We start from the raw sequence: 57,671 nt of genomic DNA on the forward strand, positions 1-57,671 counted from the left end.
GAAGGATATCGTTATGCCCATGATGAAGCAGGGGCTTATGCGGCAGGTGAAGTGTATCTACCGCGTGAAATCCGTGATCGGGTTTATTACCAACCATCAAACCGTGGTTTAGAAATGAAAATATCCGAAAAGTTGGATTATCTTGCTTCATTAGATGCAAAAAGCCCGTTAAAGCGCTACCAATAATAAGGCTTTTTGGGTATCGTTAAACGACTGGCAGTTCCATGTGAGAACTGCCTTCCTAATTACAGACTATTTTGATAAAAATCGTCTAAATAACGTGCATTTCAGAATATTAAGAGCACAGGATTAGCATGCTAGATTCTAAATTACTTCGAACAGAGCTGGATGAAACAGCTGAAAAACTCGCGCGTCGTGGTTTTAACCTTGATGTAGAAACTTTACGTAACCTTGAAGAGAAGCGTAAATCCCTTCAAGTGAAGACAGAAGAGCTTCAAGCTCAACGTAACTCGCGATCGAAGTCGATTGGTCAGGCAAAAGCGAAAGGTGATCACGAAGAAGCCGAGCGTATTATGGCTGAAGTGGGTAACCTAGGTTCTGAGCTTGATGACGCGAAAAAAGCGTTAGCTGAGTTACAAGCGGAGCTTGATGTTATTACACAATCTGTACCAAACATCCCAGATGATTCAGTACCTGTTGGTAAAGACGAGTCTGAAAACGTAGAAATTTCTCGTTGGGGTGAGCCAAAAGCTTATGACTTCGATGTGAAAGATCACGTAGATCTGGGTGAAATGGCGGGTGGTCTTGATTTTGCGAGTGCTGTAAAAATTACCGGCGCACGCTTTATCGTTATGAAAGGTCAATTTGCGCGCTTACACCGTGCAATTGCACAGTTTATGCTTGATCTTCATACCGAAGAGCACGGCTACACAGAAATGTATGTACCGTACCTAGTAAATGCAGATAGCTTATTTGGCACAGGTCAGCTTCCGAAGTTCGGTGAAGACTTGTTCCATACACAGCCTTTAACTGAAAAAGTAAATGATGAAGAACCTCGCGTTCTATCATTGATCCCAACAGCTGAAGTACCTGTAACAAACATGATGCGTGATACCATCACTGATGAAGCGGATCTTCCTGTTAAGATGACGGCACATACACCATGCTTCCGTTCTGAAGCAGGTTCTTACGGTCGTGATACTCGTGGCCTTATTCGTATGCACCAGTTCGATAAAGTTGAGCTTGTACAAATTACGAAACCTGAAGATTCAATGGCTGCACTAGAAGAGTTAACAGGTCACGCTGAGAAAGTACTACAGCTTCTAGAGCTTCCATACCGTAAAGTGGTTCTTTGTACTGGCGATATGGGCTTTGGCTCATGTAAAACCTATGATCTTGAAGTATGGGTTCCTGCTCAAGAAACGTACCGTGAAATTTCTTCTTGTTCTAACATGTGGGATTTCCAAGCTCGTCGTATGCAAGCACGTTTCCGTCGTAAAGGTGAGAAGAAGCCTGAGCTTCTACACACATTAAACGGTTCTGGTCTTGCTGTTGGTCGTACAATGGTTGCTATTTTAGAAAATAATCAGCAGGCTGACGGTCGTATCGAGATCCCTGAAGTACTTCGTAAGTACATGAACGGTATGACTCACATCGGTTAATCACTGATTTGTCGTTTGAAAACCCAGCCATCGTGCTGGGTTTTTTTATGTCTGCTTGTTGTGATCAAAATTAATGGCACATGTCGTTATGTTTGGAACTGTTATAGCAAGATCATCAGCAATATCATTGATAATAAGATCGAAGAACTGGAAAATAGTGTCTGAGATCTGAATAGAATAAAGATAAAGCTCTTCTTTAAGTTTATTTTTATCTTGGTTATGAAATTGTATTTCATGAAATTTTTGTAGGAGCTTTTCAATAGGCCAAACAGGTGGCGTCTGTTGGCTTATCATCGATATCTGCCCAAGCCTTCGTTGGATCATTTTTACATGCATTTCTAACTCGCGCGCATAGCTTTTGCTTTCTAAAGGACAGTGTTCAATCGTCCAGCGGAATCTATTTAAACTATCCAGTGAATTTAATGTAATAGGCCAAGCGGTTTGATAATGTTCGAAAGTGGTGTCTTTTTCGGCTGTAAGCAAGCTAGAACTAATAACATCATCAATCAGATACATAATGTGTCGAATAATTCTGCCATGTACGGCTTGGCTGCGCTGTAAAGAGTAGTGAGGACAATCTGTAAATAAGCGCTGTATTTCTTGTCTCAATATCCGAAACATCGGTTTGTGATTGGTGTCAGCTTGATAAATTAATATTGAGAGTGTTTGCTTTAAAGCATGCCTTTTACGCTTAACAGATTCATGGATCTTATTATCCATATTGTTACTTATAATTTTTTGATGGCAATAGCGGCGGTGATAACGAATGAATTGTATCAGTTCTCTGAGCTGCATTATTTGATCAAATTGTAGTTGTAATTGGGTGTTATTTTTATTTGTTTTCCAAGTGATATATCCAATCGTTAATAGTGAAATAATGGCAGCTATGATCAACCACATAAATAGCCCTTTAATTACTCTTATTCTTTTAGTAAGCAAGCAATCGTCATGCCGTTAATATATTTTAATTAAAACAACAAGTTAAATATGGTGTAACGGTGTCTTGTGAGCTAACTTGGTTCAAGTGCACCAAAATAGTGAAATAAAAAAGGCGCCATAAAGGCGCCTTATACAATGAGAATTACCGAATTATGAGCTTTGCTTTAGAGGATGAAATTTAACTTCTTCATCTTTAACTGCAGCAGCAGGATCATTGAAGCGTTCAATATCAATCTCGTTTTCACTCTTAGCAACAATACATGTTACTACAGAGTCACCAGTAATATTGACAGCGGTACGGATCATATCAAGTAGGCGGTCAACACCCATGATGATTGCAATACCTTCAACCGGAAGACCGACTTGGTTTAGTACCATGGCCAGCATGATCAAGCCGACACCAGGAACACCCGCAGTACCAATAGAGGCTAGTGTTGCAGTTACAATAACGGCAATGTAGTCACCCATGCTTAGGTCAATGTTGAACGCTTGAGCAATAAATACTGTCGCGACACCTTGCATGATAGCCGTGCCATCCATATTAATGGTTGCACCTAGCGGTACTGTAAATGAAGCAATCTTATTATTTACGCCAAGACGTTTGGTTGCTGTTTCCATGGTAACTGGAATCGTTGCATTTGATGATGCCGTTGAGAAAGCAAACATCACCGCATCTTCCATTTTCTTTAGGAAAGTAATAGGGCTTAGACCGGTAAAGATCTTTAGCATCGCACTGTATGTTACTAAACCGTGGATAAGTAGCGCTGCAACAAGGACTAAGAAGTAGTTAATTAGGTTAAAGATTGCATCTAGACCTAATCCTGTAAATAGCTTAGCCATTAGGAAGAACACACCGAATGGTGCAATGTTCATTAGCAACGCTACAAGCTTCATGATCACTTCATTAAGATCTTTGAAAACTTCAGCAATACGTTCACCTGGTTTACCCGCAGCGCTAATTGCGATACCGAATAATACGGCAAAGACAATAATTTGCAGAGTATTACCATTTGCCATAGAGCTTATTGGGTTAGTTGGGAACATACCGACAATAACGCTACCTAGCGTTGGTGCTTCTTTTGCGGCAAATGTTGTTGCTGCGCTTAAATCTGCACCAGCGCCTGGTTGGAAAACATTAGCAAGGAAAAGCGCTAGGGTAATAGCAATGGCAGTTGTTGCAAGATAGAACAAGACTGTTTTACCACCAAGGCGGCCTAATGTTGCAATATCTTTTAATGAGCTAGTACCACAAACCAGTGATACAAAGACAAGAGGTACTACAAGCATCTTTAAGCTGGCAATGAAAATTTTGCCACCTACATCAAACAAACCGTTAACGATGTATTCGTGGATAAAAGAGATATCAGCTAAAAAGGTGCGAATTAAAAATCCTGTTAGAATACCCAGTACCATACCGAGGATCACTCGGGAGGTGAGGGACATTTTTTTCTTTGTCGTTGACATTGAATTTTCCTTATAATTATTCACTCTGTCCATCTATATATCAGAGCCACAAAGAGACTATCAGCACTTCAATGTTTCAACCAAAGCAAAAATACGATCAAATATTAACTATATGGCTTGAGTCACGTTTTTTATATTTATTTAAAGTTAAATAAGGGTAATATTAACTATATTTTAACATTTGAGTGGTTTTTATATCGGGTTGGTCACGCTTTTATCTTATATATAACTCTACCTAGTGGGCGTTGTTTACTCTCATTCTGTAAGAAAATAGTACTACTTCAGAGGATTAAGCTATTTCACTAATATTTATTTTATAAAATTAAAATGTTTTATTGGCTCTTGTTTGAATTTTTATTCTAAAAATATGAGTTTATATCCAATGGTGATGGGGGCGGCGACAATAAAAAAGGGCACATACAGTGCCCTTCTATATATAGGTGAGGTGTAAATTACATTACACGCATACCTGGCTGTGCACCCTCATGTGGCTCTAGGATCCAAAGATCTTTACCACCAGGGCCCGCTGCTAGGATCATGCCTTCAGACATGCCGAACTTCATTTTGCGAGGCTTCAGGTTAGCTACCATAACAGTCATTTTGCCCACTAACTCTTCTGGTGTGTAAGCTGACTTAATACCAGAGAATACTTGGCGCATTTCACCGCCAATATCTAATTGGAATTTAAGCAGTTTGTTTGCCTTTGGTACTTCTTCACAAGATACAATCTTAGCGATACGCATATCAACTTTAGCAAAATCGTCAAATTCGATTTCAGCTTCAATTGGTTCATCAGCTAAAGGGCTTGCTGGCTTTGCAGCGGCTTCAGCTGCGGCTTTATCTGCTGCAGCTTCTTCTTTCGATGATTCAACCATTGCTGCAACGTGTGCAGGATCGATACGATTAAATAGAGCTTTAAACTTCGTTACTTCGTGAGCTGTTAGCGGCTTGGCAATTGTTTCCCAAGTTAGTGTTTCGTTTAGGAATGCTTCACTACGCTCAGTCAGTTTTGGCATGACGGGCTTCAGATAAGCCATTAGCACGCGGAATAGGTTGATACCCACAGTACAAATTTCTTGTAACTCTTGGTCTTTACCTTCTTGTTTCGCAACAACCCAAGGTGCTTTTTCATCAACATATTGGTTTGCTTTATCAGCAAGTGCTGTGATTTCACGAATTGCACGACCGTATTCACGGCTTTCGTATAGTTCACCGATACGATCAGCGGCTTCAACGAATTCTGCATATAGCTCAGGTTCAACGAAATTATCAGATAACTTGCCATCGAAACGTTTAGCGATGAAGCCTGCATTACGAGATGCAAGGTTAACAATCTTGTTTACTACATCACTGTTAACACGCTGTGTGAAGTCTTCTAGATTTAAATCCAGATCATCAATACGGCTGTTTAGTTTGGCAGCGTAATAGTAGCGTAGACATTCTGGATCTAGGTGTTTTAGGTAAGTGCCGGCTTTGATGAACGTGCCTTTAGACTTAGACATTTTCGCACCGTTTACTGTTACGTAGCCGTGTACGAATACATTGTTTGGTTTACGGAACCCTGCACCATCTAGCATCGCAGGCCAGAATAGGCTGTGGAAGTAAACAATGTCTTTACCGATGAAGTGGTATAGTTCTGTTGAGCTATCTTTATTCCAGAACTCATCGAAGTTTAGATCGTCGCGCTTGTCACATAGATTTTTAAATGAACCCATGTAGCCAATTGGTGCGTCCAGCCATACATAGAAGTATTTGCCGGTCTCACCTGGAATTTCAAAGCCGAAGTAAGGAGCGTCACGAGAAATATCCCACTGTTGCAGTCCTGACTCGAACCACTCTTGCATCTTGTTCGAGGTTTCTTCTTGAAGAGCACCAGATTTAGTCCATTCTTTTAACATGCTTTCAAATTGAGGCAGGTCGAAGAAGAAGTGCTCAGAATCTTTCATGACTGGTGTAGCACCAGAAACGGCTGACTTTGGATTGATTAAATCTGTTGGGCTGTATGTTTCACCACAGTTATCGCAGTTGTCACCGTATTGGTCTTCGGCTTTACACTTAGGGCATGTACCTTTTACGAAACGATCAGGGAGGAACATTTCTTTCTCAGGATCAAAAAGCTGAGAAATAGTACGGCTAGTAATAAAGCCATTGTCTTTTAGCTGGGTATATACAAAAGATGCTAACTCACGGTTTTCTGGTGAGTGTGTGCTGTGGTAGTTGCTAAAATCAATATCAAAGCCAGCAAAATCAGCTTGGTGCTCTTTGCTCACTTCGGCAATCATTTGCTCAGGTTCCATACCCATCTGCTGGGCCTTAAGCATGATTGGAGTTCCGTGTGCATCGTCGGCACAAATGAAATGAACTTCGTTGCCGCGTAGGCGCTGATAGCGAACCCAAATATCCGCTTGTACATGCTCAAGCATGTGACCTAAGTGGATAGAACCGTTAGCATACGGTAGGGCACAGGTAACCAGAATTTTTCTTGGATTGGCAGCCATAATTACTTATTTCGCTCATGATGGGTAAAAAACGTAGCTGTAAATACTACCTGATGGTTGTCGTTATTCCTAGCATCAGATACGGTTTTATCTGCTTAAAAGCTTGTGAAATCGGGCAGTTTTTATGCTTTGGTGGTAGCATTAAGTAAAACAAGTAAAATTAGCGCAGCAACAAGCTCTTAAATGACTAACTAAAGGTTAAATTGTTGCTCGTTTGATAATAATTATGTGGAGCGTTAACTTATGACTAACGATGTAACTCATCGTTTTCAGAATGTTGCTGATATATGCCAATGGCTAAATCATTTTGAGCATTCTCTTTTGAATTCAGAGTGGGCGGATATGCCCAATGTTGTCTCTATCTCTGCAGATGGTTTAATTACCATCACGATTCCTTTTGCTGCGGCTACATTGGTTAATGAGCTTGAACAGTGGATTGCCAGCGAGCAACATACTGGTGTTATTCCTTCAAATGCGACGTTTAATGTACGCGCAAAAGTGGCTACCTTGGCTGTTGAGAACAAGCAACCATTACGTGGTGTGAAAAATATTATCGTAGTAAGTTCGGCGAAAGGTGGTGTGGGTAAATCAACAACGTCAGTTAATTTAGCTTTAGGTCTTCAGCAACAAGGAGCTAAAGTTGGATTACTTGATGCAGATATCTATGGCCCATCTGTTCCTATGATGTTAGGCACCATGGATCAAAAGCCACAATCGCCAGATGGCAAAATGATGCTGCCAATTGAATCATGCGGGTTATATACCAATTCAGTGGGTTACCTTGTACCTGCGGAAAGTGCAACTATTTGGCGTGGTCCTATGGCCTCAAAAGCGTTAGCACAAATTATTAATGAGACATGGTGGCCTGATCTTGATTATCTTGTGATTGATATGCCACCGGGTACCGGTGATATTCAACTGACGTTATCTCAGCAAATTCCTGTTACAGGGGCGTTAGTGGTTACTACACCACAAGATTTAGCCCTAGCTGATGCCATTAAAGGTATTAGTATGTTCAATAAAGTGGATGTGCCAGTACTGGGTATTGTTGAGAATATGAGTTACCACGTTTGTAGTAACTGTGGTCATCAAGAGCATATTTTCGGTACTGGTGGTGCAGCAAAAATGGCACAAGAATATTCAGTGCCATTATTAGCGCAGCTACCACTTGATATTAAGGTACGTCAAGATATTGATAACGGTAAACCAACTGTGGCAGTATCTCCTAACTCTGAGCAAGCGATGGCTTATATTGAATTAGCCGCGACTGTTGCGAGTCGTTTGTACTGGCAAGGTGAAACGGCGGTAGAGCAGATTACAATTCGTACTATGTAACAAAAATATGAGACGGTCTTTGTCCGTTCTCTGTTCAAACGTGCTAGATGTCTCATTTTTGTTGGCATCTGGCATAACAACGGCTTATAATCAGGCGGTTTAATTATTTATCTCGCCACGTGGTCTAACAGGTGCCTTCTGATATGTCTGAAAATTCACACCAATGCGTTATTATTGGTATTGCAGGTGCTTCTGCATCCGGTAAAAGTCTGATTGCCAGTACTGTATACAAAGAGCTAAAAGAAAAAGTAGGCGATCATCAGATCGGTGTTATTACGGAAGATTGTTATTATAACGATCAAAGCCACCTGACCATGGATGAGCGGGTCAAAACTAACTATGATCATCCGAATGCGCTTGATCATGATTTACTTTGTGATCACCTAGAGCAATTAATAAAGGGTGAAGCAGTAGAAGTACCTCAGTATAGCTATAGCGAACATACTCGCCTGAAAGAAACCACGCAAATGACACCAAAGAAGGTGATCATTTTAGAAGGTATCTTACTGCTTACAGATCCACGCCTTCGTGAGATCATGCACGCTAGCGTATTTATGGATACACCACTTGATATCTGTCTACTTCGTCGTCTACAGCGTGATGTTGCAGAGCGTGGTCGTACTATGGAATCAGTACTCGTTCAGTATCAAAAGACGGTACGCCCTATGTTCATGCAATTTATTGAACCGTCAAAACAATATGCTGATATCATCGTTCCTCGCGGTGGTAAAAACCGAATTGCTATCGACGTACTTAAAGCGCATATAGCGAAGTTGTTACGTTCTTAATTTTTTATAAGGCTGGCCTTTGCCAGCCTTATTTTTATCTTTCGGGAAACCCTGTTAAGATTTGCCTACACAGGTATTATTTTATTGATAATACGTGTGTTTTGTTATTCAGGAGAAAGCTCAAATGAGACTTTGTGACAAGGATATCAAGGCGTACCTTGATGAAGGAAAAATCAATATCGAGCCACGTCCAGCAGATGACTGTATTAGTGGTTTAACGGTTGATGTGACCCTTGGTAATAACTTCCGTATTTTTAATGATCATGGTGCACCCTTTATCGACCTTTCTGGAAAGAAAGAAGATGTAGCAACGCAACTTGATAAAGTTATGAGTGATGAAATTGTTGTTGAGGAAGGAGAAGCCTTTTTCCTTCATCCAGGACAACTCGCTTTAGCTGTAACGCATGAATCAGTGACATTACCTGCCAATATCGTAGGTTGGTTGGATGGACGATCATCATTAGCACGTTTAGGTCTAATGGTACACGTTACTGCACACCGTATCGATCCAGGTTGGTCTGGTCGTATCGTACTTGAATTTTATAATTCAGGACGCTTACCACTGGCATTGCGTCCACATATGCCAATTGGTGCGTTAAGTTTTGAAACCTTATCTGGTGAAGCTGAAAAACCGTATAATAAACGTGTTGACGCTAAATATAAATATCAGCAAGGTGCAGTAGCTAGTCGTATTAATGAAGATGATAAAGAGAGTTAATTTCAATCATCAATAATCTATATTTTAAGAGGCAATCCATAGTGATTGCCTTTTTGTTATGTGTGATATTTTATCGCCTGATGGTATTACTATGATGTTTAGGGCGAAACTATCATTATAAATCATTGTCATAACGCAGAGCTTAATAACATTAAGCTTATATTTTAATTGTTTATATTTCTTATGCAGATTCCTCATCGTGATAATGGGTGCAAGGGAAAGAGGGTAGTATGAAAAAATTACTGTATGTTTTAATCGGTATTATTATCGTCGTTGTACTTGGGATCACAGCCCTTGTCACGTTAGTCAATCCCAATCAGTTTAAAGCTGTGATTGCAGAGCAAGTAAAAAAGCAAACAGGGCGTGAGTTGGATATTCGCGGCGATATTAACTGGCGTTTTTTCCCAACATTAGGCTTAAGTGTGGGGGAAACAACGTTAAATAACCCTCAAGGCTTTGCTCAGCCAAACCTGATTCAATTTAAGCAAGCTGAGTTGTCTGTTTCCGTATTACCGCTTTTATCTCATGAGCTTGATATTGGTAAAGTGCGTTTAGATGGTGCGCATGTTTTTGTGCAAACATTGAAAGATGGTCGTAGTAATTTAGATGGCTTAACTGAAAAGTCATCAACTAAAGAAGTGAATGACTCTACATCATCAAAAGCTAATAAAGATGCTGTTAGTAATGTTCAGGATGAGAAGTCAACGGCATCAAAGGTAACGACACAACCGTGGAAAATATCTCTTGCTGGGGTTGAACTTATCAATGCTAGTGTTGATATTATAAATGACAAAACCGGTTCGAATATCGCGTTAAATAAGGTGAATTTCACCTTAGATAAACTGACACCAAATACATGGACGAAAGCGACATTTGATATTTCGGGCAGTGCAAATGCGCTAAAATTTGCAGCTAAAGGCAGTACCGAGTTGAATCTGTCTTCTGCATATCAATTGGCTGAATTAAAAAATCTAGATGTATCTCTGACGGCCCAAGATGGAAAAACAGAGATAAAACATGCTCAAGTAACGCTGGATCATTTTCAGTATGGTCAATGGGCAACGGTTAATTTAAATATAGATGGTCAATTACCTGAGTTGGCTTTTGTTACCAAAGGGCAGACCCAGTTTAAATTGTCGTCGGATAGAAATATTCTAACGTTAGAGAATCTTTCAATAGATAATGCATTGTCAGGAAAAGCGTTACCTCGCCCTAAGATGCAGGTAAACATAAAAACCAATGCTAGTTATGATATAACGACAAAAACAGCGACGTTATCAAAACTCAATGCAAATGCAGATGAACTAGCGTTAATGGGAGATGTATCTTTTATCAACCGTGATGTTCCTGTGATCCGTTTTAATTTATCTAGCGATAATATTAATCTTGATAACTGGCTAAACAAGCAGCACGGCCAGGTTTCATCGGAAAAGCCTGCAGTATCAGATCAAGCTGCGAATAACACATCAACCGAAGTTGCTTCGTCAACGTCACAACAAACCTCTTCACCATCGGTATCAAATACTTCCTCTGCAATACAAGAGCCGGATCTTTCAGTACTAAAAGGTATTGATGTTGACGGAACGATAATGGCGAAAAAGTTCACTATCTCACATGCACACTTGTCTGATGTGAAACTGTCGGTTGTGATTCAAAATGGGATTGCAAAGTTAAATTCGTTCACGGCAAATTTATATAAAGGCACTGTGAGTGGAACAGCACAATTGAACGTTAATACACCTTTGGCTAGCTATCAATTACATAATCAAATAAAAGGCGTTGAAATCCAGCCATTATTGGAAGATGTTGCTAATAATAAGCAGTTAGCAGGACGTGCAAATATTATCGCCAATCTTGCAGGTAAAGGCTTATCTTCACAACATTTGAAAAATAACAGTACAGGTACGATTAATGTGAATTTAACCGATGGCGCTGTTTATGGAGTGAATATATCAGAGATGATCCGTTCAGCAAAAGCCCGTCTAAAAGGTGAAAAGTTATCTGATAGTCAGAAGCAAAAGAAAACAGATTTTTCTTCTTTAACGGCATTGTTGCAATTAGGGCAAGGCCAAGCAAAGATCGACAATCTTCACCTTGTTTCACCATTACTTGATATCAATGGTCGTGGTATGACGGATTTAAATAATGAGTCATTAAATTTTTCTGTAGATACTGCTATTGTAGCAAGTGGTAAAGGGTTAGATGAATTGAAAGGGATTACTGTTCCTATTAAAATAAAAGGCACATGGCAGCAGCCTAAATACCAATTAGATTTAAAAAATCTCTTTAAGCAAAATAGCGAATTAGAGCAAAAAGCGAAGAAAGAGCTAAACCGAGGTCTTGAAAAGCTATTGGGTGATAAAGCCAAAGACGAAAAGATTAAAAATGTAGCGGATCAATTGCTTAAAGGTTTGTTTAATTAACAATATTTTTATATTGGTCACGTTATTATTGAAAAGGTTTGCTTATTAAGGCAAGCCTTTTCTAGTTTATATGTATTTGATACTAAAAAGTAAATGGCGACTTTATAGTAAGACGGTGAGCAGTGATTACTGTCACTTGATAAATGAATGACGCCATGATGATGAATTATGATAGATAAACCGACGTCGACAGATGAAAAAACAACCTTGATGTCAAAAGTAATGGCGATTGTTACTTTTGTGGTCGATAAAATAAAAGCCTTGCCTCCTATTGATCACTTGATCCGTGCTGCGGATCGCTTTAATGATCGTTTGGGGAGTCAGTTTGGTGCAGCAATCACTTATTTCTCTTTTTTATCCCTTATCCCTATTTTAATGGTGTTGTTTGCAGCAGCGGGTTTTATATTGGCCTCTAATGCCTCATTACTAAATAGCATTATTGATAAAATAGTTGCAGGTGTTACTGATCCAAGCTTAGCAACGACATTAAAAAACACTGTTAATATTGCTATTAGTCAGCGTACAACTGTCGGTTTAAGTGGTTTAGCCATTGCTTTGTATTCTGGTATTAGTTGGATGGGGAATTTACGTGAAGCCATTCGAGCACAAACCCGTGATGTATGGGAACGCAAACCTGAAGATAAAGATCATTTTTTACTGCAATATGTGAAAGATTTTGTCGCACTGACAGGGTTAGTGGGCGCATTAATTTTTACTGTTGTACTAACGTCAGTGGCAGGCTCTGCACAAGCAACAATTGTTAATGCGCTAGGTTTAGAAAATATTACTTGGTTACGCCCTGCTCTTACCGCAACAGCTTTAACAATATCGATCTGTGCTAACTATCTTATGTTTTTATGGATCTTTTGGATGTTACCTAAGCGTCGTTTTAATCGTAGGGCACTGATGAAAGGAACATTACTTGCCGCGATAGGCTTTGAAGCAATTAAGTTTGCTATGACATTCATGTTACCTAAACTGGCAAGCTCACCATCAGGTGCCGCGTTTGGTTCAATTATAGGCTTAATGGCATTTTTCTATTTCTTTGCGCGTTTGACATTATTTTGTGCCGCTTGGATTGCGACAGCGAATGAACATCGTATTACGCCGATCACTGATGAAGAATAACGGCTTTATTCTGTGATGAATACAAGAAAGGATGACGCTATGTCATCCTTTTTTATTACATTGTGCAATATTGAGTTGTTTTAGGAAATGACTGATTTGGCTAACTTGAAGACCAATTCTTGGTTCAATGAACTTACGGCGGATCATGGCATAGCTGACTGTTGCAGTAGCGATGGCAATAAAGGCATTGATATTGAGTATAAGTAAAACAAGGCTAACAATACCAATATATGCGATGCTATAGCCGAACACTTGGTTTTCATTATGTTGTAGATGGATGCCACAGCTCTCACAGGTAAAAGAGAGGGTATCTTGGTTGAGTGTTGGTACTGAGGTTTTATGCTGACAGCAAGGACAAGTTTTTTTCATTTTATTACCTTTAATAGACTGACAACGCCAGATATGCGAACTACATCCCTGTCTATATCAGTAGTGTCATATTACTGAAGGTAGAAGTACCGTTTGACTGCGTAATGTAATAACTTTGTCATGGTATAGTTAACTGATTAATATATTAATAATGATTATGTATTTATATTTCATGCTAGATATGAAGCTAAATACAAGGAGTGTATGTGGATTCAATAACTCAAGCTGCACTAGGGGCATCTGTTGCAGCGGTTGTGGCAGGACGCCACTGTAAGCCTAAAACATTATTGATTGGTGCTGCGTTAGGGACGTTACCTGATTTAGATGTTTTTATTGATTATGGTGATCCTATTTCAGATACGGTGAAGCATCGTGGCTTTAGCCATTCACTTTTTGTGTTGTTACCGTTCTCTTTATTACTCACTACATTATGGCATCACTATCGACCTACGGTATTATCATTTGGTCGATTATGGCTCTTAGTTGCCGCATGTTTGATCACTCATCCATTACTTGATTCATTTACTACCTATGGCACGCAACTGTTTTGGCCTTTAGATAACAGCGTTGCGGTATCGAGTCTCTTTATTATCGATCCACTCTATACATTGCCTTTGCTTATCATGCTGATTGCAAGCTTGATGTGGCGAGAGAAAATGGCAAAACTCTGTAGTATTGGACTAATCGTTTCAACGATTTACTTAGCATGGTCAGTTGTTGCTTATAAGGTTATTGAGCACCGTATTGAACAAGAGTTAAAGCACACACCGTTAGCCAATCAGCCCATGTTTATCAGCCCAACCCCGTTTAATACGGTACTTTGGCGGTTTATTATTCTTGATGATGATAAATATTATGAGGGCTTTTCATCTTTGCTCGATCCAAAAGATGATGATGGTTACCCTATACAATGGGTGCAACGAGAGCGAGGCACGTTACCGTTAAAACAGCCCTCAGAGCATGTTGCAATGCTAACTAAGTTTGCTAGTGATTTTGTTCAGTATCAAACGATTGATGATCAATTAGTGGTGACAGATCTGCGGTTAGGATTAATCGAATATTTGCCATTTCGTTTTATCGTTGCCAAGCAGTCACCGCAGCAAGGTTGGCAATTAATAGCACCGATAAAAATGGAGGAGCGAAAAGTGCAACCCAAACACCTTTCTGCATTATGGTTACGGCTATTAGGCAGCCAAGATGTGAATGCCGATCTATGCCAGATCAATGAATGCCCCAGTAACATTGTTATAAAAACGTAACTATAACGTTTCTTTCACTGTTTTCTTATGTGTTGATGTAGTAATGCTAATCGGCTTTTTTCGCTGTGCGAGTTACAGAGCGTATTCTACGTAGCAATCCAAAGCGTGTGACTATCGTAGGTCTATTAGTCTCTTACGTGATGACATTCATGCTAGGTATTGGTTACGCAGTGTACTCATTATGCCAATCATTGGTGATGTTGCCTTGAAAGATGGCATTCGTCCTGAGCGACCAATGGCTGCATCTTTTGTCGCATCGCAATTAGCGATCACGGCGAGTCCTATTTCTGCCGCTGTGGTGTATTACCTTGCTCAATTTTCGGGCATTAATGAATCAATCAGCCTGTTATCTATTTTGATGGTAACTGTACCTGCGACCTTGGTCGGTACGTTATTACTGTCACTGCATAGCTTGCGTCGAGGTAAAGAAATCGCTGATGATCCTGAGTATCAACGTCGTTTAAACGATCCTGTTTGGCGCGATCAAATTCTTCATACGACTTCAACATCATTAAATGAAGAGTTACCTAAAACTGCAATGCATGCGGTGATACTGTTTATTTTAGTGTTAATCATGATTGTCATTGTCGCGATGGTGTCGGAAATTCGTACTATTGGTGTTGTATCAGCTTGCTGTATTGGTTATGCCATTGCACAAGTGCTTATTTAATAAGAGGTTATGATATTTTAAAGGTATCCGATGGGTCCCTTTTTTTATTAAAGATTGCCTTAAAATATTACCGCTGAATTATAGATTCCCATAAGGTATGATTAATTTGTAAATTGAATAATTAATGTTGAGCTGATAATTAAGTGTTTCAAATTGTACGATCTAATTCTTATGTTTTGTATTTAACTTTTTGTATTTAAATGTTTTTATTGTTTATTAGTTATTTTTCGATTGTTTGTTTGAATTTATTGTTCTTGATTGCTTTTTTATTATCAGCATAATGCGCGCCGTTTAACTTGGATTTACGAATTTATTCATATCGGAGATGAAAATGGCTGCTGATAATAATTACAGTTTAGGGCCTGTACCCCTTACTGCTCGAAAGGGTGTCGCTTCACTGACAATGGTCATGTTAGGTCTCACTTTTTTCTCCGCCAGTATGTGGACAGGTGGTTCACTTGGTACTGGACTTTCATTTGACGACTTCTTCCTTGCTGTTCTCATCGGCAATCTTATCCTCGGTATTTACACTTCTTTTCTTGGCTATATCGGTGCTTCCACCGGACTCTCTACTCATCTTCTTGCTCGTTTTTCTTTTGGTACTAAAGGCTCATGGCTACCGTCTGCATTGCTTGGCGGTACACAAGTTGGCTGGTTCGGTGTGGGGGTTGCAATGTTTGCGATCCCTGTTCATAAAGCCACTGGCATTGATACCAATGTATTAATTGTCGTATCCGGTATATTGATGACGGTTACTGTGTACTTTGGTATGTCGGCATTAATGATCCTATCAGCCATTGCTGTACCTGCAATTGCAGTGTTAGGTAGTTATTCTGTAGCTGGGGCTGTTGAAAGTATTGGTGGTGTTGATCAATTAAAGATGATGAAGCCTGTCGATCCTATCGATTTTCCGGTTGCACTGGCGATGGTTGTTGGCTCGTTTGTGAGTGCGGGAACGTTAACCGCAGATTTTGTTCGCTTTGGTAAGAAGCCTAAATCAGCAGTACTCGTGACCATGGTTGCTTTCTTCTTAGGTAATTCTCTGATGTTTATCTTTGGCGCAGCAGGTGCTGCAGTAACAGGGCATTCTGATATTTCTGAAGTGATGATTGCACAAGGGTTGTTGATCCCTGCCATTATCGTATTAGGTCTTAATATTTGGACGACTAATGATAATGCGCTTTATGCTTCAGGCTTAGGATTTGCAAATATCACTGGATTGCCGAGTAAGTATTTGTCAGTCGTGAATGGTTTGATCGGCACACTTTGTGCGCTATGGCTTTATAACAATTTTGTGGGTTGGCTAACATTCCTATCCTTAGCGATTCCACCGATTGGCGGCGTGATCATTGCGGATTTCTTTATCAATCGTAAGCGCTACCAAGATTTTACTAAAGCAGAGTTTAAAACGGTTAATTGGGCTGGCATGTTAGCGATTACTGTCGGTGTTGCGGCAGGGCATTTCTTGCCAGGTATCGTACCTGTGAATGCGGTGTTAGGTGGTGCGATAAGCTACGTGCTATTAAACACAGTAATGAATAAAAAGACACATGCAGTAAAGCAAGTGGCGTAAGGGAAAATGATGACAAGTTTATTGATTAATAATGCGACGTTGCAAAATGAAACAGGCTTAAAGCAAATTCTGATTGAGAATGGTGTTTTTACACAAATTGTAGATAACCATACCATCACAGATCACCAAGGTGAGACGCTAGATGCTGCTGGTGGCTTAGTGGTAACGCCATTTTGTGAGCCACATATTCATTTAGATACCACGCAAACAGCAGGTGAGCCGAGCTGGAATATTTCAGGAACCTTATTCGAGGGCATTGAGCGTTGGGCTGAGCGTAAGCAGTTACTTTCGATTGAAGATGTAAAAACACGTGCTAAGCAGACCTTGAAGTGGCAAATCGCTAACGGTGTTCAGCATGTACGTACTCATGTGGATGTTTCCGATCCGACGTTGATTGCATTAAAAGCGATGCTTGAAGTACGTGAAGAAATGAAGCCTTGGGTGGATATTCAGATTGTCGCTTTCCCACAAGAAGGGATTTTGTCTTACCCCAACGGTAAAGAGCTACTTGAACAAGCAGTACAACTTGGTGCTGATGTTATCGGTGCTATTCCACACTTTGAATTTACTCGTGAATACGGTGTGGAATCGCTGCATTACGTGTTTGAATTAGCACGTAAATATGATCGATTGATCGATGTGCATTGTGATGAAATTGATGATGAACAGTCACGTTTTGTTGAAACAGTAGCCGCACTGGCACATAAATATAATATGGGCGAGAAAGTCACAGCAAGCCATACCACTGCAATGGGGTCTTATAATGGTGCTTACGCATCACGCTTGTTCCGCTTATTACGTATGTCAGGGATTAACTTTGTTGCTAACCCATTAGTGAATATTCACCTACAAGGGCGTTTTGATGATTATCCTAAACGTCGTGGTGTAACACGTGTTAAAGAGATGCTAGGGGCTGATATCAACGTATGCTTTGGTCATGATGATGTGTTTGATCCTTGGTATCCGCTAGGTACAGCCAACATGCTACAAGTGCTTCACATGGGTCTGCATGTATGCCAAGTGATGGGGTATGAGCAAATCAATCAATCGTTAGATTTGATCAGCAAAAACTCAGCACGCACCTTAAACATTCAAGATAATTACGGCATTGAAGTGGGTAAGCCGGGCAGTTTATTGGTTTTACCTGCAGAGAATGGTTTTGATGCGGTGCGTCGCCAAGTGCCAGTTCAATACTCAGTGCGTCACGGTAAAGTGATCGCCCAAACTCAACCTGCAGAAACGCAAATTCATTTAGATGAAACAGAACGTGTTACCTTTAAACGCTAATTAGTTTAAAAGATAGCAATAGAGAAAAGGCACGATAGAGTGCCTTTTTGATATTCAAATTATAATATTAGCTATCTGCTTGTTTTTTGCTTGGATCCTCTGGCGTGTCATAAGGCCAGTAATGATGGCCGATACGAATAATTACTGTTGCTGCAGCTAACACAAATGCAGCTAGCGATAGCCAAATAATAACCGTGCCATCTAATTCTTTCATTCCCAGGGTGATGTAGCGAGCAATCGCCATTATTGCAATATAGATAGGATAACGAACTGGAATTTTACCATTAACAACAAATTGTTGAACCATGGCTAATATTTCCAAATAGATGAACATTAAAAGAATGTCCGTTAGTAGAATATTTCTCTCTACGATGACATGTATAAATTCATTAAACATGGCAACGACGGTAGAAAGTGTTATCCCCACCAAAAGAATGGCTTCTAAGGTATGAAATATTTTAAGAAAAGGTTTGCTAAACGCTTTTGGTAAATGGGACGGCATAATTGCTCCAAAAATAGCATTACTGGCTGATAAGCATGTGGCTATTATATGAAGCTATAGACTCTGTGATAGTAATAAATGTAAAAAATTAATTGGTTGTTGGTTATTTAGCCATTAAAAGTAAGGTTTATTACTTTTAATGGCTTATTCGCATTTACCAATCAATCCCTTTTCGCGCTTTTATTCCGCTTTCAAAGGCATGCTTAACATTACGCACTTCTGAGACAGTATCGGCAATTTCGAGTAATTGTCGGTGTGCAGCTCGTCCTGTAATGATCACCGATTGTGTTGTAGGACGCTTTTCTATAGCCTCAATTACGTCATCTAACGCAATATAATCATAGGTAATCATATAAGTCAGCTCATCGAGTAATACAACATCATAGCTATCATCAGCTAGCATTGCTTTACATTGTTGCCATGTTTCTTTTGCAGCGGCGGTATCGGCTGCTTTATTTTGGGTTTCCCATGTAAATCCAGTCGCCATGACTGCAAAGTTGACACCGTGTTGCGCTAGTAAATTACGCTCACCACAATCCCATGTGCCTTTTATAAATTGTCCGACACCACAGCGCTGACCATGACCGACGGCTCGCGCAATCATGCCAAACCCTGAAGTAGATTTTCCTTTACCATTGCCAGTGATTACCAGAACCAGTCCTTTTTCGTGTTGGGCGGCATCAATACGAGCATCGACTTGCTCTTTTAATTTTTGCTGACGCGCCTTATGGCGATCATCCTTGTTGGTTGTATCTATCATCTGAAATCCTTAAAAATGATAATGGTTCGCAAAGGTTAATAATGTCAGGTATCCGGCTATCTCTGCAAGTTGTTGTGTCGCCCCTAAACAATCACCGGTATATCCACCGAGTTGATGGTTGAACCAATAGCCACAACTTTGGCGAATCAAGATGGTTGTTATAAGACAACTTAATGCAAGAGATAGCGGTAATATTGAAAGTACTAATATTGCTGTTGTTAGTAAGATCCCAATATCGAGTAAAGATTGCTGATTGGCTAAAGGTTTAACCTTACTATCCTGATCTGCGCGAACATAAGGGTAAGAGAAGATAATACTTGCTGCAGCGACTCGGCTTATACAATGAATAACAATGAAGGCATAAACAGGGAAGTAGAGGTTTATATCAGCCAATGAGACCAGTGCAATCCATTTTAAACCCAATGCCATGACTAGTGCAGAAGCGCCATATGTACCTAGACGAGAATCTTTCATTATGTTGAGCTTTGATTCAACCGTCCAACCACCACCAAAGCCGTCAAATACATCAGCCAGTCCATCTTCATGGAAAGCTCCCGTGATTAACAGACCTGAAATCATTGCAATACCAATCGCAATTGTAGCGGGAAAAAGCAGAATAAATAATAGGTATATTAAGCTACATATTGCTCCCACAATAAGACCAATAACACCAAAGTAGCGATTGGCATGATTTAATCGCTCAGTACTAAATGGAGTACTGGTTGGTATAGGAATACGAGTGAAAAAGGCTAATGCGACTAAAAAGAGTTGCCATTGATATCGATAGCCACTTTCCGTTAGTGATGCTTTGCTCTGTGTTTGATGATCGGTGCTCACACAGTAACTCCTGCATCATCAAAACTCGCCATATCATTGTAAAAGGCACACGCAGCGTTAATTAAAGGCAATGCTAATACAGCACCAGTTCCTTCACCTAAACGTAAGCCTAAGTTAAGTAATGGCGAGGCATTAAGATGTTGAAGCATACGATGATGTCCGGCTTCCTCTGAATGATGACAGAAAACAAGGTAATCGATAACATTAGGGTTAATTGCAACAGCCAGCAAGGCTGCTGCTGTTACAATGAAGCCATCAACCAATACAATCATTCGGTTTTCAGCCGCTTGTAGTATACCGCCTGTGATTTGTGCAACTTCAAACCCACCAACAGCGGATAACACTTTTAACGGATCGCCTGTTGCACTATAGTGATGTTTGCAGGCAAGACGAATAAGCGCTAATTTTTTTTGATATTGGCTGTCATCAATACCTGTACCATGTCCTGTGCATGCATCAGCAGGAAGATTAAGCAGCAATGCCATAATTGCGGCAGCACTACTGGTATTGCCTATCCCCATTTCCCCAAACGCAACAAGGTTGGTACCTGATTGATGCAGCGAATCAACAACGCTCGCTCCTGCGGATATTCCTTGTTTCACGGTATCAAGCGACATTGCATTCTGAGTGGTAAAATCTTGAGTGCCTTTGCCTAATGGCTGTCTGATTAAATCTGGATGGTCATTAACATCACCTAAAATCCCGGCGTCAACAATTTTAAGCGCCATATTATTGCTATGGCAAAAACAGTTCGCTGCCGCACCGCCGGCTAAAAAATTATGGACCATTTGGGTGGTGACTTCTGCGGGTGCAATACTTATTCCATGTTGTGAAATGCCATGATCTGCCGCGAAAATAAGTAGATGAGGATTATCGATGGTCAGTCTATCGCTTTGTTGTATTAATGCGAGTTGTTCAGCAAGTGGTTCTAATTGGCCTAACGCACCAATGGGCTTCGTTTTATTATCAATGCGTTTTTTAATGTGGACAGATTGAGTTTTATCTACAGGATAAATGGTAAACACAGTGCGAATCCTTTGCCGAATGTTTGAAATATTAATCACTTAATACAGTGATTGTTTCAGAAAACCTGACATAAGGGGAGCCGGAATGAGAAAAACAAACGTAAAATATGATCTACAGGTAGAAAAAAGCCCACCTTGTCAGTGGGCTTGTTAATATCTCTTAGCCGAGTACGTCAGAAGCAACTTTATAGGTTGGATCTTCAAGAACGTTCACTTCAACCAACGTTCCTGCTTTTTTCAGCAGCTTACTGCACTCAGGGCTTAAGTGACGCAAATGAATGGTTTTATTACGATTAGCATAACGTTCTGCAATCGTATCTATCGCTTCGATAGCGGAATGATCGGCAACACGTGATTTAGCAAAATCAATGATCACTTCTTTTGGATCATTTTGAGCATCAAATAACTCAAGAAAATGTGATACTGAACCAAAGAAAAGTGGACCATTTACTTGGTAAACTTTTGCACCATTATCATCAATGTGGCTTGCGGCATAAATTTCTTTAGCGTGATTCCAAGCAAATACGAGTGCAGAGTAAATAACACCGACAAGTACAGCAACCGCGAGATCTGCAATTACCGTCACGCAAGTTACTAAGATAATGGTAAAGAAATCGTGCTTTGGCACTTTACGCATCATTTTGAAACTTGCCCATTCAAACGTCCCGATCACAACCATAAACATTACGCCAACAAGCGCAGCAAGTGGGATCATTTCAATAAATGATGAACCGAATAAGATGAACAGTAGAAGGCCAATGGCTGCTGTAATACCGGATAAACGACCACGACCACCTGAGTTAATATTGATCATGGATTGACCAATCATGGCACAACCGCCCATCGCACCGAATACTGAACAAGTAACGTTTGCAACACCTTGACCAACACACTCACGGTTACCATGACCACGTGTATTTGTCATTTCATCAATCACAGTTAGCGTTAGTAATGATTCGATTAAACCAACCGCAGCAAGGATTAATGAGTAAGGCAAAATAATTTTTAGGGTTTCGAGGTTAAAGCCAACATCCGGTAAAGCGAATGTTGGTAAAGAGCCTGCCAGTGTTGCATTTGCGTCACCACTCATGGTACGAACAAAATCGACGACAGTGCGAGAGTCTAAACCTAAGACATGAACTAATGCTGTAACAGTTAAAATGGCAACAAGTGAAGAGGGAACTGCTTTAGTTAGTTTTGGTAAAAAATGAATGATAAACATGGTTAACGCAACCAAGCCTAACATGATGTAAAGCTGTGTGCCGTGCATCCATTCTAAGCCACCATTAAGAGCCGGAACTTTGAACTGACCTAACTGAGCTAAGAAAATTACAATCGCAAGACCGTTAACAAAACCGATCATGACAGGGTGAGGCACCATTCGAATAAATTTACCAAGACGGAACACCCCCGCTAGGATCTGAAGTAAACCTGCAAGCATGACGGCAGCAAAAAGATATTGAATACCGTGCTGGGCAACAAGGCTAACCATCACAACGGCCATTGCACCTGTAGCACCAGAAATCATACCTGGGCGACCACCGAAAACGGCAGTAATTAAACCGACAATGAAGGCTGCGTATAAGCCAACCATCGGGTCAACGCCAGCAACGAATGCGAAAGCAACGGCTTCAGGAACCAGTGCAAGTGCAACGGTTAAACCTGAAAGTACGTCGTTCTTGACGGATTGATGAGTTTTTTGGGGAAAATCTAACATGTTAGTTGAGGATTCTTCTATTATTTGCTGTATTTAAAGCGCATTTTGGTTAACAGAATGCTACAGAAAGTTGTAATTAGCTTCAACTTTTGTTGGCTAATAACGGCATTTACTCCGCTTACAAGTGAAAAATTAGAGCTATATGTAATTATTAAACATAAAGTGCGCTGGTTTTGACTCATAATTAGATAATAAAAAAAGCCATGCAAGAGCATGGCTTTTTCATTGCTAAACTTAACTTTTAGTCAAAAGAGGGTTTAGTCATTGGTGCTGTAGCACTGTTTGTTGCTGTTTGGCTACCCGCTGCACGTGTATTGGTACGCTCGCGTAATGGTGCCGCTTGAACAACAGAGCCTGAAACATGCTCTTCAGGTGCTGGCGCTTTTGTCATTGCAGAAGCAGCATGGAAACCACGAGGTGAGGTTGCCATTACCGCCGTTGCTACAGCAGGTAAATCAACAACTGGAGTTACAGGTGATTTCATTTCAACTGTCTCTTCTGTTTTGATCACCGGAGCTGCGACTTCTTCGACAATAATAGGTTGCTCGATCACTTGTTCTTCAGCAGGCTCAGACTTTATTTCTACTGTTGTTTCTTCTGCTGTAAAGCGTGGGAAGACTTTACCCATCGCCATTTCAGGAATAGCAACACCAGAAAGTGTCGTTGTTTCAACTGCAACTACTTCAGATTTAGCTTCTACTACTGGTGCATTAATGATGATGTCATTTGTTTCAACTTCATCAATCACATCTGCAGCATCGACTTTCTCTTCTGTGATGTTTTTCTCAACAGGTGCTTCAACGGCTGGTTTGATACGAGACCAAACTTTGCCCATTGCCATTTCAGGAATTGCAACCCCTGAAGTAGGACGCATTGTTTTTGGTTTCTCAACGATAGAAACAACATTGACCATCTCGCTAATACTATCAGCAGCATCAATAGCTGCCTGCTCAATAGCATTTGCTTCTTCATTGGTAACAAAGTCAGATTTCTCTACGCGTGTATCACGCATACGGCGACGGCGTTGACCACTTGCACGTAAGTGACGTGGTGAGCGGCGATTACGGCGTTGAGTGCCTTCTTGCTCTTCATTATCAGCTTGCTCGTCAGTCACACCCTGAGTTTGTTCAGGTTTGTCTTGTGCTTCTTTAGCAATGCTAGTTCCCAATGCCATTAATGGTGATGGTGTTTGCTCTACAGCAGTTTCAACAGCTTCAACTTTTTCGACAGCATCAACGGTTGCATTTTGTTGTTCAACTGATTTTTCAACATTATCTGTGATACGTACTTTTTTACGAAGTTGACGACGCTGGCGGCGTTGTTTCACTTTTACCGCTTTTTCTTCGCTATCACGTTGTGCATCAACAGGCTGTTCAGTTGTTGCTTTTGCTGTTTGCTCGTCTTGTTGTTGACGTTGCTGTTTTTGCGCTTGAATTTCTTCTTTACGAGACTGACGCTTCTGCTCTTTCACTTCATCGTTATTACGGTTTTGGCGAGGAGCTTTGGCAGCCTTATCGTTTTGCTGTTGACGGTTTTTGTCATTACGGTCATTGCGGCGACGATTTTGGCGTTGCTCGTTATTACGTTCTTGACGCTCGTCATTGTTCTCAACATCGTTGTTATCACGACTGTTGTCACGGTTATTACGACGGTTGTTATCACGACTGTTGTCACGGTTATTACGACGGTTGTCAGAACGATCGTTGCGACGATTATTGTTGCGACGATTATTTTGATTGTTGTTTTGTTCTGTTTTTGCTTCAACAGGTTTCTCTTGTTGCTGTTCAGGGCTACCAGAGAAGAATGACGCTAATACAGAGAAGAAGCGGCTCAACAGACCAGGTTTATTGGCTGATGCAGTGGCAGGCTTAGCCGTTACTTTTGGTGTCGGCTTAGTGGCAGGCGTTGCAACAGGTGCTGGTTGTTTTGGTGCAGTGAACCCTTGAAGTATTGGCTCTTCACGCTTTTTGATGACGCGCTCAGGTTGTGGTGCTTCAATGGCTTCTGCTTCTTTTAACGCTTCTAACGTTTTAGGAATATGGTAAGAAAGGGTGTCTTGCTCTTCACCTTCACGAATACGCAGAACTTCAAAGTGCGGCGTTTCCATATCAGAGTTAGGAACGATAACAACACGTACACCATGATACTTTTCAATGTGTTGAACTGATCGACGCTTCTCGTTTAAAAGGTACGAGGCAACAGGTACAGGTACAATAGCAAGTACTTGTGAGCTGTTATCTTTAAGCGCTTCTTCTTCAATCAGTCGTAAGATTGATAGTGATAGTGATTCATTGTCACGTACAACACCAGTACCTGAACAACGAGGACAAACATGGTGGCTTGCTTCTGCAAGAGAAGGGCTTAAACGTTGACGAGACATTTCAAGTAGACCAAAACGTGAGATTCGACCGATTTGAACTCGTGCGCGATCCATACGAACAGCTTCACGTAAACGGTTTTCAACTTCACGTTGGTGGCGAACAGGTGTCATATCAATAAAATCGATAACAACCAGACCACCTAAGTCACGTAGACGTAATTGACGCGCAATTTCATCGGCAGCTTCTAAGTTTGTCTGTAATGCTGTTTCTTCAATATCGCCGCCCTTCGTTGCGCGAGCAGAGTTGATATCGATAGACGTTAATGCTTCTGTTGGATCAATAACAACAGAGCCACCTGAAGGTAAACGAACTTCGCGCTGGAACGCAGAGTCAATTTGGCTTTCAATTTGGTAGTGGCTAAATAGTGGAACTTCCCCCTCGTAACGCTTCACGCGAGACAAGAAATCAGGACGAATTAATTTAATATGATCACGTGCGCGGTCAAAAATTTTCGGGCTATCGATAAGAATTTCACCGATGTCACGACGTAAATAATCGCGGATTGCACGAACAATCACATTACTTTCTTGGTGAATAAGAAACGGAGCTGATTGTGAATCGGCTGCTTCTTTTACTGCATTCCAGTGGTTTAGTAGAACGTTTAAATCCCACTCAAGCTCTTCACCTGATTTACCCACACCAGCTGTACGTACAATCAGACCCATACCTTGGGGTAAGTCTAATGTGCTTAATGCAGCTTTAAGTTGGGTACGCTCTTCACCTTCGATACGGCGAGAAATACCGCCAGCACGAGGGTTGTTAGGCATTAAAACAAGATAACTGCCAGCTAGAGAGATAAAAGTAGTAAGGGCTGCGCCTTTGTTTCCGCGTTCTTCTTTATCAACTTGAACGATAACTTCTTGGCCTTCTTTTAGGACTTCCTTGATATTAGGACGACCTTGGTAAGAATAATTGGCAGGGAAGTAATCTTTCGCAACTTCTTTAAGAGGAAGGAAACCATGACGCTCAGCACCATAATCAACGAACGCTGCTTCCAGACTTGGTTCGATGCGTGTGATGCGGCCTTTGTAGATATTTGCTTTTTTAGATTCGTGACCAGGGCTTTCGATATCAAGATCAAATAGCTTTTGGCCATCAACTAATGCGACGCGCAACTCTTCCTTCTGAGTTGCGTTAATCAACATTCTTTTCATTATATTGTACTCATTTATTGTCGTTGTATTAGTACGCTAGTTACATCTGTTTTTTGATGGCGCCGGACTCCAAGTCTGATGTACGGTTGCAACCTCACGGTTGGAATGCAGGAGTGCTTTCTGGCCACACTTATCAGCCAACTGTATGTGAGATGGTTAGATCTAAAAAATACAGCTGGTATCACCACATTGAAGTGGTTGTATCTGTCACATCAAAAAAAAATGTAATTTGACGCACTAAAAAAAACTCCGATAACCCTAACGTCTTACGCCATTTGCTGCGTTGATTATCTGAGTTGTATAAAAAATAGCCATAAAGATGATTATATGCTCATCTTGTCAATGAAGTAGACAAAAAAACCTACCTCAGCACACAATGATAGCAGGCTCACTTTTTTGCGGCAATCTGCTTTATTTGCATGATACAATCAAACCTATGACAGAAGATAAACCTAAAGTGCAATTCATCGACATTAGCGATGACTTTGCAGGCCAGCGGATTGATAATTTTCTCCGCGCTAGGCTTAAAAACGTACCAAAAAGTATGATTTACCGCATTTTGCGTAAAGGCGAGGTGCGAGTAAACAAAAAACGTATTAAACCTGAATATAAATTGCAGGATGGTGATCTAGTACGCTTACCGCCGGTTTTTGTTCCTGAAAAAGAAGAACAAGCGCCAGTCAGTACCAAGTTGAATAAAGTCGCTGAATTAGAGCATTGCATCATCTATGAAGATGATCATATGTTAATTCTGAATAAACCATCAGGGACAGCAGTTCATGGCGGCAGTGGCTTAAAATTTGGTGCTATTGAAGCATTACGAGCGTTACGCCCTGATGCGCGATTTTTGGAACTCGTTCACCGAATTGACCGTGATACCTCGGGCATTTTGTTAGTGGCAAAGAAGCGTTCAGCTCTTCGTCAATTACAAGAGCAATTTAGAAATAAAACGGTGCAGAAATATTACTTCGCTTTAGTAATGGGGGAATGGAAAGCGAATTGCCGAAAAGTCACTGCACCTTTGTTAAAAAATGAAGTAAACAGCATTGTACGTGTTAACCCACAAGGTAAAGCATCCGATACGCGTTTTAAAGTATTAGAGCGATTCTCACAGGCAACATTGGTACAAGCTAGCCCTGTAACGGGTCGTACGCATCAGATCCGTGTGCATTGTCAGTATGAAGGCCATCCTATTGCTTGGGATGATCGATATGGTGATCCACGTTTTGATGCTTACACTAAAAAAACAGGTTTAGGGCGTTTGTTCCTTCATGCTGCAAATATCAAATTTACGCATCCAAGTACGGATGAAGCGATGGATATTAGCGCGCCAATGGAACCGGTTTTAGAACGTTGTTTGGAAAAGCTACGTCAAATGTAACCAAAGTGAAAGGCGAGGAAATCGTCTCGCCTTTTGTTTTGCACGACTTTTTTTCACGAATGTTAGTGAGTAAGTCTTATAAGACCGAAACGCCCTCATTAGCTAACATCTCAGTTAATGCAATTAAAGGTAATCCTACGAGCGTGTTAGGGTCACGCCCTTCAAGTTTATCAAATAGTGCAATTCCTAAACCTTCACTTTTAAAACTCCCTGCACAATACAAAGGTTGCTCTTTTCTCACGTAATTTTCAATTTGTTGTGGCGTAAGTGTTTTAAAGTGAACATGAAAAGGTTCACAAATGACTTGTGTTGATTGTGTTTTTGCATTGTAAACACATAGCCCTGTGTAAAAGGTAATGGTTTTTCCACTTGCGGCTTGTAATTGCTTACAAGCATTTTCTTCAGTATGGGGTTTGCCTAAGATTTTCCCATCAATCACACAAACTTGATCTGATCCTATAATAAGAGAATCTGGGTAAGTGCTGGCGCAAGCTTTGGCTTTTAATTGTGCAAGTCGACAGACTAACTGTTGGGCAGATTCTGTGGCTAATGCCGTCTCATCAGTTTCAGGGCTTGCTGTTTCAAAAGGGATCGCTAACTTTTCGAGTAGCATTTTTCGGTAAGGGGAGGTTGATGCCAGTAATAATGGTTGTGTCATAACAATGTTCTACACATCTAGAATGAATTTTAATACAGCAATGATATAGCAAGTTTCACTATGATTGCTGCAACTTTTATTAGGATTATATTGAATTGAGATTGTTGTATTACGGTTGTTTCATTCCACAATTCGGTGTATGTTCCGCATAATTTGTTAGATCCCCAACGTGGCCAATGACGAGACTTATATTGTTCAAAATATATGAGAGTTATTGACAGCGACTGCATATGATCATACGGCTATGTTAGTTGCTTTGTGCGTTATATTGGGTGTTATTTCATCGATTGTTCCGACACGATCAAGTGATTGAGTAGCAGACATTTAAACTTTTATTACTGAGATGTGGTGTCGAAGCGTTTTGTAATTTTCATCACAGCATGAGAATTGGTCAAAAGCTGTTAAATCACACACATTTCCTTTGACTCAAACAGACTATAAGGCTAATATTCGCGCCCTATGCAAAAGGTAAAATTGCCGCTAAAGGTAGATCCAGTACGTACAGCACAAAAAAGACTCGATTATGATGGCATCATCAAAGCCGATCTTTTGTCTCGCCTAGCTGAATCAACCCAGAGCGTAATAAGTGATGCAAACGTCAACTTGTCTTTTGACCTTGACCAACGTCGTATTCCTTTCATCCGCGGTATCGCAGATGTAGACGTGATGTTGACCTGCCAGCGATGTCAGGGAGAATTTCCACACCATATTCATGTGGAATTCTGTTATAGTCCGGTTCGCAACGAAGAAGCCGTAGATGAGTTACCGGAAGCCTATGAGCCGACAATCGTCGACGAAAATGGCGAGATCAACCTGATTCAACTTGTTGAAGACGAATTGATTCTGGAATTACCACAAGTCGCAATGCACGACGATGCTGATTGTAAAATTGGCTCGAAGAACATGTCTTTTGGTGAGATCCCCGTTGCTGATGAGCGTCCGAATCCGTTTGCAGTATTGAAAAATCTTAAGAGTTAAATTTAACAGGAGTAGGGTTAATGGCCGTACAAAAGAGCAAAAAATCACGTGCAGCACGTGGTATGCGTCGTTCACACGATGCCCTAACTACAGCAGCAGTTTCTGTAGATAAAGCATCTGGTGAGACTCACCTACGTCACCACGTGACAGCTGACGGTTTCTACCGTGGCCGCAAGGTTATCAACAAGTAAGGTTGAACCTTGATGGGTCTTACCGTTGCACTTGATGCAATGGGCGGGGATTTCGGTCCTCAAGTAACAGTGCCTGCCGCCGTGCAGGCACTGTTGCATTCGCCTGAGCTCAAACTTATTCTTTTTGGTGATCTAAGTGCAATCACTGCGCAGTTAACTCTCCTTAATAAGCTTAACCATCCTAGGCTAACGATCGTGCATTGCGATACCGTTATCGCTAACGAAACACGCCCATCACAAGCCCTTCGACATAGTAAAGGCTCATCTATGCGTATGGCATTAGATGCAGTTGCAGCAGGCCAAGCAGATGCATGTGTCAGTGCCGGTAATACTGGCGCACTCATGGCATTATCACGCTTTGTGTTGAAACAACTTCCGGGGGTTGAGCGTCCTGCATTAATTTCAGCGATACCCAATCGTGGTGCAAATCCAACATGGCTCCTTGATCTTGGCGCGAATGTGTCTTGTGATGCTGATACTTTATTCCAGTTTGCAGTTATGGGCTCTGTTCTTGCTGAACAAACCTTAGGTACTACACCACGTGTCGCATTATTAAATATTGGTGAAGAAGAGATCAAAGGTAATGATTTGGTTAAACGTTGTGCTGAAATGTTGATTCAATCTCCGGATATCAATTATGTTGGCTACGTTGAAGGTCACCAACTTTATTCAGATAAAGCCGATGTTATTGTGTGTGATGGTTTCGTTGGAAATGTGAGTTTAAAGACCAGTGAAGGGGTCGCAAACTTATTTATTGAACGGATAAAACATGCAATAGGTCGTAACCCTATTCGACGCATTATTGCTAAATGGCTGTTTAGTGAGCTCTTTGAAGGCTTGCAACAGTTGAACCCCGACCAGTATAACGGTGCAAGTCTGTTAGGATTGCGCGGTATTGTGGTGAAAAGCCATGGAAGTGCTGATACTGTCGCTTTTGCCAACGCGATAAGCGAAGCGGTTTACGAAGTTAAACGACAAATACCGAATAAAATCAGTGACCGTTTAGAAGAGGTCCTACTCGAGAGGCACTATTAGTCTTCATGAATAGCAAAATTCTAGGAACTGGCAGCTACCTGCCACAACAAGTACGCTCGAATGCGGACTTAGAAAAAATGGTAGAAACAAGCGATGAGTGGATTGTGACACGAACAGGTATTCGTGAGCGCCGTATTTCGTCTGAAGATGAAACTGTTGCCGTAATGGGCTACCAAGCCTCGTTAAAGGCAATTGAGATGGCGGGGATTGATAAAGAAGATATCGATCTGATCATTGTTGCCACCTCTAGCGCCAGTCACACATTTCCATCAGCAGCTTGCCAAGTGCAAGGTATGCTAGATATTAAAGGCTGTCCTGCATTTGATTTATCAGCGGCATGTACAGGCTTTGTTTATGCGTTAAGTGTTGCTGATCAGCATATCAAAACGGGTATGGCGAAAAATGTACTTGTTATCGGTTCTGATGCACTTTCTCATTGCTGTGATCCAGAGGATCGCTCAACCATTATTTTATTTGGTGATGCGGCGGGTGCGGTTGTGATTGGTGCGAGTGAAGAGCCTGGCATTATTTCAACGCATTTATATGCTGATGGCCATTTTGGTGGTTTATTAAGTCTTGCAGTACCAGAATATGGTAAAGATTTTGATGCTAACAAGTGGCTTTACATGGCAGGTAACGAAGTCTTTAAAGTAGCGGTAACCCAGTTATCGAACTTAGTGAAAAGTACGCTGGCTGAAAATAACATGGATAAGTCTGAGTTAGATTGGCTTGTACCTCACCAAGCAAATATGCGTATTATCTCAGCGACGGCGAAAAAATTATCAATGTCGATGGATCAAGTTGTGGTTACGCTTGATCGTCATGGTAATACGTCGGCTGCAACAGTCCCAACAGCATTAGATGAAGCGGTTCGTGATGGCCGTATTCAACGCGGTCAAACATTATTACTCGAAGCGTTTGGTGGCGGTTTTACTTGGGGCTCAGCATTAGTGAAGTTTTAATCAAGTGATTAAACATTACTGATTTGCTTTTATTTTTAGTGCATTAAAACTAATAAGCAATATATTAGTTTTAATGCATATTAATCGACTAATGATTAGTCAATAAAGAAGGATTCTCGAATGTCTAAGTTCGCGATTGTTTTCCCAGGTCAGGGCTCTCAAACCGTTGGTATGCTAGCTGAATTAGCAGAACAATTTGATGTGGTTAAAGAAACGTTCTCTGAGGCATCTGATGCGCTAGGTTACGATCTTTGGGCGTTAGTTCAAAACGGTCCAGCAGAAGATTTAAACCAAACACAACGCACTCAGCCTGCATTGTTAACAGCATCTGTTGCAATCTGGCGTGTATGGCAGCAGCAAGGTGGTGAACAACCAACGGTTCTTGCAGGTCACAGCCTAGGTGAATACTCAGCACTCGTATGTGCTGGTGTTATCGATTTTAAAGCAGCGGTTAAACTGGTTGAGCTACGCGGCCAACTTATGCAGGAAGCAGTACCGGCTGGTGTTGGTGCTATGTCTGCAATTATCGGCCTTGATAACGATGTAATTGCGAAAGCATGTGAGGAAGCGGCACAAGGTGAAGTTTGTTCTCCTGTCAACTTCAATTCACCAGGTCAAGTTGTTATTGCGGGTAATAAAGAAGCGGTAGAGCGTGCAAACGTAATATGTAAAGAAGCGGGCGCTAAACGTGCACTTCCTCTTCCTGTATCTGTGCCTTCTCACTGCGCATTGATGAAACCTGCGGCGGATAAACTTGCAGTAGCATTAGAAGCTATCGCATTTAATGCGCCGTCTGTACCTGTTATTAACAATGCTGACGTGGCAACAGAAACTGATCCTGCAGCAATCAAGTTTGCACTTGTTAAACAGCTATACAGCCCGGTACGTTGGACTGAATCAGTTGAGCGCATGGCTGCTGAAGGTATCGAAGAATTATTAGAAATGGGGCCTGGTAAAGTATTAACTGGTCTAACCAAGCGTATTGATCGCGCACTTAGCGGTGCTGCAGTTAATGATATTGCTTCATTAGAAGCGGCTGTGGCTAAGTAGTCATTAAGCTTTAAAGAGGATTTACAATGAGCCTGGAAGGTAAAGTTGCACTAGTTACAGGTGCAAGCCGTGGTATCGGCCGTGCAATTGCTGAAATTTTAGTAGAGCGTGGCGCAACAGTTATTGGTACTGCAACATCTGAAAGTGGTGCTGAAGCTATCAGTGCATATCTTGGTGATAAAGGTAAAGGTCTTGCTCTAAATGTGACGTCACCTGAGTCTATTGAATCAGTTTTAAAACAGATTAAAGCAGATTTTGGCGATGTTGACATTTTGGTGAACAATGCTGGTATCACTCGTGATAATCTATTGATGCGCATGAAAGATGATGAATGGCAAGATATCCTTGATACGAACCTAACATCTATCTTCCGCCTTTCTAAAGCGGTACTGCGTGCAATGATGAAAAAACGTAATGGTCGTATCATCAGTATTGGCTCTGTTGTGGGTACTATGGGTAATGCGGGTCAAACGAACTACGCAGCAGCAAAAGCTGGCCTATTAGGTTTCACAAAATCCATGGCACGCGAGGTAGCTTCTCGTGGTATTACAGTTAACGCAGTCGCTCCAGGTTTTATCGAAACAGATATGACTAAAGCGTTAAATGATGACCAACGTGCAGCAACACTTGCAAATGTACCTGCTGGTCGTTTAGGTGATCCGCGCGAAATTGCAGCAGCGGTTGCATTTTTAGCCTCAGATGATGCTGCTTACGTAACGGGCGAAACTTTGCACGTTAACGGCGGTATGTACATGATTTAATCAAAAGATTTGCAATACTTAATGACGCAAGTCAAACTGACCTAGTTTTATGATAAAATCGTGGTTTGACCAGCACTATGAGTGTTGCAACTTTTGTCGTAATGAATAAACTACAGCAAATCGCATTAGCGAATTCTTGTTAAGGAAATATATTAGTATGAGCAACATCGAAGAACGCGTAAAAAAAATCATCGTTGAGCAACTAGGCGTAGACGAAGCTGAAGTTAAAAACGAATCATCTTTCGTTGACGATCTAGGTGCAGACTCACTAGATACAGTTGAACTAGTAATGGCACTTGAAGAAGAATTCGATACAGAGATTCCAGACGAAGAAGCTGAAAAAATTACTACTGTTCAAGCTGCAATCGACTACGTAAACAGCGCACAGTAATATAAAAATGAATATATCCAGGCGGTCTTTATGACCGCCTGTTTTTTTTTAATTTCCTGTTTTATCCTCAATTCCCGGAGAAATTAATCGTGTCTAAGCGTCGTGTAGTTGTAACTGGCATGGGTATGCTTACCCCGGTTGGTAATTCTGTTGAATCTTCTTGGAAAGCTTTACAGTCAGGCACTAGTGGTATTAGTACTATCCAACATTTTGATGCAAGCGCATTTGCTACTCAATTTGCCGGCATGATCAAAGACTTCAATTGCGAAGATTACATGTCCAAGAAAGATGCACGCAAAATGGATTTATTCATTCAGTATGGCATTGCTGCTGGCGTACAAGCTTTCAAAGATTCAGGTATTGAAGTTACTGAAGAAAATGCAGCACGCATTGGCGTTGCTATCGGTTCTGGTATTGGTGGCTTAGGTCTAATTGAAGTTGGCCATCAAGCTTTAATGGAAAAAGGTCCGCGCAAAATTAGCCCGTTCTTTGTTCCTTCAACAATTGTAAATATGATCGCTGGACACATGTCTATCATGTACGGTCTACGTGGTCCAAATATCGCAATCTCTACCGCATGTACGACTGGCCTTCATAACATTGGTCATGCAGCGCGTATGATCGCTTACGGCGATGCAGATGCGATGGTTGCTGGTGGTGCAGAAAAAGCATCAACGCCATTAGGTATGGGCGGTTTCGCAGCAGCAAAAGCACTATCTACGCGTAACGACGATCCTCAAGCGGCTTCTCGTCCATGGGACCAAGATCGCGACGGTTTCGTACTAGGTGATGGTGCGGGTGTTATCGTGCTAGAAGAGTATGAACACGCAAAAGCACGTGGCGCTAAAATTTATGCTGAGCTTGTAGGCTTTGGTATGAGTGGTGACGCTTACCACATGACTTCACCAAGTGCAGATGGTTCAGGTGGCGCGCTAGCAATGGAAGCATGTATCCGTGATGCGGGTATTAATGCAGACCAAATTGGCTATATTAATGCGCATGGCACATCGACACCAGCAGGTGACGTTGCTGAAACATTAGGTATCAAGCGTGCTATGGGTAGCGCAGTTGATAACGTTATGGTTTCTTCAACAAAATCAATGACAGGTCATCTATTGGGTGCTGCAGGTTCTGTAGAATCAATCATCACTATTCTAAGCTTAGTAGATCAAGTGGTTCCACCAACAATTAACTTGGATAATCCAGGTGAAGGTTGTGATCTTGACTATGTTCCAGGTGAAGCCCGCCAAGCAAATCTAGAGTACGCATTGTGTAACTCATTTGGTTTTGGTGGTACTAACGGTTCATTATTATTTAAGAAAATGTAGTTACATTTGTCTCTAAATGGCATCAGGAAAATCGCTTAATAACCTGATATGATTAGCAGCCCGATATCTTTGTAGGTATTGGGCTGTTTTTTATCATAAAAAGGATAATCGATGGCGTTTATTAACAGTCAGAAACAACGAGAGTTAGCAATAACGGATCGTGCTATACAATATGGAGATGGCTGTTTTTCGACAATAGGCGTTAAACAGGGAAAGCTGTTGTTATGGCGGTTTCATCTTGAACGATTACAACAAACGTTGCGCAGGTTAGCGATTAATGAACCTGATTGGGATCAAGTCTTTCTACAGGCTAAAAAACTCGCTCAATCTTTCACTGATCGTGGTGGGATAAAAATATTAATCAGCCGAGGTGGCGGCGGTAGGGGGTATAGCCCAACGGGCTGCGATGACACGACAGTTATTTTTAGTGCTTTCAATTGGCCTACCCATTATAAGCAATGGCAGAAAGATGGCATCATACTGGGGGTTTGTCAGCAGCAACTGGGTTACAGTCCAATGCTTGCGGGGATGAAGCACTTAAATCGATTAGAACAGGTACTCTTAAAACAAGAAGTCGAACATAAACAATGGTTGGATGCTGTGGTGCTCAATACCAATGATCATGTTATTGAAACAACAGCATCTAATATCTTCTGGCGTAAAGGGCGTGTTGTTTATACGCCAGAATTAATAGGATCTGGAGTTGAAGGTGTCATGCGTCGACATGTCATTACATTGCTTTCAACGTTGCCATATACGTTAGAATTAGGTGATTATTCTCTGGCAGATTTGCTTTGTGCTGATGAAGTATTTATAACCAATGCGTTAATGGAGTTAGTGCCAATAATGGCGATTGACTCTACCTATTATCAACAACAGTCACTACTCGACGTATTACAAAAGAGGCTATATACGTGTTAAAGAAGTTGATTCTTATTGTTTTCATTCTTGCTGCCCTAGCGGCAGGTGCTGCTGGTTGGGCGTATACTCAAGTGAAGAACGAGCTAAATCTGCCCGTTATTAATACTGAGCAGGTAATGATAACAGTTAAACCAGGGACATCGTTTAGAGGGTTAATCAATCAGCTTGTACAAGATAAAGTGATCAAGGCATCACAATGGACGCGCTGGGTCGGAAAGTTAGATCCCTCTTTAACGGATATTAAGGCAGGAACTTACGGTCTAGAGCCACATAAAACATTGCAAGAAGTATTGGCATTGATTGCTTCTGGCAAGGAGTTTCAATATTCAATCACCTTGGTTGAAGGTGAGCGTTTTAGTGAATGGTTAAAAAAAATCCAAGCTGCGCCTGAATTAAAGCATATTACTGATGGCATGACAGAGCCACAAATTGCGAAAGCGATCGGCATTGATAACGTTAAAATTGAAGGTTATTTACTGCCTGATACGTATCATTACACAGCGGGTACTACCGATATTGCAGTACTGAAACGTGCTTATCTAGCGATGAATAAAGAGTTAGCCACTGCGTGGGAGCGACGTGAGAAAGATCTGCCTTTAAAAGATCCTTATCAAGTATTGATCATGGCTTCTATTATTGAAAAAGAAACCGCTGTGCCAGCAGAACGAGGTTTGGTTGCGTCTGTCTTTATGAATCGTTTGCGCAAAGGGATGCCTTTACAAACCGACCCAACCGTTATTTATGGCATGGGTGATAAATATAAAGGCAATATTCGTAAAAAAGATCTTAGAACCCCAACGCCTTATAACACCTATACCATGAAAGGTTTACCACCAACACCGATAGCAATGCCAAGTAAAGCATCAGTATTAGCAGCCGTTAATCCTGATAAGAGCAATTACTATTATTTCGTGGCCGATGGTAAAGGCGGGCACAAATTCTCTACAACTTTGGTTGAGCACAACCGTGCGGTTCGTGCATACCTGAAAACATTAAGAAAACAGTCACAATGATCGGTAAATTTATTGTCATCGAAGGTCTTGAAGGGGCCGGTAAAAGTACTGCGATTAAGCAAGTTATCGCGACCTTGGCACAGCATGGTATTCATGATCCAGCATCAACGCGAGAGCCTGGTGGTACACCTTTAGCAGAGCAAATGCGGGCACTGGTTAAAGAAGGGCATCCTGATGAGCCATTAACCGATATGGCTGAATTATTACTGCTTTATGCGGCACGTATTCAATTGGTTGATAACGTGATTAAACCTGCATTGAACCAAGGCCAGTGGGTTGTTGGCGACCGTCATGATATGTCATCCCAAGCATACCAAGGTGGCGGACGTGGTTTTGATAAAGCATTAATGGAAAATCTACGTGATACGGTACTGGGCGATTTTCGTCCTGATCTGACTATCTATATGGATATCGAGCCTGAACTGGGGTTACAACGTGCCCGTGGTCGTGGTGCGCTAGATCGTATCGAACAAATGAATGTCGATTTCTTCCATCGTGCGCGTGCGCGTTTTCTTGAATTATCAGAGAATCAACCAAACGTCATTATTATCGATGCAAGTCAGCGTTTAGAAAAAGTGACTGAAGATCTACAGTCTGCGCTGAATGCATGGTTGGAGCAGCAATAACATGTTGTATCCGTGGCAAGAATCGTTATGGCAGAATTGGCAACAGTTGTTAGAGCAAAAGCGGCTTCATCATGCCATTTTGTTGTTGGCGGTAAAAGGCAGTGGCCGTGATGTCCTCGCGCGCCAGTTAGCTAAAACCGTTTTATGTCAAAACAATGAAACAGAACCATGTGATGTTTGCCATAGCTGTAAATTATTTGAAGCTAACAGCCATCCTGATTTTCATGTTATTAAGCCTGAACAAGAAGGAAAACAAATCGGTGTTGATGCGGTTCGACAATGTAACCGCTGGGCAACGGAAACCTCTCACTTAAATGGTCAGCGTGTTATTTTAATTGAACATGCCGATGCAATGGGAGAAGCGGGCTCGAATGCGATTTTAAAAACGCTTGAAGAGCCACCGCAAGGTTGTCAGTTTATTCTAACGGCGCAAAGTTTAGATAGTTTATTACCGACTATTGTTAGTCGTTGTAATAAATGGCGTTTGCCAATACCTGCTGAGTCAAATGTAAAGCAGTGGGTTGAGCATAAATTAATGCAATCGATTAACGTTGAATTTATTCGCCTTAATAGTGGGGCGCCATTGTCAACGTTAGCGTTTGTTGAAAGTGGTATGAATATTCGTCATGCTAATTTGATCAAAGCTTTTGCCGAGTTTTTACAGCCACCAAATATTGGTATCTATGATGTTACCGCGATGTGTACTGCAGACGGTATTGTTACATTAAAATGGCTAAGCTATTTTTTAGTCGACTGTATTAAGTATCAGCAAGGTGTAAGCAATAGTTTTGTGCACAACGAATCTTTAGTGGCAGTACAACAGGTTGCTACACAGGTTTCGGGGGCTTTGTTACTTGAGCAGTCAAGAAAAATTAATACGCTATACCGTAAATTAGAGCAGCATACAGGATTGAATATTGAGCTGTTAGTTGTAGAGTGGCTAACTGGTTTTATTCAAGATTAAGCGTAGTATTGAGTTTTGTATTTATAGTCATATTCAGAGATAAAAGAGGAACGCCCGTGTTAGTTGATTCACATTGTCATCTCGACAAACTTGATTACGATAAGTTACATACAGGGATTGATGATGTACTTAATAAAGCCAAAGAAAGAGGTGTAGAGTACTTTCTTTCTGTTGGTGTAACGTTGGCCGCTTTTCCTAAAATGATGGAAATGATCGCCCCTTACGAAAATATTTTTGCTTCTTGTGGTATTCACCCTTTAGATGTTGAGTCTGGTTATAACTACGAACAGTTTAAGGCTTTTGCGCAACATGAAAGAGTTGTGGCTATTGGTGAAACGGGGTTAGATTACCATTACCAGCCTGATACGGCAGAGCTTCAGCAAGAGATCTTTCGCCAACAGGTTCGTGTCGCGGTTGAATTGAATAAGCCACTTATTATCCATACTCGTATGGCACGTGAAGATACAATGCGTATTCTTCGTGAAGAAGGGGCTCAAAAATGTGGCGGTGTTTTACACTGTTTCACTGAATCGCTTGAAATGGCATTAGATGCGATTGAACTTGGTTTTTATATTTCGATTTCAGGGATTGTAACATTTAATACAGCAAGCGATCTGAAAAATGTGGTGAGCCAATTGCCACTGGATCGTTTGTTAGTTGAAACGGATTCACCGTTCCTTGCGCCAATGCCATACCGAGGTAAGCAAAATCAGCCTGCGTATACACGTGAAGTTGCTCAATATATTGCGTTGCTAAAAGGTGTTTCCGTTGAAGAGGTTGAACGAGCAACCACTGAAAATTTCTTTACGCTATTTCCTTTAGCGAAGAAATAACTTTGATAGATTGGTCGTGAAAAAAGAGAAGCGCTGGCTTCTCTTTTTTTTTGGTTAGAAGTGTTGGCGAGAGTAAATATATATAAATCGTTACTTTTAATTATTACAAAAGTAACAAAGGTAACTGAGTATATATTCAGCATAGAATGAAACGTAATTAATAGTACTTATATGGATATATAGAAGTAGGATATTTTATTGATTGATAAATATCACAGATCTTTTAATGATGACTATTGGTTAAAGCATTGTATCCATCCCGTTTTAAATTTGTCATTGAAACTTAATAAAAAGTGAATTTTTATCTTTACTATCAGCAATTTAATGCTTTTTCTTTAATTAATGTGATCAATGTTCTATATTTTTGATGTTATTTAAGTATATTCTGGCGAAAATGGGTAAAAACGCGCAATATTGATTATTGGGGGTAATGCTTTCAAGGAATGCTTTAATCAGTTTATTATTAGAAGATGCTAAAGATAAATTAATTAAAGCAGACAGCATTTATTATTGAATCCTAATTATACCAATTAAATTAATGAGTTATTACAGGTGTCTCTGTCGGTGTCAATGACATTCTGCAGTTATACATTTGGATATATCAAAGGGTAAAAAAATTATGTCGAATGGCAATAAGTCTTCAGCAGAGAAGATCCTTGAAGGAGTTGGTGGTGCAGGCAATATAAAATTTTTGTCTTGCTGCGCAACTCGCTTACGTTTTGAATTAAATGATAATTCTATTGTTGATAAAGCAGCATTAGATGCCATTCCTGATGTGATGGGGTGTATTCCTCAAAGCGGTGATCGCTACCAAATTGTTATCGGTGGTGGTGTTGCGACTATGCATAGCGCATTACAGCAACTGATGGAAAGTCAAACGGGTAGTGGTACAGCAAGCACGAATGAAGTGAAAGCTGATAATGCATCAAATGATGATATTAAAGCTTCTATGCGCTCTAGTGGTGTAAGAGGGAAAGTTGCTTGGGTTGATGGTTTTTTTGAATACCTTTCAGATTCGTTCCGTCCAATTTTAGGTATTTTATTAGGTGCGTCGTTAATTATTGCACTATGTGCAGTATTAGACGCCCTTCATATTGTTGACTTTAGAGGTGATAAGTCTGCAGGTTGGGTTTTTGTTGACTCAATGTGGCATACAGTATTTTACTTCTTGCCTATTATGGTTGCTTACAATGCCTCGAAAAAACTGAAGGTTGATCCTTGGTTGGGCGCTGCAATCATGGGCGCACTTATGACGCCTGATTTCCAAAAACTAACCTCACTTGCATCAACAACATCGATTAAAGATACGACCTTAGGGACTGTCTCTCATGTTGCCCATGTGTTTGGTTTACCAATGCAGCTTAATGATTATTCTGGTAACGTATTTGTACCGCTAATCATGGTTGCTGTATTAGCTGTGGTTTATCGCTTCCTGAAGAAGATTGTTCCAGATAATTTGCACATGGTATTTGTGCCGTTCTTATCTTTGATTATCATGATTCCGCTTACAGCGTTCCTAATTGGTCCTCTAGGTGTTTGGATTGGTACTTACTTAGGTCTTGGTTTAGCTTGGCTTAATACACATGCACCATTTGTGTTCGCGATTCTAATTCCATTACTGTACCCATTCCTTGTACCTCTTGGTCTTCACTGGCCTCTAAATGCATTGATGCTAATGAATATTCAAACATTGGGTTATGACTTCATTCAAGGTCCTATGGGTGTTTGGAACTTTGCATGTTTCGGTGCAACAGCGGGTGTGCTACTAATTTCATTACGTGAAAAAGATAAAACCATGCGTCAGACAGCTTCTGGTGCGTTAGCTGCTGGTTTATTCGGTGGTATTTCGGAGCCTTCACTATACGGTATACACTTACGATTTAAGAAAGTTTACTCACGTATGCTTCCTGGTTGTCTAGCTGGTGGTTTAACAATTGCAATTCTAGGTTCTCAATACGGTGGTATTAAAACTAAGGCGTTTGCATTTACTTCGTTACTAACCATCCCAGTATTCCACCCAATGTGGGTATATGCAGTATCAATTGCAGTGGCATTCATTGTGCCAATGCTACTTATTTTCTTCTTTGACTATCGTACTCCAGAAGAAAAAGCGGCTCATAAAGAATAAGTTTATTCTTATTCGTTGAATGCTCATAATCCCGTAATGAAAATTACGGGATTTTTTTTAACCGTTTTGAAATAATTAGGTGTTATTTCATTTAATTTAAAATTGTGATAAAGATCTGCACGTGAAATCGCTTAGCTATAAAGTGGACTGTATATCAAAAACAAGAACCTCTCAATCATCCACAACACTGGTATTTTTCTCATTTACATTACTTTTAATGAAAATAGTCGTTTAATCTCATTTTTACTTATAAGTAATCATATTAGGCTATTCTAATTAAAATAGGTGTGCGAAATACTCAACCCATATTAACTTATGCTAACGATAAATAGTTTTATTTACTTAACGAATGTTACATTGGTTACATAAGTTACTTTTTAGAGATTAATCTATTGGCATTAATAGATTGATTGGTTTAAAAGTTATTTATTATCAATTGGTTATTGGTTTGTTTCTGCTTTTTAATATATTTATTTTGATGTGATCGCCATTATATATTCTGAATCTTTCATCACTATCTTTTAGTAAATATGACAATCATCAAGTTATATTAATTATCGAAATTTATACTTATGCCGAAATAACAAAGAATGAATACTAACATTATGACTACGGGGGTATGTCGTTAGTGTTTATGTTATTTCAGGTAAATATAGTACTCAGGAGCTAAATGTTCACTATCACAATCAATTACCTCGGTAATTTGAGCTTGTCTCGTGTGAGTGTGCATTACTACGCTTATTGAATTAATAAAAATAATGGTTACAAAGACAAATAAAGTCTGAATTATTTTTGATACAAGTTTAGATCCCATATCGAGGAGATAAGGTAATGAAAGCCTTCTTTAGTAAACTATCGCAAGCAGTAATGCTACCGATAGCGCTATTACCAGCTGCTGGTATTATGCTTGGTCTTGGTGGTAGCTTTACCAACCAAAGCATGATTGATGCGTACAATATTGGTATTTTGCAAGACGGAACACTTTTAAATAGTTTCTTACAGGTTATGACTGCAGCGGGCGGTATCGTTTTTGCAAACCTACCATTAATGTTCGCATTAGCAATTGCGATTGGTTTTGCACGTGCTGAAAAAGGTGCAGCAGCACTCGCTGCAACAATTTCTTACTTGGTAATGAATGTTGCGATTGCGAAAACGCTTTCTGTTGCTGGCATGGTCGACACAACTAACAACACTGTTGTGTTAATGGGCAACCATTACGCGGGGGTGTTAGAAAACGTATTAGGCATTCAAAATACGCTAAGTATGGGTGTGTTTGGTGGTCTTATCGCTGGTGGTATTACTGTTATTCTGCATAATAAATACCATGATGTTAAGCTTCCTGAGTTCCTAGGCTTCTTTGGCGGTGCTCGCTTTGTTCCTATCGTTAGTGCGTTCTCTGCATTGTTCTACGGTATTGCGCTAGTATTTATTTGGCCTTACATCGGTGCAGCATTTGGTTCTATCGGGGCAACACTGGGTGAAATGACTGCATCTGGTCACGGTTATATTGCCTCTTTCATCTTCGGTATTATTGAACGTGCGCTTATCCCTGTTGGTCTACACCACGTATTCTACCTTCCACTATGGCAGACAGAGATTGGCGGTACTGTAGAAATTGCAGGTCATGTTTATAAAGGGACACAAAATATCTTCTTTGGCTCTTTAGCTAACGGTGATTATTCTCAGTTCTCTTCAACTAACTTCATGACAGGTAAATTCCCATTCATGATGTTTGGTCTACCTGCTGCTGCATACGCGATGTACACATTGGCAGATAAAGAGAATAAGAAAGAGGTTGGCGGTCTATTGTTCTCTGTTGCGCTAACAGCGTTCCTAACGGGTATTACCGAGCCGATTGAATTTACATTCCTTTTCCTATCTGCGCCGCTTTACTACTTTATTCACGTACCACTAGCTGGTCTATCGTTCATGATCATGGACTTGCTAAATGTGAAAGTGGGTATGACGTTCAGTGGTGGTTTCATTGACTTTGCACTGTTTGGTATGCTTCCTGGCCTAACCGGAACTGAAAACCACTGGTACTACATCCCACTACTAGGTTTAATTTATGGTCCTGTATACTTCTTGTTATTCCGCTGGTTTATTCTGAAGTTTGATATCAAGACACCGGGTCGTAAAGGGAGCGCTGTTGCGGTTGTACGTAAGAAAGATTACCAAGCAGCAAAAGCGAATGGTTCTGATGACAGCCAAATCGATGAAATGATCGAAGCGCTAGGCGGTAAAGATAACATCGTTGACGTTGATGCATGTATTACGCGTTTACGTATCACAGTTAAAGACGGTGAGCTTGTTAAAGATAATAAATACTGGACTGAGAACTTAGGTGCTAAAGGCTTAGTAAAAGTCGGTGGTACGGGTATCCAAGCTATCTACGGTGCACAAGCGGCTGGATTTAAAGCTCAAATCAATTCAAAACTTGGTAAGTAATTAGGCAATGAGCAGCTTTTCGTTGAAATACAGACGTGTCGGTACATTTATGATTGATATGGCTATCGTGCAGATGTTTGCAATGATCGTCAAAGATATCTTCCTTGCAGTGGTTGGTTATATTACCAATGGTGCAGGAGTATCGTTATCACTTAACGATACGATGGCGCTACCAGTATTGTTACTGTTAATTATCGGCATCATGGCTTTATTTATTGGTGTCTTTATGGGGTATCACTGGTTGTGTTATCGGTTACTCGGCACTTCACTATCACGTGCTTTGTTAAGTGTGAAAGTGATATCTAGCGATGATGAGCTGCTAACAAAGCAACGTTATTTAAAGCGTGAGTTTGATAAGATTTATCTATGTATTGCTACATTAGGATTATATCCCCTCTATGCTGGTGTGCAATATCTTACGTTTACCAATCCACCTTGGCATGACAAAAAAAATCATACAACAGTGGTAGAGCGATAAATAAAAACCGCAGTGAAAACTGCGGTTTTTTTTTATCACAGTTATAGTGATAAGAAGAATAAAATGAAAACGGGGACTAACAGGCTAAGAATAAAGCCACTGACAATAGCGATAGGTACACAGCGCACACCTCCTGTACTTTGAATGACGGGGAGGGTGAAATCCATAGCAGTTGCCCCAGCATAACCAATAGCTGTATTGGGATAACGATGGATAAGGAGTGGGATTAATATTAGCGCAAGTATTTCACGTAGTAGCTCGTTAAGAAAAGCGGCACCACCAAATACACTTCCTAAACCGTCGCCAATTAAAATACCCGTGAGAGAATACCAACCAAATCCCGATGCCATAGCCAAGCCATGGTTAAGTGGAATATCGAGAATAAATGCAGCGATGATCCCACCAAGAAAAGATGTGCTAATAATAACCGCAGCTATAATCATCCCTTTTTTATTGAGCACTATTTGTTTTAAGGTCATACCACTATTACGTAATTGGATGCCAATAAAAAACAGTAATAGTAATAAAATAGCTTCACTAGCTTGATCAACCCATGACAAATCGACATTGAGTAATAGACCTACGATCAACCCTGCTGCAACAACAAAAACCAATTTAACCGATTCCATCATCATTTTTGCCATCGGTAAATGATGGTGTCCATCAAACGTTTGTGTTGGCCATAAACGGTCTAAAAAAGGGAGTGCAGCAAGGTTACATACACTGATTGAGATGAAAAATGTCATGGTGTAGATAAGGATTTGGTTTAAGTTTTGGCTGAGATTATCTAGCGCAGCTAAGCTTAATCCCATTAATGTCAAAATGACCAAGACTAAGCGGCTAGTTTGAGCATTAATAAAATCGAGGTGCTTTTTATTATGAATAGGGATGAGGTAGCCAATAATAAGCGGCAAAAAGATAAGTAAAATCCCAGACAACATATTAGTCCTTAAATATATTCAGAGGGTGAGTAATTTATTTGCTAGAGGATTTGGTTCAATAACACAAAATAACCAGCAATAATGAATTCATTTATTTATATTTTTAACAGAAAGTGAATGTAACACAGCGATAAAGAAGGAGTATATAGGCAAGTGGGGGGCTTATAGATGGATGTTTCCCCTTCTTTTTAAGTAAGAAAAAAGAAGGGGGTGGGGATTAGGTCAGAATCCACTTTCACGAACGATGTTTTTCACTCGTTGATTAAATTCGTGAGTAGGTAAATTAGTCAATTCATACATAACTTCAGCTCCTACAAGGTCAAGCTCAACATCATTTTCGTCGATAGCATCATCGTTATTCTTAAATAATAATAAATGGTGTGCCATACGGGCGATATCAAGATAACTCAACGTATCGTTATTCTCTCCATAAGGCTGTCGTTTATTAGAGGCGATTTCAAGATAATCATTATCAAATCCCCATTCTTTTAATACGATCAAACTTGTTTTCATGCAGGTTTCTTTGAAAATATATTTGGCAATATCGATATCGAGGTAATTATCGTTTTCAATATAATTAAGATATTCGTAGATTAAACTAAAGATACCAATATCAGCGAGCAAGCCTGTTAATAACGCTTTTTCTGGTTCTATTTTTAAGGGGGTGTCACTGTGCTTTATCAAGCTTTGACAAATCAGAGCCATCGTACCTGCAAATTGGCGTGAGCGAATCGCACTTTGGCTGAGCAGTTGATTACACGCGAAGTTTTCAGTTTTTACTTTTCGTAATTCGGCAACTGCTTGAGCGGTGGCGATATCACGGACCCGTAACAATCCAAGGCGAGAGACCGCAGTAAGAAGATCGTTACAGACAACATTACGGCGGTTAAATAATACCGTATTAGATGTTCGAATAATGGTAGCGGTTAAAACGGGATCATCAAGTAGTAAATCAGCCACGTCATGAATGGTGCTTTCATCATCATTACATAACTGATGTAGCTTCATTAGCACATCAGGGATTGGAGGAAGCTCCAGCTTATTTTGCTGCGCAGATTGTTTTACTAAGTTACAAAACTCAGATTCCAACGCTTTTATTTGATGATCACGGCTATGTTTTAACCAAAAAAAAGATAAATGCGACATGTAAAACTAATCTTATAAAGTAATAATCAAATTCTATCGTTTCATAGCCTTATCGAGTAGTTTATCACGTAATTTATTTGAAGTGAGTAGGTTATAAATTAATAAAGAACTGATATTAATCCCACTAATGGTTTAAATTTTTATCTTGAAGTAACTTTATTAAAAAACGAATGGCCAGATTAGGCGTTTTTTGATGAATCAGCATTTGCTTATATTTTACTTCTATTGGTAGAACTTCTAACCAGCGTTGACAGACCCACGTCATATCATCAAACAATGGTGTTGGATATAAATTTTCCATTTCTGGTTGAGAAGAATAAAGTTGCTTTAATCGTTGAGCTAAACACTGGTTACTCGTTGTCGTTTTAGAGGGGGCCCAAGTGCTAACAGGCATACATTCAGCAACCAAAAGCTTATCATCCTCAATCTTAATTTGTTCTATTTTTAGAAGATCGATACCTTCTACCGTAATACCCAATAAATCGCCTTCGAGTCGGTTGAAGTCAATAATTTTAACGTGCGTACTTAATGCAGGAACATCTTTAATTTCACTGTGCTCACGTTCGTTATCTATCATTGCCATGACAAACCCTTTTTTAGAAATAAGGGCTTCTTTCACCATACGAATATGACGAGCTTGTGCAATTTTTAGTTGTGTCCTTCCATCGGGAAGAATGTGGTTTGCATATGGGAACAATGGGATTTTTTTCATATCTCCAGAGCATACTCTTTTTGCTGTAAATACCTTAAAGATAGTCGGTGCTGATAATAATGATGATAGATATGCAATTCATTATTGATTCTTGCGTGATAAATGCTGCAAATCTAGTTTGATTACATTATTTTGCGACAAAAAATATGCGAGTAATCTCATCTTTGGCTGCTGCTTATTTAATCTACAATGCTTAAGAGCATACAATTGCTCTGTCGAATAATTAACAATCTAATCTATTGTTTGGCTAGGTTATTTGACGTGTTTGGAATAATTGATTATCACCACATTATGGAGAATTAGTTGTGACATCACCAAAGGAAGATTATTTAAATTATTTAAACAAATTCGGAGAACAAGAAAAACGATCCATGTTTGGTGGAACTGGAGTATTTATAGACGGTGCGATGTTTGCGATAGTTACACCGGCGTCTATGTATATTCGAGGTGGCGAAAAACTGGATCCTGAGTTAATAATGTTAGGTTGTGCGAAATTTAAACATATAAAGAAAAGCAAAACGGCAACAGTTAATTATTACGAAATAAGAGATCTTTTTGAAAAAGATCCGCAGGTTTGTAATCAATTGGTCGCTAAATCGATTGAGTTTTCATGTAAAGATAAGGCATTTAAACAGTCTGGTGCGAATAAACGTTTACGTGATTTACCCAATATGCGATTAACGCTTGAAAGAATGGTGAAACGAACGGGTGTATTAGATGTATCTACTTTTCTAGAGTTGGGTGCAGTCAATGTTTATCGCAAAGTATGCGAACACCATGGAGAAGAAGTCAATCGTAATTTGTTATGGATTTTTGCTGGTGCTGTCAAAGGATGTCACTGGCAGTTATTAACTGACGAGTATAAATCAGGCTTGCTTGAGCAATACCGTAGTACAACTAATTAATTGACGTTATTCGGGGAGTAGTATTTATAGCTGAGCCCCGATCATTTTCTTGTTATGCTTGCTACTAGATTTTTAATGTGGCGGTATTATGCAACTTTCTAACCTTTCTGGTTCTGTACTTTCAGGTTTACACTGTTTTCTTATCGCAGCTGAACAAATGAGCTTCACACGTGCTGCTGAAGTTCTATTTTTAACTCAAAGTGCAGTTAGCCATAAAATTAAAAACCTTGAAGAAGCATTAGGCGTCCAGCTGTTTATTCGCCAGCCCCGCAAGCTCATCCTCACAGATGAGGGATTTCGTTTAAAACAAGTGCTAGCTGCGAACTTTGGCGATATTGCACACGAAATACGTGATTTGAAAAATGTTGAGTTAAGCGGCGATATAAATATTTCTGTACCCCCAACGTTTGCTCAAACTTGGTTATTACCCCGCTTAAAATCCTTTATAGATCTTTATCCCATGCTACGTATTCATTTGCGAACCCGTAATGAACTTGTTGATTTTCAAACGGAAAGTTTTGATTGCGCGATTTATTTTGGTAAAGGGGAATATCAAGGTTTGCATTCGTGTAAATTAATGGATGAAGCGATGCAGCCCGTTTGTAGCCATGATTATGCTATTACAAATGATCTTTATGATAACCCTGAAGGTTTAATGCAATGTTTATTACTCCATGATGCTGCGCCGTGGGCTAGAGCTGGGCGGAATGATGAATGGCAGCTATGGGCTGAGCAATACGGTACGCAATTACCTGAATCGGAATGTACATTTGATCGTTCCGATTTGGCTTTACAAGCGGCTGAATGCGGGATCGGTGTTGCCATGGGGAGGCACTCATTTATTGCTGAAAGGTTAGTGGAAAAACGGCTAGTTACACCTTTTGATATGATGGCACCTTCACCTTTTAGTTATTATGTCGTGTGTCGACATAACATGCAAAATACCCCTAAAATAAAAGCTTTTAGTGATTGGTTATTCAGTGAGATTGGTTAAGATCATCTAAATATTCTTTATTTAAATCAATTTCATAAATAAAAATGCCGCTAAATTTTTATATTTAGCGGCATTATTTATTAATCTAACACTTCATTTCCTGATACTTTACCTTGATCAAAATCAGACAGATTTTGCAGCGTAGTTTCAGCAATATTGCCCAAAGCTTCTTCTGTTAAAAAGGCTTGGTGTCCAGTGAAAAGTACGTTGTGGCAAGATGATAAACGACGAAATACATCATCTTGAATCACATCATTCGACTTATCTTGGAAGAATAAATCTTTCTCATTTTCATATACATCGACACCCAACGCACCAATACGTTGTGATTTTAACGCTTCAATAGCATCACTTGATTTAATTAAACCACCACGACTGGTATTAATGATCATTACGCCATCTTTCATTTTGTCAAAGGCGTGTTGATTTAACATATGATAGTTTTCCTTCGACATCGGACAGTGCAGAGTAATTACATCCGATAAACGATAGATTTCATCAAGGCTAGTATAAGTTACCCCTAATTCAATCGCAGCAGGATTTGGGTATGGGTCAAAGGCTAGAATATTCATGCCAAAGCCTTTTAAAATACGAATCGTTGCTAAGCCAATTTTCCCCGTACCCACAACACCAACGGTTTTACCGTGGAAGTTATAACCTGTTAGGCCATCAAGCGAAAAATTGGCATCACGCGTGCGTTGATAAGCACGATGAATATGGCGATTAAGGCTCAACATTAAGCCCAAGGTATGTTCCGCAATAGACTCGGGTGAATAAGCGGGAACACGTACAATTTGTAGCCCTAACTTTTTGGCTTCCTCTAAATCAACAAGATCGTAGCCTGCACAGCGCATCGCAATGACTTTAACCCCTTGTTTCGCTAAACACTTTAAGACTGGCGCACTAAGATCATCATTAACAAATGCACAAACAGCATCAAACCCTTCACTCATTTTCGCTGTTTGTAGATTCAGCGGGAAATCGAAGTAAGTAATATCATGGCTAAAGGATTTATTTACTTTAGAAAAAGATTCTTGGTCGTACTTTTTTGAGCTAAATAGAGCTATTTTCATAAGACTAAATTACCTTATTTATTCATTATTATATTCTGTGCTGTTAATACCATATCAAAATACTCTGGTATTGATAGGAAAAGTATCAAAAATAGACATTGCAAGGATGATCTGTTTTTTTCGTTATCAGTGAGTTCTAGTTGACGTCAACCCTTTAAAAAGTTGATGATATAGTCATATGTTTGCACTTAAATTTATTAATTAGGATTCAATATGTTGTTGAAGAACGTTGCAGCAGGAGCGGGTGCGGTTGCCGTGATCCTTTGTTGGCCATTAGCCACAGGACAAATAGGTCAAAGTTTATATATGGGGGCGATTAAAAATTATCACAGCCCTTATATGACCATTACGAATCAAAGTTTTGAACGCGGTTATCTTTCTTCTGATGCAGTTTCTCGTATTGAATTAAAAGATAGCTTAAAAGCAACATTTGAAGAAGAAGGCTTACCCACCACGTGGTTAGTTAAGCATCATATTCAAAACGGATTTTTAGGCGTTAAGTCGAGCAGTGAATTAGAAATTGATAAACAAGTCGCGCCGTTGATCAGTAGTATTTGGGGCAAAAATGTTCAACCGGTAACCTTAGTGACAGACTCCTCTTTAACGGGAAATACCGATTTTACGATGACGATTAATCCGATTAATTATAATCAGTCTGGCGCATTTGTAAAAAGCCAAGCTTTTGTGTTGACGGGGAGTGCAAATGCGGATGGTGCAGGTGATTTCAACTATACGTTACCCTCTTTAGATGTGAAAACTGATAGTGGCGAAACTATGCAAGTGAATACCTTTGCAGGTCAAGGTAGTGGTCAAATGCAGGGTAGTTTCTGGATTGGTGATCAGACATTCAATTTAGGTAAAGCAAATTTCGCATCGGCAGATAATCAGCATCATGTTGAGTTAGAAGGCATGAGTGTGATGATGAAAAATGCGTTAAGTCAGCCGAAAGATGAAAAAACACCGACAGACGAAACACAGCAAGTAACGAATACGAATAATATTTCAATTAAGAAAATTGTGACCCTTGATGGTCAGCAATATACAGATTTCAATTTTGCACTGGCATTGAAAGATCTTAACTATAAAGCGATTAGTCGTTTAGCTGTTATGGAAGAGTCTACAACAGCAGAGCAGCAACAAGCGCAGATGCAAGATGCAATGCTTGCTCTAGATTTATTAGTCGCTAAAGGTGCTACTGTTGATTTATCTGATCTCAGCATGATGACCGATCAAGGCAAAGTGAATGCCTCTCTTTTACTTGAGCTTAAACCGGGCTTAGCACGTGCGTCTGAAAACTTAGCTGCATTACCAAATAAATTGGTGGGTAACATTAATATCTCAATGCCAAAAGCTTTTGTGTCTAATGAACCACAGCTTGCAGCGAAAGTGCCAGAGTTACTGCAACAGAAGATTATTACAGAAGATCAAAATAGCTATAAATTAACTGTAAAAGTGGAAGGCTCACAGCTTGTCTTTGGTTCAGGCTTGAAAATCCCGCTAGCAATGCTGTCTATGCTGATGATGCATTAATCAGAAACATTGGCTTAATGTGAAAGCGTCTCTAATTTTGAGGCGCTTTTTTGTATCAATGTATTAATTATGAGTCAAATACCCTTAACCGTTGATAAAAATATAAATTCTAATTTAGTAAATTTGAAGAAATAGACTTAACTTTAATAAGGGACAGGTTTTTAGCTATCAACAATAACCATAAAGCTTGTCAGGTGAATATACTCAAAGGTAATTTGGGGGATACATGGAATCATTAAAAGTAAAAGATTATATGAACGTCCGCCCAGTGACATTCAGTGAATCAATGTCATTATCTGTAGCGCTAGACAAGTTGTTGACAGCAAAGCAAATTGGTGGGCCTGTTATCAATGAATACAAGCAGGTTATCGGTTTTTTATCTGAACAAGATATGATCCATACATTATTGAAAGTCGGTTATCACTGCCAAGACTCTCATACTGTCAAAGATTGTATGCGAGATGATGTATTAACGGTATCAAGTGATGATTCAATTATTGAGTTAGCACAAATTATGACGGGGCAAAAACCTAAGATTTATCCCGTGGTTGATAATGGGCAATTACTGGGTGTGATAACCCGTCGTGATGTACTTACCGCTATCAGTACTCAAATAGGGGATAGCTTTAAACATCCACTTTAATGCTATATATTTAAGTATTATTCGATTATGTAGAGGCGCTAATTAGCGCCTTTATTTTTTTGGTTGTAAATATGGATATTCGAGCCGTTTTATAAGGTATAGAGGTTTTAGTGAAACAGCACTCATCAACAGAAATAACAGAAAACCAACAAGCTAAATTTGTTACAGGCTCACCAATGCGTCACATTGTTGTGATGTCTGGAACGGGTGCAATCGGCTTGATGGCGCTGTTTTTGGTTGATTTATTAGATATGTTTTTCATTAGCCTGTTGGGTGAAGTGGAACTGGCAGCGGCTATTGGTTTTGCTGGTACGTTAGTCTTCTTTTCTACCTCTATATCGATAGGGACATCCATTGCAGCTGGCGCACTTGTCTCGCGCGCTTTAGGTAAAAACGATCGAGAACAAGCCAAAAGTATGGCGACAAATGTGATGTTGTTTGCTGTCTTTATTAGCATTGTAATGGTTGCAGCGATGCTGTGGAATTTGCCCTTATTACTTGATGCAATTGGCGCAAAAGGATATGTCGCAGAAGCCGCTAGCCAGTATCTGGTTATTCTACTGCCAAGCGCACCGTTAATGGCGGTATCTATGGCGGCAGGCGCTGCAATGCGTGGTGTGGGTGATGCTCGTCGTTCAATGATGGCAACGCTGATTGGTGGTGGTGTTAATGCAGTACTTGATCCATTATTTATTTTTGGATTTTCAATGGGGATGCAAGGGGCTGCGATATCTTCAGTTATTGCGCGCCTAGCTGTGACCCTTTTCTCGTTATATGTTGTAATTTATAAACATCAATTATTAGCAAAACCTGATTTTTCTCAGTTTAAACTAGCGATGCCAACCATTGCTAAAATTGCGTTTCCTGCCATCTTAACTAATACTGCGACGCCTATCGGTAATGCGGTCGTTACCAGTAATATCGCGCAATTTGGCGAGAGCTTTGTGGCAGGTTATGCCGTTATTGGGCGTATTATGCCAGTTTGCTTTGCTTTAATCTTTTCGTTATCAGGTGCCGTTGGCCCTATCATTGGGCAAAACTTTGGTGCGGAACGCTGGGATCGTATTCAACAAATTCTACGTGATGCAATGCTCTTTACGGCGATATATTGCGTTTTCGTGTCTATCGTTTTATGGCTAGGGCAAAACCAGCTCATTGCTATCTTTAGTTTAACGGGAGATGCCGCAGAAATTGTTGGTGTGTTCTGTACCTTCATCGCGGTGACCTTTATTTTTAATGGCGCACTCTTTGTTGCCAATGCGGCATTTAATAACCTTAATCGCCCTACATGGTCAACGGCATTGAACATGGGGAAAGCAACAATAGGTACGATCCCGTTTGTACTTATTGGCGGACACCTTGCAGGTGCGAGCGGGGTGTTAATCGGTCAAGCGGTTGGCTCTGTTGTCTTTGGTTTACTGGGTTTTTACTTGGTATTAAAACAAGTGAAGAAAATGGGTTTAGCGCATGAACATCAAGACGTGGCCGATAATGAAATATTAACGCCATCTGTGCCAGTGACACCGTTCTGCTCATCTCGTACATATATGGGAACCGAAGGGGTACTGGAAGAAGCACTGAATAGTGAGCACCTCGACGATGATGTAAAAGCTGAAAAAAACAAATAATAAATATGCTCTGAATTACCATATTAATAGTATCTGTGATTCAGGGCATAGTTTATGTATCTTCTTGTTTGATTAGGGCTATAAAACGTCGCATCTAGCCGTTGAATTTTCTGTAAGAAAACTTTAATTTCATCGCTTTATTGATCTAACGCTGTGAAATTAACCGATTAGCATTACAAAATAACCTTGCATCTAATCAGGGTGTTATATCGAGATGTTCAATCTTTATCTCGCAAAGTTACAAAGAATAGCATCTTGATTAAGACACTCAACTTCATCTTTTATATTCGGAATAAAAAAGGTGATGGCGTAGTTATTGTTAAGGGAATAATGCTATATGCGTCAAAGTCTTCGTTACATCATACCGATTTTACTGCCTTTAATTATTTTATTATTACCGGCTTCTGCGTTTCCCATTGAAGGGTTAACTGTGATTCAGCAACGGGTTATTGCTATCTTTCTATTAGCAGCACTGTGTTGGGTGCTCGAACCTATCCCCATTTATGCTACCTCTGTTGTGATCATTGTTTTAGAGCTGTTATTACTTTCAAATAAAGGACTATATCAGTTTCGTATTGATCATGGTCAGCCACACTTTGGTGAGTTACTGGATTACAACGCCATTATGGCTACCTTTGCTAGCCCAATCATCATGTTGTTTTTGGGGGGCTTCTTCCTTGCAATGGCGGCAACTAAATACCGTTTAGATGTAAACTTAGCGCGAGTATTACTTAAGCCGTTTGGACATCAACCTAAATATGTGATGTTTGGTTTAATGCTAATCACTGCCACTTTCTCAATGTTCATGTCAAATACCGCCACGACAGCGATGATGCTTTCTATATTAGCGCCAGTCATTGCACTTTTTGGATCGAAAGATCCGGGTAAAATTGCGTTTGCATTATGTGTACCTGTTGCTGCCAATATTGGTGGCATTGGTACCCCAATTGGTACACCGCCAAATGCGATTGCACTTAAATACCTATCAGAAGATAACATGATCACTTTTGGCGAGTGGATGTTTTTTGGCGTGCCATTTGTTGCGGTTTTATTGGTTTTTTCATGGTTTTTAATTAATGCAATTTATCCAGCAAAACAGGACAAAATTGAATTAACGATCCAAGGTAAGTTTCTTAAAACACCAAAAGCAATAACGGTTTACATCACTTTTGCATTAACGATAGTACTTTGGTTAATGGGATCAGTACATGGTATGAACTCGTATACTGTGGCACTTATTCCTGTCGCTATTTTCTCGTTAACCGGCATTATCAATAAAGAAGATTTGAAAAAGATTTCTTGGGATGTGCTGTGGTTAGTCTCTGGCGGTATTGCGCTGGGTTTAGCACTTGATAAAACGGGGCTGGCTCAACTGGTGGTCAATAGCATTCCGTTTGATAGCTTCTCGCCGTACTTGGTGCTGGTGGGCGCGGCGATGTTATGTTTAGTGATGGCGAATTTTATGTCTCATACCGCAACTGCGAATTTACTGATGCCTATTATGGCTGCACTGGGTATGTCCATGTCGTCGTTGGTACCACTTGGTGGTGAAGTAACATTAATTCTTGTGGTGACGTTCGCGGCCTCTTTGGGTATGTCGCTACCAATTAGTACGCCGCCCAACGCATTAGCTCATGCAACGGGGCATGTTGAAAGTAATCAAATGGCAAAAGTAGGGGTGATTATTGGTGTCGTCGGTGTCGCACTTAGCTTTGCTATGATTGGGTTATTGCATGTGATTGGCCATATTTAAGCATTAATGCTATTGCCTATAGACAAGGACACGTTCATGGTTCAACCAAAAGCCTTAAAGCGGATTATTGATACGTATTTTCGCGATTCTGCGCGTACGATGTCTGTTACATCAGGTACGCATGTGCTGCGCCAGAATGACTATAACGACAAACTTTACTGGGTAAAAAGTGGTGAATTGTCTGGGTATCTTAAAAATAAAGAGAATGGCTTAAGTGCAAAAGTGTTTGTCGTCAAAGAAGGCATGTTCTTTGGCGTGCATAGTTTTTTTGCGCAAACATTAATGGCATCAACGACGGTGGTCGCAGAAAAAGACAGTGAAATTGCTTGGATTGATTTGCTAACCCCAGTGGAAGATCCAGAAACATATGGCTCTATGACTGAGCAGTTTATGCCTGTCATGGTTCATGAACTTGCTCGTCGACAAATGCTTACTGGTATGGAAGCGCTTGAAAAAGAAAAAGCACTGCAAAAGCTTTATGCGACTGAACAGATGACAACTCTTGGACAACTTGCGGCGGGTATTGCCCATGAACTGAATAATGCGATAGGCGTTCTCAGTAGCAAAACAGAAAATCTTCAAACCAATATTATTGATTCTATTTCAACAAGCAAACCCGAGATGCTTGAATTTATGCTCCAAGGAATTAACGTTGGGCAGACCACAGGATCGCAACAGGTACGAGAACGAGCAAAGGCGTTAATCAAGCAACATAATTTGACTCGTGAGCAAGCAAAAACATTAGCGAAAGCTATTCCGCAAGGTGATGTTCCTAAGCAATGGTTCACTCAGCTAGATGAAGCATTACGCTATTGGGATTATGGACGTGATTTACGCGATATGCGCTTAGCGGCTAAACATTCTGCCAGTATCGTCAAGTCGGTAAAGCAATTAGGGGGCAGCGATCATGTGCGGCAAAACGATGTTGATATCAATGAAACCTTACACAAATCGCTAGCTTTACTACAAAGCAATCTACGCCCTGTTGAAGTGGTATTGCGCCCCGCAGTCTTGCCACCGATTAATGCGAGTTCAACAGAGTTAGTGCAGGTATGGATTAATCTGATTAAAAATGCCTGTGATGCTATGGAGAATACAGCATCACCGAAAATTGAAATTGTGACTCGACATGTAAAGCAAAAAATCTTAGTCACTATTACTAATAATGGGCCGATGATTGATGAGCCGACACGACGAAAAATATTTCAACCTAATTTTACGACCAAAAAAGGGGGATTATCGTTTGGCTTAGGTTTGGGCTTATCAATTGTACAACGGATCATACAAAGTTATGACGGTACGGTCGTGGTTAAAAGTGATGAAGAACGCACCACGTTTAGGATCAAGTTACCGACACTCTAAGGGATGAGTTATGGAAAAAATAGTCGTTATCTGTGTTGATGATCAACCAGAAGTGTTAAATGCGGTATTAAAAGATCTGTCACCATTACAATCGGCTTTTATGATAGAAGAGTGTGATTCTGGTGATGAAGCCTTAGTTTTGATGGATGAGTTAGATGCAGAAGGGCATTATATTGGTGTCGTTATTTCAGATCATATCATGCCGGGTAAAAATGGCGTAGAGCTACTGACTGATGTGACCCACGATAGCCGTTTTATCAAAACTAAAAAAGTATTACTGACAGGGCAAGCAACTCATCAAGATACTATTGCCGCGATTAACCAAGCACGTATTGAAAGTTACTTTGACAAGCCGTGGGATGCAGACTCGTTGGTTAATTGCGTTAGAA

General features: G+C 40.3%; 50 protein-coding genes and 1 pseudogene (2 of these 51 cut by a window edge). 36 read left to right on the plus strand and 15 right to left on the minus strand.

Going from position 1 to position 57,671, the window contains the following annotated elements; translation table 11 throughout:
* Together C9J42_RS03050 and serS are read left to right on the plus strand one after the other, a co-directional pair.
* On the plus strand, positions 1-186 hold the 3' portion of the coding sequence (locus C9J42_RS03050) for a replication-associated recombination protein A (protein ID WP_279615362.1). Its footprint begins 1,170 nt before the window's first position; only the last 186 of its 1,356 coding nucleotides appear in the window; its start codon lies beyond the left edge, outside the window; its stop codon occupies positions 184-186.
* A 128-nt stretch (positions 187-314) separates the two neighbouring features.
* A complete protein-coding gene (serS, locus tag C9J42_RS03055; RefSeq protein ID WP_107206177.1) occupies positions 315-1,622 on the plus strand; it encodes a serine--tRNA ligase in 1,308 nt (435 codons plus the stop codon).
* Positions 1,623-1,667: 45 nt separating this feature from the next.
* Here serS and C9J42_RS03060 read toward each other — a convergent pair whose 3' ends face one another.
* The 3 genes from C9J42_RS03060 to metG all read right to left on the minus strand — a co-directional run bounded on the left by C9J42_RS03060 (position 1,668) and on the right by metG (position 6,523).
* Positions 1,668-2,561 (minus strand): hypothetical protein, encoded by an 894-nt coding sequence (locus tag C9J42_RS03060; protein WP_233217624.1) that lies wholly within the window; start codon positions 2,559-2,561, stop codon positions 1,668-1,670.
* 150 nt (positions 2,562-2,711) lie between these two features.
* Entirely contained in the window at positions 2,712-4,025 is a 1,314-nt protein-coding gene (locus C9J42_RS03065; protein ID WP_107206179.1) for a dicarboxylate/amino acid:cation symporter, read from the minus strand.
* 452 nt (positions 4,026-4,477) lie between these two features.
* Complete coding sequence (metG, locus tag C9J42_RS03070; RefSeq protein ID WP_107245905.1) at positions 4,478-6,523, minus strand: methionine--tRNA ligase; 2,046 nt, start codon at positions 6,521-6,523, stop codon at positions 4,478-4,480.
* A gap of 243 nt (positions 6,524-6,766) precedes the next feature.
* Between metG and apbC the strand changes: the two genes are divergently transcribed.
* From apbC to yhjD, 5 genes are all read left to right on the plus strand, one after another.
* Positions 6,767-7,858, plus strand: coding sequence for an iron-sulfur cluster carrier protein ApbC (apbC, locus tag C9J42_RS03075; RefSeq protein WP_107245907.1), 1,092 nt, complete (start codon positions 6,767-6,769; stop codon positions 7,856-7,858).
* A gap of 143 nt (positions 7,859-8,001) precedes the next feature.
* Entirely contained in the window at positions 8,002-8,646 is a 645-nt protein-coding gene (gene udk / locus C9J42_RS03080; protein ID WP_107206182.1) for a uridine kinase, read from the plus strand.
* 124 nt (positions 8,647-8,770) lie between these two features.
* Complete coding sequence (gene dcd, locus C9J42_RS03085; protein WP_107206183.1) at positions 8,771-9,364, plus strand: dCTP deaminase; 594 nt, start codon at positions 8,771-8,773, stop codon at positions 9,362-9,364.
* Between the two features lie 230 nt (positions 9,365-9,594).
* A complete protein-coding gene (locus tag C9J42_RS03090; protein WP_107301644.1) occupies positions 9,595-11,787 on the plus strand; it encodes an AsmA family protein in 2,193 nt (730 codons plus the stop codon).
* A gap of 168 nt (positions 11,788-11,955) precedes the next feature.
* A complete protein-coding gene (gene yhjD / locus C9J42_RS03095) occupies positions 11,956-12,915 on the plus strand; it encodes an inner membrane protein YhjD (RefSeq protein ID WP_107206185.1) in 960 nt (319 codons plus the stop codon).
* Positions 12,916-12,957: 42 nt separating this feature from the next.
* On the opposite strand, the gene C9J42_RS03100 is transcribed toward yhjD, so the two are convergent.
* Positions 12,958-13,284 carry a hypothetical protein gene (locus C9J42_RS03100; protein WP_107206186.1) on the minus strand — a complete coding sequence of 109 codons (327 nt, stop codon included), beginning with the start codon at positions 13,282-13,284 and terminating at the stop codon, positions 12,958-12,960.
* Positions 13,285-13,490: 206 nt separating this feature from the next.
* Here C9J42_RS03100 and C9J42_RS03105 point away from each other — a divergent pair, with 206 nt between their 5' ends.
* From C9J42_RS03105 to C9J42_RS03120, 4 genes and pseudogenes are all read left to right on the plus strand, one after another.
* The gene (locus tag C9J42_RS03105; RefSeq protein WP_107301645.1) at positions 13,491-14,543 is read left to right on the plus strand and encodes a metal-dependent hydrolase; all 1,053 of its coding nucleotides are present in this window, start codon (positions 13,491-13,493) and stop codon (positions 14,541-14,543) included.
* A gap of 71 nt (positions 14,544-14,614) precedes the next feature.
* A pseudogene (locus tag C9J42_RS03110) lies at positions 14,615-15,159 on the plus strand (anaerobic C4-dicarboxylate transporter family protein); the annotation flags it as partial.
* Between the two features lie 385 nt (positions 15,160-15,544).
* The gene (gene codB, locus C9J42_RS03115) at positions 15,545-16,786 is read left to right on the plus strand and encodes a cytosine permease (RefSeq protein WP_107206188.1); all 1,242 of its coding nucleotides are present in this window, start codon (positions 15,545-15,547) and stop codon (positions 16,784-16,786) included.
* A gap of 9 nt (positions 16,787-16,795) precedes the next feature.
* On the plus strand, positions 16,796-18,073 hold the full coding sequence (locus tag C9J42_RS03120; protein WP_107245914.1) for a cytosine deaminase: 1,278 nt from the start codon (positions 16,796-16,798) through the stop codon (positions 18,071-18,073).
* A 67-nt stretch (positions 18,074-18,140) separates the two neighbouring features.
* Here C9J42_RS03120 and C9J42_RS03125 read toward each other — a convergent pair whose 3' ends face one another.
* From C9J42_RS03125 to rne, 6 genes are all read right to left on the minus strand, one after another.
* Positions 18,141-18,575 (minus strand): phosphate-starvation-inducible protein PsiE, encoded by a 435-nt coding sequence (locus C9J42_RS03125; protein WP_107301646.1) that lies wholly within the window; start codon positions 18,573-18,575, stop codon positions 18,141-18,143.
* Positions 18,576-18,729: 154 nt separating this feature from the next.
* Positions 18,730-19,335 (minus strand): cob(I)yrinic acid a,c-diamide adenosyltransferase, encoded by a 606-nt coding sequence (gene cobO, locus C9J42_RS03130; RefSeq protein ID WP_107206191.1) that lies wholly within the window; start codon positions 19,333-19,335, stop codon positions 18,730-18,732.
* Between the two features lie 9 nt (positions 19,336-19,344).
* Positions 19,345-20,172 (minus strand): adenosylcobinamide-GDP ribazoletransferase, encoded by an 828-nt coding sequence (locus C9J42_RS03135; protein ID WP_107206192.1) that lies wholly within the window; start codon positions 20,170-20,172, stop codon positions 19,345-19,347.
* Positions 20,169-21,197 (minus strand): nicotinate-nucleotide--dimethylbenzimidazole phosphoribosyltransferase, encoded by a 1,029-nt coding sequence (gene cobT / locus C9J42_RS03140; protein ID WP_107301647.1) that lies wholly within the window; start codon positions 21,195-21,197, stop codon positions 20,169-20,171. Before cobT ends, C9J42_RS03135 begins: the two co-directional genes overlap by 4 nt.
* Before the next feature lie 160 nt (positions 21,198-21,357).
* Positions 21,358-22,914 (minus strand): SulP family inorganic anion transporter, encoded by a 1,557-nt coding sequence (locus tag C9J42_RS03145; protein ID WP_107206194.1) that lies wholly within the window; start codon positions 22,912-22,914, stop codon positions 21,358-21,360.
* A 241-nt stretch (positions 22,915-23,155) separates the two neighbouring features.
* Positions 23,156-26,449 carry a ribonuclease E gene (gene rne / locus C9J42_RS03150; RefSeq protein ID WP_107245919.1) on the minus strand — a complete coding sequence of 1,098 codons (3,294 nt, stop codon included), beginning with the start codon at positions 26,447-26,449 and terminating at the stop codon, positions 23,156-23,158.
* A 436-nt stretch (positions 26,450-26,885) separates the two neighbouring features.
* Here rne and rluC point away from each other — a divergent pair, with 436 nt between their 5' ends.
* Positions 26,886-27,830, plus strand: coding sequence for a 23S rRNA pseudouridine(955/2504/2580) synthase RluC (gene rluC, locus C9J42_RS03155; protein WP_107301710.1), 945 nt, complete (start codon positions 26,886-26,888; stop codon positions 27,828-27,830).
* A 76-nt stretch (positions 27,831-27,906) separates the two neighbouring features.
* Here rluC and C9J42_RS03160 read toward each other — a convergent pair whose 3' ends face one another.
* On the minus strand, positions 27,907-28,488 hold the full coding sequence (locus C9J42_RS03160) for a nucleoside triphosphate pyrophosphatase (protein ID WP_107287140.1): 582 nt from the start codon (positions 28,486-28,488) through the stop codon (positions 27,907-27,909).
* A 459-nt stretch (positions 28,489-28,947) separates the two neighbouring features.
* Between C9J42_RS03160 and yceD the strand changes: the two genes are divergently transcribed.
* From yceD to C9J42_RS03240, 16 genes are all read left to right on the plus strand, one after another.
* On the plus strand, positions 28,948-29,466 hold the full coding sequence (gene yceD / locus C9J42_RS03165) for a 23S rRNA accumulation protein YceD (protein WP_005368721.1): 519 nt from the start codon (positions 28,948-28,950) through the stop codon (positions 29,464-29,466).
* 20 nt (positions 29,467-29,486) lie between these two features.
* Entirely contained in the window at positions 29,487-29,657 is a 171-nt protein-coding gene (gene rpmF / locus C9J42_RS03170) for a 50S ribosomal protein L32 (protein WP_005368719.1), read from the plus strand.
* Between the two features lie 9 nt (positions 29,658-29,666).
* Positions 29,667-30,692, plus strand: a complete 1,026-nt coding sequence (gene plsX, locus C9J42_RS03175) for a phosphate acyltransferase PlsX (protein WP_199187011.1) — start codon at positions 29,667-29,669, stop codon at positions 30,690-30,692.
* Between the two features lie 5 nt (positions 30,693-30,697).
* Positions 30,698-31,654, plus strand: a complete 957-nt coding sequence (locus C9J42_RS03180) for a beta-ketoacyl-ACP synthase III (RefSeq protein ID WP_107206198.1) — start codon at positions 30,698-30,700, stop codon at positions 31,652-31,654.
* A 120-nt stretch (positions 31,655-31,774) separates the two neighbouring features.
* Complete coding sequence (fabD, locus tag C9J42_RS03185) at positions 31,775-32,704, plus strand: ACP S-malonyltransferase (protein WP_107301648.1); 930 nt, start codon at positions 31,775-31,777, stop codon at positions 32,702-32,704.
* A 26-nt stretch (positions 32,705-32,730) separates the two neighbouring features.
* On the plus strand, positions 32,731-33,465 hold the full coding sequence (fabG, locus tag C9J42_RS03190; protein ID WP_107206200.1) for a 3-oxoacyl-ACP reductase FabG: 735 nt from the start codon (positions 32,731-32,733) through the stop codon (positions 33,463-33,465).
* Between the two features lie 157 nt (positions 33,466-33,622).
* Positions 33,623-33,856 (plus strand): acyl carrier protein, encoded by a 234-nt coding sequence (gene acpP, locus C9J42_RS03195; RefSeq protein ID WP_005368712.1) that lies wholly within the window; start codon positions 33,623-33,625, stop codon positions 33,854-33,856.
* 89 nt (positions 33,857-33,945) lie between these two features.
* Positions 33,946-35,184, plus strand: coding sequence for a beta-ketoacyl-ACP synthase II (gene fabF, locus C9J42_RS03200; protein ID WP_107206201.1), 1,239 nt, complete (start codon positions 33,946-33,948; stop codon positions 35,182-35,184).
* 111 nt (positions 35,185-35,295) lie between these two features.
* A complete protein-coding gene (pabC, locus tag C9J42_RS03205) occupies positions 35,296-36,105 on the plus strand; it encodes an aminodeoxychorismate lyase (RefSeq protein ID WP_107206202.1) in 810 nt (269 codons plus the stop codon).
* Positions 36,099-37,118 (plus strand): endolytic transglycosylase MltG, encoded by a 1,020-nt coding sequence (mltG, locus tag C9J42_RS03210; protein ID WP_107301649.1) that lies wholly within the window; start codon positions 36,099-36,101, stop codon positions 37,116-37,118. The genes pabC and mltG overlap by 7 nt, the downstream gene beginning before the upstream one ends.
* Entirely contained in the window at positions 37,115-37,744 is a 630-nt protein-coding gene (gene tmk, locus C9J42_RS03215; RefSeq protein WP_107245926.1) for a dTMP kinase, read from the plus strand. Before mltG ends, tmk begins: the two co-directional genes overlap by 4 nt.
* A gap of 1 nt (position 37,745) precedes the next feature.
* Positions 37,746-38,708 carry a DNA polymerase III subunit delta' gene (gene holB / locus C9J42_RS03220; RefSeq protein WP_107301650.1) on the plus strand — a complete coding sequence of 321 codons (963 nt, stop codon included), beginning with the start codon at positions 37,746-37,748 and terminating at the stop codon, positions 38,706-38,708.
* Positions 38,709-38,764: 56 nt separating this feature from the next.
* Positions 38,765-39,541: a TatD family hydrolase gene (locus C9J42_RS03225; protein WP_107206206.1), complete on the plus strand. Its 777-nt coding sequence runs from the start codon at positions 38,765-38,767 to the stop codon at positions 39,539-39,541.
* Positions 39,542-40,160: 619 nt separating this feature from the next.
* Entirely contained in the window at positions 40,161-41,669 is a 1,509-nt protein-coding gene (locus C9J42_RS03230) for a PTS transporter subunit EIIC (protein WP_107206207.1), read from the plus strand.
* Between the two features lie 831 nt (positions 41,670-42,500).
* A complete protein-coding gene (locus C9J42_RS03235) occupies positions 42,501-44,117 on the plus strand; it encodes a PTS transporter subunit EIIC (RefSeq protein WP_107206208.1) in 1,617 nt (538 codons plus the stop codon).
* Between the two features lie 22 nt (positions 44,118-44,139).
* On the plus strand, positions 44,140-44,595 hold the full coding sequence (locus C9J42_RS03240; protein ID WP_233219057.1) for an RDD family protein: 456 nt from the start codon (positions 44,140-44,142) through the stop codon (positions 44,593-44,595).
* Positions 44,596-44,636: 41 nt separating this feature from the next.
* On the opposite strand, the gene C9J42_RS03245 is transcribed toward C9J42_RS03240, so the two are convergent.
* From C9J42_RS03245 to C9J42_RS03255, 3 genes are all read right to left on the minus strand, one after another.
* Entirely contained in the window at positions 44,637-45,536 is a 900-nt protein-coding gene (locus C9J42_RS03245) for a lysine exporter LysO family protein (RefSeq protein ID WP_107206210.1), read from the minus strand.
* 222 nt (positions 45,537-45,758) lie between these two features.
* Positions 45,759-46,682 (minus strand): HDOD domain-containing protein, encoded by a 924-nt coding sequence (locus tag C9J42_RS03250; protein ID WP_107206211.1) that lies wholly within the window; start codon positions 46,680-46,682, stop codon positions 45,759-45,761.
* Positions 46,683-46,806: 124 nt separating this feature from the next.
* Entirely contained in the window at positions 46,807-47,394 is a 588-nt protein-coding gene (locus C9J42_RS03255; RefSeq protein WP_107245934.1) for an LON peptidase substrate-binding domain-containing protein, read from the minus strand.
* Positions 47,395-47,699: 305 nt separating this feature from the next.
* Here C9J42_RS03255 and C9J42_RS03260 point away from each other — a divergent pair, with 305 nt between their 5' ends.
* Positions 47,700-48,299, plus strand: a complete 600-nt coding sequence (locus C9J42_RS03260) for a TfoX/Sxy family DNA transformation protein (protein WP_107287134.1) — start codon at positions 47,700-47,702, stop codon at positions 48,297-48,299.
* A gap of 88 nt (positions 48,300-48,387) precedes the next feature.
* Positions 48,388-49,293: a DNA-binding transcriptional regulator DsdC gene (gene dsdC, locus C9J42_RS03265; protein ID WP_107206214.1), complete on the plus strand. Its 906-nt coding sequence runs from the start codon at positions 48,388-48,390 to the stop codon at positions 49,291-49,293.
* An 80-nt stretch (positions 49,294-49,373) separates the two neighbouring features.
* Here the strand turns inward: dsdC and C9J42_RS03270 are convergent, their stop codons facing one another.
* Positions 49,374-50,366: a 2-hydroxyacid dehydrogenase gene (locus tag C9J42_RS03270; RefSeq protein ID WP_107206215.1), complete on the minus strand. Its 993-nt coding sequence runs from the start codon at positions 50,364-50,366 to the stop codon at positions 49,374-49,376.
* 213 nt (positions 50,367-50,579) lie between these two features.
* Here C9J42_RS03270 and C9J42_RS03275 point away from each other — a divergent pair, with 213 nt between their 5' ends.
* The 6 genes from C9J42_RS03275 to C9J42_RS03300 form a co-directional block, all read left to right on the plus strand.
* Positions 50,580-51,896 (plus strand): DUF945 family protein, encoded by a 1,317-nt coding sequence (locus C9J42_RS03275; protein ID WP_107206216.1) that lies wholly within the window; start codon positions 50,580-50,582, stop codon positions 51,894-51,896.
* Between the two features lie 226 nt (positions 51,897-52,122).
* Positions 52,123-52,539: a CBS domain-containing protein gene (locus C9J42_RS03280; protein ID WP_105059872.1), complete on the plus strand. Its 417-nt coding sequence runs from the start codon at positions 52,123-52,125 to the stop codon at positions 52,537-52,539.
* Positions 52,540-52,649: 110 nt separating this feature from the next.
* On the plus strand, positions 52,650-54,167 hold the full coding sequence (locus C9J42_RS03285; RefSeq protein WP_107206217.1) for an MATE family efflux transporter: 1,518 nt from the start codon (positions 52,650-52,652) through the stop codon (positions 54,165-54,167).
* A 337-nt stretch (positions 54,168-54,504) separates the two neighbouring features.
* Complete coding sequence (locus C9J42_RS03290) at positions 54,505-55,920, plus strand: DASS family sodium-coupled anion symporter (protein ID WP_107206218.1); 1,416 nt, start codon at positions 54,505-54,507, stop codon at positions 55,918-55,920.
* 36 nt (positions 55,921-55,956) lie between these two features.
* The gene (locus C9J42_RS03295; RefSeq protein WP_107206219.1) at positions 55,957-57,282 is read left to right on the plus strand and encodes an ATP-binding protein; all 1,326 of its coding nucleotides are present in this window, start codon (positions 55,957-55,959) and stop codon (positions 57,280-57,282) included.
* A 10-nt stretch (positions 57,283-57,292) separates the two neighbouring features.
* Positions 57,293-57,671 carry the 5' portion of a response regulator gene (locus tag C9J42_RS03300; RefSeq protein WP_107206220.1) on the plus strand. It continues 95 nt past the right edge of the window, so 379 of the gene's 474 nt are visible here — the first part of the coding sequence; it begins with the start codon at positions 57,293-57,295; its stop codon lies off the right edge, out of view.

Source organism: Photobacterium sp. GB-56, assembly GCF_003026105.1.
In the GTDB taxonomy this organism is placed as follows: Bacteria; Pseudomonadota; Gammaproteobacteria; order Enterobacterales; family Vibrionaceae; genus Photobacterium.

What these genes read in the sequence shown, in the direction of transcription:
- rne (WP_107245919.1), bottom strand. Translation starts at nt 26,449, where the DNA reads ATGAAAAGAATGTTGATTAACGCAACTCAGAAGGAAGAGTTGCGCGTC.
- dcd (WP_107206183.1), top strand. Translation starts at nt 8,771, where the DNA reads ATGAGACTTTGTGACAAGGATATCAAGGCGTACCTTGATGAAGGAAAA.
- serS (WP_107206177.1), top strand. Translation starts at nt 315, where the DNA reads ATGCTAGATTCTAAATTACTTCGAACAGAGCTGGATGAAACAGCTGAA.
- cobO (WP_107206191.1), bottom strand. Translation starts at nt 19,335, where the DNA reads ATGATAGATACAACCAACAAGGATGATCGCCATAAGGCGCGTCAGCAA.
- C9J42_RS03255 (WP_107245934.1), bottom strand. Translation starts at nt 47,394, where the DNA reads ATGAAAAAAATCCCATTGTTCCCATATGCAAACCACATTCTTCCCGAT.
- C9J42_RS03245 (WP_107206210.1), bottom strand. Translation starts at nt 45,536, where the DNA reads ATGTTGTCTGGGATTTTACTTATCTTTTTGCCGCTTATTATTGGCTAC.
- fabG (WP_107206200.1), top strand. Translation starts at nt 32,731, where the DNA reads ATGAGCCTGGAAGGTAAAGTTGCACTAGTTACAGGTGCAAGCCGTGGT.
- yhjD (WP_107206185.1), top strand. Translation starts at nt 11,956, where the DNA reads ATGATAGATAAACCGACGTCGACAGATGAAAAAACAACCTTGATGTCA.
- C9J42_RS03270 (WP_107206215.1), bottom strand. Translation starts at nt 50,366, where the DNA reads ATGAAAATAGCTCTATTTAGCTCAAAAAAGTACGACCAAGAATCTTTT.
- C9J42_RS03290 (WP_107206218.1), top strand. Translation starts at nt 54,505, where the DNA reads ATGCGTCAAAGTCTTCGTTACATCATACCGATTTTACTGCCTTTAATT.
- C9J42_RS03180 (WP_107206198.1), top strand. Translation starts at nt 30,698, where the DNA reads ATGAATAGCAAAATTCTAGGAACTGGCAGCTACCTGCCACAACAAGTA.
- holB (WP_107301650.1), top strand. Translation starts at nt 37,746, where the DNA reads ATGTTGTATCCGTGGCAAGAATCGTTATGGCAGAATTGGCAACAGTTG.
- C9J42_RS03145 (WP_107206194.1), bottom strand. Translation starts at nt 22,914, where the DNA reads ATGTTAGATTTTCCCCAAAAAACTCATCAATCCGTCAAGAACGACGTA.
- rluC (WP_107301710.1), top strand. Translation starts at nt 26,886, where the DNA reads ATGACAGAAGATAAACCTAAAGTGCAATTCATCGACATTAGCGATGAC.
- C9J42_RS03090 (WP_107301644.1), top strand. Translation starts at nt 9,595, where the DNA reads ATGAAAAAATTACTGTATGTTTTAATCGGTATTATTATCGTCGTTGTA.
- C9J42_RS03125 (WP_107301646.1), bottom strand. Translation starts at nt 18,575, where the DNA reads ATGCCGTCCCATTTACCAAAAGCGTTTAGCAAACCTTTTCTTAAAATA.
- metG (WP_107245905.1), bottom strand. Translation starts at nt 6,523, where the DNA reads ATGGCTGCCAATCCAAGAAAAATTCTGGTTACCTGTGCCCTACCGTAT.
- apbC (WP_107245907.1), top strand. Translation starts at nt 6,767, where the DNA reads ATGACTAACGATGTAACTCATCGTTTTCAGAATGTTGCTGATATATGC.
- C9J42_RS03065 (WP_107206179.1), bottom strand. Translation starts at nt 4,025, where the DNA reads ATGTCAACGACAAAGAAAAAAATGTCCCTCACCTCCCGAGTGATCCTC.
- C9J42_RS03230 (WP_107206207.1), top strand. Translation starts at nt 40,161, where the DNA reads ATGTCGAATGGCAATAAGTCTTCAGCAGAGAAGATCCTTGAAGGAGTT.
- C9J42_RS03160 (WP_107287140.1), bottom strand. Translation starts at nt 28,488, where the DNA reads ATGACACAACCATTATTACTGGCATCAACCTCCCCTTACCGAAAAATG.
- tmk (WP_107245926.1), top strand. Translation starts at nt 37,115, where the DNA reads ATGATCGGTAAATTTATTGTCATCGAAGGTCTTGAAGGGGCCGGTAAA.
- C9J42_RS03120 (WP_107245914.1), top strand. Translation starts at nt 16,796, where the DNA reads ATGACAAGTTTATTGATTAATAATGCGACGTTGCAAAATGAAACAGGC.
- C9J42_RS03275 (WP_107206216.1), top strand. Translation starts at nt 50,580, where the DNA reads ATGTTGTTGAAGAACGTTGCAGCAGGAGCGGGTGCGGTTGCCGTGATC.
- udk (WP_107206182.1), top strand. Translation starts at nt 8,002, where the DNA reads ATGTCTGAAAATTCACACCAATGCGTTATTATTGGTATTGCAGGTGCT.
- C9J42_RS03235 (WP_107206208.1), top strand. Translation starts at nt 42,501, where the DNA reads ATGAAAGCCTTCTTTAGTAAACTATCGCAAGCAGTAATGCTACCGATA.
- pabC (WP_107206202.1), top strand. Translation starts at nt 35,296, where the DNA reads ATGGCGTTTATTAACAGTCAGAAACAACGAGAGTTAGCAATAACGGAT.
- rpmF (WP_005368719.1), top strand. Translation starts at nt 29,487, where the DNA reads ATGGCCGTACAAAAGAGCAAAAAATCACGTGCAGCACGTGGTATGCGT.
- C9J42_RS03100 (WP_107206186.1), bottom strand. Translation starts at nt 13,284, where the DNA reads ATGAAAAAAACTTGTCCTTGCTGTCAGCATAAAACCTCAGTACCAACA.
- dsdC (WP_107206214.1), top strand. Translation starts at nt 48,388, where the DNA reads ATGCAACTTTCTAACCTTTCTGGTTCTGTACTTTCAGGTTTACACTGT.
- fabD (WP_107301648.1), top strand. Translation starts at nt 31,775, where the DNA reads ATGTCTAAGTTCGCGATTGTTTTCCCAGGTCAGGGCTCTCAAACCGTT.
- acpP (WP_005368712.1), top strand. Translation starts at nt 33,623, where the DNA reads ATGAGCAACATCGAAGAACGCGTAAAAAAAATCATCGTTGAGCAACTA.
- yceD (WP_005368721.1), top strand. Translation starts at nt 28,948, where the DNA reads ATGCAAAAGGTAAAATTGCCGCTAAAGGTAGATCCAGTACGTACAGCA.
- codB (WP_107206188.1), top strand. Translation starts at nt 15,545, where the DNA reads ATGGCTGCTGATAATAATTACAGTTTAGGGCCTGTACCCCTTACTGCT.
- C9J42_RS03295 (WP_107206219.1), top strand. Translation starts at nt 55,957, where the DNA reads ATGGTTCAACCAAAAGCCTTAAAGCGGATTATTGATACGTATTTTCGC.
- C9J42_RS03280 (WP_105059872.1), top strand. Translation starts at nt 52,123, where the DNA reads ATGGAATCATTAAAAGTAAAAGATTATATGAACGTCCGCCCAGTGACA.
- C9J42_RS03250 (WP_107206211.1), bottom strand. Translation starts at nt 46,682, where the DNA reads ATGTCGCATTTATCTTTTTTTTGGTTAAAACATAGCCGTGATCATCAA.